This is a genomic window from Rheinheimera sp. A13L, assembly GCF_000217935.1.
In the GTDB taxonomy this organism is placed as follows: domain Bacteria; phylum Pseudomonadota; class Gammaproteobacteria; order Enterobacterales; family Alteromonadaceae; genus Pararheinheimera.
Genome location: NZ_AFHI01000016.1, coordinates 1 through 56592 on the forward strand (window position 1 = coordinate 1; position 56592 = coordinate 56592).

Sequence of the window (56592 nt, forward strand, 5' to 3'; positions counted from 1 at the left end):
ATTTGCGTTGCCACAGGCGGTCGCCAGGGTGAAACAGGAAAAATGGGACGCAAACAGTTTTGCGTCACGCCTGTTTCACGCCTTGAGCTATGCGAAAGGCCGGACAAGACGGCCTGCTGCCGCCTGACCGCCCGCAATAATGTAGTTCACCGCACTGAATTCAGAACAAATCCGCTGTTCAAGTAGTTCACCGCCCCCGAATTCAACACCAATCCGCTCTTAAAATCCCAAACTACCGCCCCTACAGGCGATTGCACCCTATTTATATTTATGTAAAAGTATTTCAATTCAAACAGATAAAACCAAGGCCAACCATGCCCAATTCCCTACGCACCTACAGCAACAACATCTTTATCGCTCTAAGCCGTTTACTGAATGCCTTACTGGGTGGTAATCCAAGCTTAACGTTAAGCGCAAGGGCGGGCTTGAATTATAGAAAAGGGCTGTGGAGCCAACAAAGACGATTGATTAATACAGTATTCTGGTTACAGCAGGACCATTGTGAATTTGCGATACGGCTGGATACAGACAGAAATCAGCAAGCGCTAAGAGATGTTACAGAAGGGTATACAGAAAAAACAGAGCCTTTGTGACATCAACGACATCACAAAGGCATCAGAATGATTAATTAAGTGCAGGCCTCATTTCAACCACAACTTCGTTGTTATGGAAAAGTTGTAACTTATCACCATTTAACTCAATACGATCAGCCATCTGTAAGTGTTGAGTAAAGTTTGATTCATAGTAGTTACTTTGAGCGCAGTACTTCTTAGTGCTGACTAAAGGGTTTACTTTCAATAGGTTAGAACTTTGACTGTAGCTTGCATTAAAGACATTACAGCCTGAAAAACCATAGAGTTTGGCATTATCATTGAACAGCATACGTAAGTTGTAGTGTTGTGGTACCTGGATAAACTTCACCCGCTCTACCCGCCAGACAATACCTTGTACCTTAGCTACATTCAATTTGTCAGGGCAGGTTGCTCCAGGCCAAAATTGTTCAAACTTTTCGACAAACAACATCTTGTCTTCTTTTGGGCTTTGACGTGCAACCATAGTGGCAATGACTGCTTTTCCGTTCAGATTTTTGTCTGTCTGGTAATTACGCAGCATAGGGATATGATGCTGAGTCATGGCGACAGATGATTTTTCACCATTGCTACATGAGGTAAAAAAAGCATTATTATCAACAACCTGATACATACCTAGCATCTGCATACTGGTATCAAGTTTAATAAAATCATTGGAGCGTACTAACTCATAGTTATCTTTAGACACTACAGGTTTACCAGCTTCATCCAATAGTACAACTTTGTTATTGCTGACAAACTGGAACGAGGGAATCTTTGCCTGCTGAGACATCAGATGGATCACCCGGCCTTCCAGTAACCAGGTGCCTTTCACCAGATTTACTTCATGCTGATCAATAAATTCCTGACGGGCTTCAAACTTGCCATCCTGGAACAGATTGACATGATATTTTATGCCCGGGCAGCCTTCACAAGGTAAAGTGCCAGTAAAACTCATATCCCGGTCGATAAAAATATGGCCAAAGTCAGTCGCTTGCGCCTGCGCAATGTTGTCATTTAATACTTCATTTTCGACTAAATCAGGTTCCGGAGCGACCACAGGTTCAATGACTTTCTTCATGGGAGCAGGCGTCTGCTGAGGTAATTGGCTACAACCAGCCAAAGCCAGCAATACAGCACTCACAATAATACTATGTTTCATATTTATCTGGATCCGGAGAAAATTGGCGCCATTATAAAGCAACTGCGCAGACAGTCGAATGGTATTACTGATTAAAAATTGTCATATTTCGTTCTTTTGCTGTGGTAACAGAAAGTCCCGTATCAAACCCGAGCTTTCTTTTGGATTTTCCTGCATAAAACAATGACCACCAGTTAGCTTATGCAACTGAACAGAATGATTTAAGTTGCGCCATTTTTCTGCCGACTTGCTGACAAATGGGTAGGTTTTGTTGCCATAAATCAAAAGAGTAGGGCTACAGGGTTGCTTTAACTGAAACCAAAGCTTTTTTGGGTATGAGCCAAATATTTCGGCTTCGCGTTCAGCTTTGCATTTTAGTTCCAGGCCGTCATTACTATGATACAAGGCATGATCGATGTAACTTGCCAACGCATCATCCTGCCAGTTTTTAAACATACCTCTTTGGTGTAAGTAGGTATAAGCAGAATCTTTATCTGGCCACTGCTGACGGCGGTTGAGCGCCTTTTTAACCATTGGATTTTTTTTGTAAAAACCCAGCCAATCCAGAGTTTGCATCAGGGTCAGCATCCCAGGAGTAAATAGCACCGGATCAAGTAAAACTACGGCATCAAATGGACTGGTTGTTTTACTGTTAATAAGTGCTGTTAATACTCCACCAAAACTATGTCCAACAGCATAACAGGGGGCATCAGAAAATAAGTCTTTGTGCGCCAGCCAGGCATCATGAGCCAGATCTGCACTTTGATTCCAACCTATAAAAGTGCCGCCATGGTCGCTATCCCCATGACCCTGAGCGTCGGATAGAAATAAATCAAAATAGGGAACAAGTTGGGCTAAAAAGGGTTGGTACATCCGACTGCAATAGCCGTTGCCATGCAAAATATGCAACACCGGTTTACCACTGGGACAGGTGTAAAATCCTCTTAAGGTAAAACCGTATTGTGTCGCGTAGCTCCAGGGAATTAAGTCCATCTTTTGTCTTTCGTATCTAAATCTGAAAGCACTTTGCCATGGTCATACCAGATCTGCAATGACTAAATCGGAGGGGGGATGTTGAATATCATGCGTGTCCATCTTCGCAACAAGCATCCGGCCTGCGCCAGAGGCGAAAGACCGTTATCACCCCGACAATTGCGACATACCGTCCATCCATGGACATCGTCGCAACAATGTTCCCAACAGTTGCGACATACCGTCCATCCATGGACATCGTCGCAACAATGTTCCCAACAGTTGCGACATACCGTCCATCCATGGACATAAAAAAGCCCGGTATCAAACCGGGCTTTTAGCGGGAACACTTCTGATCAGAAGCTATAGTTTAGACGGGCATAATAGAAACCACCGTTAATGCCCATTACTGCAGTAGTTGGGTATTTAGAACCCGCTATACCCTGCCATTTATGTTCATCAGGGTAGGCGTCAAATAAGTTTTGCGCACCAACACTGATTTCATAACTATCGTTGATACTGTAGCTGATTTCCGCATCAACGGTAATTGCTGAACCTACTTCAATAGGTATGCCGCCGTCAGCTTCCAATAACACACCATTGTCTAAGTGGTCTTCATAAAAGGCACCAAAATGGTTAAAGCGAACATAACCTTTCCAGTCACCATAGTTCTGATTCACTGTGAAGCTGCCCCGAACCCGAGGTAAACCACGTTCTAACTGCTCTTTTTTGGCATCACTGATATTGGTTGTCAGCTCGCCATCGATCAGGTATTCGCTGATACGATCCACCGTAGTGTCAGTCCAGTTATATGCAAAAGCCAGAGTAGTGCGGCCATCCCACAGATCAAATCCATAGTTAGCTACTAAATCCAGGCCTTGAGTCGTGGTATCAAAATCGTTGGTGAAATATTTTACGCTGGTAAAGCTGCTGGCATCATTTACGCCTAAGGCCAGCAAAGCGTCTATGTCTGCCTGATTTAGTTTTAAGCCAGATGTTTGACTGATGCGGTCATCTACTTTGATATGGAAATAATCCAAAGTGACGTACCAATCATTCACTTCAAGCACTGTACCTATAGAGAAGTTTTTTGATTTTTCAGGAGTTAATGGCTTGCCACCCTTTTGCAGTGAAATAGGATGATCAGGCGGTAAAGTTGCTGTATCAACTAAGCCTTCAGGGCTAAAGGATGTGGTTACGTTACGCACATGGCTTTGACCCACAGTAGGAGCACGGAAGCCAGTACTGACTGCTGAACGGAATGCTATTTCATCGGTAGCCTGATAACGCGCTGTCAGTTTACCGTTGGTGGTATTGCCAAAGTCTTCAAAGTCTTCAAAACGTAAGGCAAAGTCCATACGGAAATCGTCACTGAATTCAGCGCCTAACTCGGTGTAAGCTGCATAGCTATAACGATTAAAAGAACCAGCATCTTCAGGTTTAAAGCCAGGGAAACCATTTGAGCCTATACCAAAACCTTGTGAAGCCAATGGGCCCACTTCAAATGATGCTGCATCACCGGCATAAATCTCAAAGGTTTCATCGCGATACTCAACACCACCAGCTACGTTCAGCGGGTAAGGTAAAGCATCTACGTCAATTGGTTTGTTAAAATCTAAGTTGGCTGCTTTTTCCAACTGTACATACTTACCAGGACTGAAATCACGCGGAGTATCTTTGCCTAAAGAAGGGTTCAGGGTATCTTTTATATAAAACTCTACTTCGCTGCGGCCAATCGACATACTGGCATCAAAAGCCCAGCCTGATTCCAGTTCACCTTTTACACCTGAAGCTATAGCTGTATCTGTAACTACGCCACCAAACTTGGGTGTAAAACCACCCGGCAACATACTGTAATACGTAAAGCAGTGTGCTGGAAGTGCATCCACGTCAGCCATAATATCTGCATGGTCACGGATACGGGTATTGTCACCTGTACCTGTTCTCGCTGCAATAGTTCCGCAACTGCCTAAGCTCTCATCCAGATTACCAATCAGCAGGCTTGCACCGTCATCATTAGAGTAGACACCACTGCGTGTGGTCGGATGGCGAAAATAAAAACCACCTTCTACATCACGTTCTGCCCAGTTAGTGAATAAATAAAATTCACGATCTTTTGCTACTTCCAGACCTATATTGGCAAATAGCTTTGCATCCCGCTTAAATTCAGGTGAACCCCATACCTGAGCCGGATCTGCAATAAAAGGATTCCCAGCAGCAGCAGAGCCTGCAGCATCACTACGTTGCACAGAGCGGCTGGTAGGATCGGCTTGTTTATATTCTCCACTGATATTGGCAAAACCATTATCTGTAAAAGGCAAACCTATGTTACCGGAAATCTGGCGCAAATCACCGTCGCCTTCATAATGTTGGCCAGTTTTTACTTCAAAAGAGCCTCCTTCATCAGCATCTTTTAAGCGGAAGTTAATCACACCAGCAATAGCGTCTGAACCGTATTGAGCGGCTGCGCCATCCCGTAAAATTTCAACTTGTTTTAATGCAATAGAAGGGATAACAGAAATATCAGGGCCTTGTGAGCCGTCAGAAATACCACTGCCTAAAAAGGTAATCACAGCGGCACGGTGGCGTCTTTTGCCATTAACTAATACCAGGGTGCTGTCTGGTGGTAAGCCACGTAAGTTAGCCGGGCGGATAAGGGTTGAAGCGTCATTAATAGGTTGAGCATTAACGTTGAAAGATGGCACAGCTGCAGTCATCAGGCTAACCATATCGCTGGTGCCGTTTTTTGAAAACTCTTCACCGCCTATAACATCAACAGGAACAGCAGAATCACCTACAGAACGTGGAGCACCACGAGCACCTATAACCGCAATTTTTTCAACTGCAGCGTTTTCTGCTTTTTGTTCAGCAGCGGCTTCGGTTGTTTCCTGAGCTATTAAAGAAGTACTGAACAATAAACTGCCGCATAAAGCGATTTTTATGGCGGCAGCAACTGGATGGTAGTTGGTTATTTCTTTCTTCATGGATGTTGCCTTCTCATCTGGATTTTTGTGTTGGCTCATTTTTTTTCTACGAGCTCTGTACAGACCATATTTGAAAAACTTTTGTTTGTCTATCGTGATTTCATGTTAATTGAACGCGCTATTTTGGTAAGTTGTCGCACCAAGCTGGTGCTTTCACTGGTTTTTAGCGCTTTTTTTCGGAAAATGAACGAAAAATTTGAACCTAAATAAATGAAAAATGTCCGATCCGACTTGCTGTTTTTCTCAAAGTCGATTCAGATAGGGTGGTTATTCAAATCAAGGATCTTCACTGGTGAAAAAACTTCTTACTCCGGCTGCTTTAGCAACACTGCTACTTTCAGCTACAGCTTATGCAGATGCCACTTTACCTTTAGAACGTTTGTTCGCTGAACCCGCATTAAGCGGCACAGCGCCTCGTTCTTTAAGCTTTTCACCTGATGGCAGTCGTGTGACTTACCTCAAAGGCAAAGAAACAGACGCCAACAGGCTGGATTTGTGGCAATACCAGATTGATACAGGTAAACACAGTCTTTTAGTTGATTCAGATCAATTGTTTAGCGGTCCTGAGCTATTGTCAGATGAAGAAAAAGCAAGGCGTGAACGTTTACGCTTATTTGCCAGCGGTATTGTCAGCTATAACTGGTCCAAAGATGGTAAAGCCTTGCTGTTTCCGCTGAATGGCGACTTGTATTATTACGACTTAGTCAGCCAAAAAGCCCGCAAGTTAACAAACACTGAAGCTTTTGAAACCGATGCACAAATATCGCCCAAAGGCCGGTATGTATCTTTTATCCGGGAGCAAAATATTTTTGTATTGGATCTCAAATCGGGCAAAGAAAGCCAATTAACCACAGATGGCAAAGGTCTGATAAAAAATGGTATGGCTGAATTTGTTGCTCAGGAAGAAATGGGCCGAATGACAGGTTACTGGTGGGCACCTGATGACAGCAAAATTGCCTTTAGTCAGATTGATGAGTCGCCTGTAGCTGAAGCTGTTCGTAATGAAATTTATGCCGACGAAATTAAGCTTTTTAATCAGCGTTATCCTTTTACCGGCACAGCGAATGTGAAGGTAAAGCTGGGAGTTGTAGGCATTGAACAGCCTCAAGTGCAGTGGCTTGATTTAGGCAAAGAGCAGGATATTTACCTGGCGCGGGTGAACTGGAGTAAAACAGCCTCTTTGTTAACCTATCAGTGGCAAAGCAGGGATCAGCAGCATCTGGAATTGCGCTCTGTTGAATTGCCTTCAGGTTTAACTAAGGTGTTGCTGAAGGAACAAAGCTCAACCTGGCTTAACTTAAATGACGATTTGCATTTCTTAAAAGATAGGCAACATTTTGTCTGGGCGTCGGAGCGGGACGGTTATAAACATTTGTATTTGTATAAACTGGATGGCACTTTGGTGCGTCAGTTGACCCAGGGGGATTGGGTTGTTAATAAAATAGAAGCGATCAACGAAACGCAAGGCATGATTTATTTCTCTGGCCGCAAAGATACACCGCTCGAAAGTCATCTGTATTCAGTACCAGTCAAAGGGGGCGAAGCGAAGCGTTTAACTCAGGCTGATTTTTCGCATGCAGTGGTTATGGCTGAAACAGGCCAGAGTTTTATTGACAGCTATTCCAGCGTACTACAGCCAACTAAAGTTGAACTTAAGACTGTGGAAGGCAAAGTGCTGACTGTACTGGAAAGCAATGATGTCAGCGGTTCTCATCCATTAGCTCCATTTAAAGATACTTTGGTTAAACCGCGTTTTGGCACCTTAAAAGCAAAAGATGGCCAGACCTTACATTACCGTATATTTGAACCAAAACAGCTTGAAAAGGGCAAAAAGTACCCTGTTGTAGTAGGGGTCTATGCTGGGCCAGGTGCACAGCGTGTGACCAATAGCTGGAGTGCAAGGGATCTGTATTTCCAGTATCTGGCACAAAATGGTTACGTGGTATTTCAACTGGACAACAGAGGCTCGGACAATCGCGGTAAAGCTTTTGAAGACCCGATTTACAAAAAACTGGCCGATATAGAGCTTGTCGATCAAATTACCGGTGTTGAGTATCTGCGGACTTTACCTTATGTCGATGCAAAGCGTATTGGCATTTATGGCCACAGCTATGGTGGTTACATGGCTATTATGGCGATGTTTAAAGCCGGAGATTATTTTAAAGCTGGTGTAGCAGGTGCTCCTGTGACCGATTGGGCTTTGTATGACACCCATTACACTGAGCGTTATTTAGGTCATCCTGTGACAAATAAAGCGGGCTACGAGCAAAGCTCAGTCTTTCCTTATGTGAAAGACTATCAGGGCAATCTGCTGATTTACCATGGTATGGCGGATGACAACGTGCTTTTTACCCACAGCACTAAGTTGTACTCTGAATTACAGCACCAAGGTAAATTATTTGAAAGTATGGATTACCCGGGCAGCAAACACTCTATGTTTGGTCAGCCGGTGCAAACCCATTTACATAAAACTATTACTGCGTTTTTTGAACGTCAATTAAAACAATAATTTGTGGCGGGTATCAAACCCGCCCTTGATCACAATTCGTTGCCACTTAATCTGTTGGCCTTAAAAGCCAGCAGATTATCACTGGTCACCTGACAAATTTGCTGTAAAGCTTCGGCCGTAAAAAACGCCTGGTGTCCGGTGATCAATACATTAGGGAAAGTCAGTAGCCGCTTGAACACTTCATCGTCTATCAGTTGTCCGGACAAATCCTGAAAAAACAAATCGGCTTCCTGCTCGTACACATCCAGACCCAAATAACCAATCTTGCGGCCCTTCAACGCTTTAATCACAGCTTTAGTATCAATTAAGCCACCTCTGCTGGTGTTGATCAGCATGACACCGTCTTTCATCAGTGCCAGGCTATCAGCGTTGATCATATGCTGAGTTTGAGGATTTAACGGACAATGCAGGCTGATCACATCTGATTTTGTCCAAAGCTCTTCAAGAGTTACATAACGTACCCCTGCTTTGACCAGTTCATCATTCACCTGAATGTCGTAACAGAGCAGCTCCATACCAAATCCAAGCAGAATTTTAGCCGTGGCCGCTCCTATACGGCCTGTACCGACCAGACCTGCAGTTTTGCCATGCAGGTTAAAACCCAGTAAGCCATCGAGCGCAAAGTTATCGTCCCGCACTCTGTTGTAAGCTTTATGTAATTTACGGTTTAAACACAGGATCATTGCCACTGTGTGTTCTGCGACAGCTTCAGGTGAGTAAGCGGGAACGCGGGCAACCCGCAGGTCAAGCTCTTTGGCCGCAGCCACATCGACATTATTAAAACCAGCGCAGCGTAAGGCGATCATGCCCACTCCCGCAGCTTTTAATTCAGTAAGCACTGGGGCAGACAGATCGTCATTTACAAAAACACAGACGGCTGCATAACCCTGGGTTAATTTAGCGCTTTGTTGATCCAGTGGGCCATCAAAAAAGCTGAACTCAAGGCTTGGGTCTGCCCAATCAGCAAAACTTGTCTGATCGTATTTTTTTGCGCTAAAGACGGCAACTTTCATTTTGTGGCTCCTTGCTTATTGATCCGAAACTCAGAGTAACGCAAAAAGTCGCTGTCTATATTGTTTTTAATCAAAGCGTCAGCTGTTCAGCACTTCTTCAACCGATTGATGCAGGCTGGACGGCTTGGTGCGTGGGGCATAACGTTTAACGACATCACCCTCGCGATTGACTAAAAACTTGGTGAAGTTCCATTTAATAGCGCGGGTTTTCATTAAACCACGGGCCTGATCTTTCAGGTATTCAAACAAAGGGTCTGAATCCAGGCCATTGACCTGTACCTTGCCAAAAACCGGAAAACTAACACCATAATTCAGCTGACAAAATTGTTGTATTTCTGCGTTGGACCCAGGTTCTTGGGCACCAAATTGATTACAGGGAAAAGCTAGTACCACAAAGCCACGATCCTTGTACTGCTGATATAAGGCTTCCAGTTCCTGATACTGCGAGGTAAAACCACACTGACTGGCTGTGTTGACAATCAGTACCACTTTATCCCTGTATTGGGCTAAATCAACGTCCTCGCCTTGACTGTCTTTCACTTTAAAATGGTGAACCTTTGGCATAACTGTCCTTTTCTGCAACTCGTCTGATGCTTTTGCGTCAGAGGCCCTGATTCTAGTAAGCTTCTTGGCATTCAAGTCTGTCACAGAAATAAGTCAAAATTATGTCAAATTTATCACAACAAAAAGTAGCCTTTATTGGTTTGGGTGTTATGGGCTTTCCTATGGCCGGGCATTTGCAGCAAAAAGGCGAGCAAGTGTGCGTGTACAACAGAACAAAGCAGAAGGCGCTGGATTGGGTGCAGCAGTATGGCGGTACTTGTGCATCAACTCCGGCTGAAGCGGCCGCAGGCGCTGATCTGGTGATGATATGTGTAGGCAATGATGACGATGTGCGTTCAGTCGTTTATGGCGAGCAGGGTGTTTTAGCCTCTATGGCCCCAGGCTCTGTATTGATTGATCACACCACAGCCTCAGCCGATTTAGCCCGCGAACTGACTTTGGCCTGCAAAGCAAAAGGCATAGGGTTTTTAGATGCACCTGTATCAGGTGGTCAGGCTGGTGCTCAGAATGGTCTGCTGACCATTATGCTGGGCGGGGAAGCCGCTGAGTTTGCAAAAGCTGAAAGTACGCTGATGAAATACGCCCGCAGTGCCCGTTTATTAGGGCCTGCAGGTTGTGGTCAACTGGCCAAAATGGTGAATCAAATTTGTATTGCCGGCGTGGTACAAGGCTTGGCTGAGGCTATGCATTTTGCCCAACAAGCCGGATTAGATGGTCAGGCTGTTTTGGATACCATCAGCAAAGGGGCTGCTCAGTCCTGGCAAATGGAAAACCGTGGCTCCACTATGTTACAAGGCAAATACGATTTTGGTTTTGCTGTTGACTGGATGCGTAAAGATTTAGCTATTACCTTAAATGAAGCCCGTCACAACGGTGCTACTTTGCCCCTGACATCTTTAGTTGACCAGTTTTACGCCCAGGTGCAGGCGATGGGCGGTGGTCGTTGGGATACATCCAGTTTACTGACTGTATTGCAACGCAAAGCCTGATTGATAAACTAGTCATCCAGGCTGGTGCTGGCCAACCCTAAGGTCAGCACCAGTAATATCGGAATTTGCACCAGATGCAGCAAAGGATCCGGCTGTATTTGCCACGCCAAACCCACCACCATAGCCCAGACCAGAGCCAATAAAGCCAACACCGTTGTGCGTTTTGATAGTTGAAACATAAGCACCTCCTTTTATTGATGCTGCTACTTTACTTTGGGGGTAATCAGGTCTAAAGTGTCACTAATGACGTAATTGAGGCTGTAAGTGACAATATGAAACGCATTGGTATTTGGGTCAATCAAGACGTAGTGATGAGCAGTGTGACAGGGGTGATCGATTTTTTTACCTTCTGTAATAAATACTGGCAACTGATACAACACAGTGATCAACTGCTATTTGAAACCCTGTTAATAGGTCCACAAGCAGAATTACAGCATGGGCCTTTTACTATTAAGGTTGAAGCTGCAGATTTCAGTCAGATTGATATTTTGTTGATCCCGGGTTTCTATGCCTACAACTCAAAGGATCTGCTGCGTGTCAGTCAGGAATTGCATCCTTACAAAACAGAATTGCAATTGATGTTGCAGCAAGGCAAATGGCTGGGAGCTTTTTGCAATGGTACTTTTGCCTTGGCCGGCACTGGTTTGTTAGATGGTTTACAATCCACTTCGGTCTGGTTTTTTAAAGACTATTTCCGCCAGATGTTTCCGCAAGTCAAATTGGATTTACAGCAGTTGGTGGTGCAGCAGCAAAGCATCTTAACTGGCGGCGCTACTACCTCTTACCTGAACTTATGCCTGCGTTTTGTCGAGCTGTGTATGGACACAGCTTTTGCTCAGCAAATGGCAAAGATTATGTTGACTGATCCTAACCGGACGTCACAGTTACCCTATTTGTCACTGCAACTGGCACCACAGCATAAAGACGCTAAGTTAGCTGAAATTCAGCACTATTTGCAGCACCATCTTGCAGAACCTCTTAGCCTGGAGCAAGTAGCCGAAACTTTTGCCATGACACCCCGCACTTTGATCCGGCGTTTTAAGCAACATCTGGACGAAACGCCTATGGCTTATTTACAGCGTTTACGTATTGAGAGGGCAAAATCCCTGCTGGAAAATACCTTGTGGACAGCAGAGGAAATTATGCAACAGGTAGGCTATGAAGATATCTCATCTTTTCGTAAGTTGTTTGTGCATTACACCAGCCTGACACCTAAGGCTTATCGGCAAAAATTTATGTTTGAACCTCAGATCCACTGTTGTTCTGTGTCGGGTGAACAGCAAGGATCGGCAGCCTGACTAGTAAAGCTACTAAATATTTAACAATGTTTAACAAATGGGTTAGGAAAAGTTTGATTTGTGCTATTATCATGTGGCCAATTCATTGATGAAAGTAAATTAAATGTATTTATCTGAGATCGGCTGGCATCTTTATGCGCTGCTTTTTATTGTTTGTGTGCTGCTTCCAGCTTTGGTTTTATCGGCTCTGGTGTATTTTAAACCCCTTTGGTTAAGACAATCCTTATGGGTTTTCAGCTGTTGTACTTTGTGTTTTTTACTACTGAGTCTTAAGTTCAGTGATAACACTTTGTTAATGACTGACAACGCTCTGGAGCTGAAAGCGGGTTTATATAAAACGAAGATTGATGATATCCACTCTGCGCAAAGTAAAGTTTCAGTGGTCATTTGTGAAGAGCTGGGTGAGTTTAAACCTGAAGTTGCAGTAAACGCCATCAACCTTCCTAATTACAAAGTAGGTTGGTACAGGTTAGCTAATCAGCAGACAGCTTTTGTGATGCTGATTGGTAATATCGACAAAGTGACAGTGGTCAGCACTAAAAATGCGATTGCCTTAATTAGTGGCGATATTAACAGGGATAATGCTGGTGCTGGCTTACAGGCCAAGGCATTTCGTTAGAGCCGGAGCTTGAGCTCCGACTCTAACATCAGTTTTACATCAGAACTGCATTTCCGGAATATCACCCGAAACAACTAACTTACCCGCAGTTTTTTGCTGAATTTCCTCTACGCTGATGCCAGGTGCCCGTTCCAGTAAATGGAAAGCGCCGTCTCTTACTTCCAGTACAGCTAAATCAGTCACAATCTTTTTCACACAGTTCACGCCAGTCAAAGGCAAAGTACAGTTATCCAATAGCTTGGAGCTGCCGTATTTGTCAGCGTGAGTCATAGTGACAATAATGTTTTGTGCACCTGCGACTAAATCCATAGCGCCGCCCATGCCTTTCACCAATTTGCCTGGGATCATCCAGCTGGCGATATTGCCGTTTTGATCCACTTCAAAAGCGCCCAAGACGGTTAAATCAACATGGCCGCCACGGATCATGGCAAAGCTTTCGGCTGAGCTGAAAATCGCCGCGCCTTTAATAGCTGTCACTGTTTCTTTGCCTGCATTGATCATATCTGCATCTAATTCAGCTTCGGTTGGGTAGGGGCCCATACCTAATAAACCGTTTTCCGATTGCAGCATCACTTCAATGCCTGCTGGTACATAGTTCGCAACTAATGTTGGGATACCAATACCTAAATTGACGTAATAACCGTCCTGTAATTCCTGAGCCACCCGCATAGCGACCTGTTCACGTGATAATGCCATTTGCTGTGCTCCTTAAGCCTGACGGACCATACGACGTTCAATGCGTTTCTCAAAGCTGGCTTTGATCACACGTTGCACATAAATACCTGGTGTGTGAATTTGGCTTGGCTCAAGTTCACCCGGCTCAACAATTTCTTCCACTTCAGCCACAGTGATTTTGCCTGCAGTCGCAGCCATAGGATTGAAGTTCATTGAGGTATGGCGGAAGACCAGATTGCCGTAACGGTCGGCTTTCCAGGCGCGAACTATGGCAAAATCACCGGTAATGGATTCTTCCAGTACATAGTTACGGCCATTAATCTCGCGGGTTTCTTTGCCATCAGCCACAGGTGTACCGTAGCCTGTTGCGGTGTAAAAAGCCGGAATGCCAGCGCCACCAGCACGGATTTTTTCAGCCAGAGTGCCTTGAGGGGTCAGAACTACTTCGAGTTCACCGGATAACAGCTGCTTTTCAAATAATGCATTTTCGCCAACATAAGAGGCCACCATCTTTTTGATTTGGCGGTCTTCTAACAACACACCTAAACCAAAACCATCAACACCACAGTTATTGGAGACGACTGTTAAGTCCGTAGTGCCCATTTTTTTTATCTGAGCAATCAGGCCTTCCGGAATACCACATAAACCAAAACCACCGGCTATCACTGTCATACCGTTGCTCAGACCTGCCAGCGCTTCTTCATAGCTGGTCACAACTTTATTAAACCCTGCCATTTTTTATCCTTAATAGATGCTATCAATAGTTAATTCTGCTGGCATTTGGCCTTAAGCGCCAATCCTACTTTAGAACTAGGGGCTTTTCCCAACTGCTCGCTGATAAACCAGCCAACTGAAGCCAGCTGTTGTAAATCAACACCTGTCTGAATGCCAAGGCCGTTCAGTAAATACACCACTTCTTCAGTGGCAACATTGCCTGACGCACCGGCAGCGTAGGGACAGCCGCCTAAACCTGCAACTGAGCTGTCGACTACAGCAATACCGCGTTGCAGCGCCACGTAAATATTACTTAACGCCTGACCATAAGTGTCGTGAAAATGCACAGCCAGTTGTTGTACCGGCACTACCGCCAGCACCGCATCCAGCATGGCATTCACTTTAGATGGAGTGCCAACGCCTATAGTGTCACCTAACGAAATTTCGTAGCAGCCCATCTCCAGCAGCGCTTTAGCAACCCTGGCTACTTCAGCAGGAGTTACCTCACCCTGATAAGGGCAACCCACCACACAAGAGACATAACCCCGAACCTTGATACCATCCAGCTTAGCGCGCGCCATCACAGGGACAAAACGCTCCAGGCTTTCAGCTATGCTGCAGTTGATGTTTTTTTGGGTAAAAGCCTCTGAAGCAGCACCAAATACGGCCACTTCAGTAGCTCCTGCTGCTTTGGCTGCTTCATAACCTTGCAGATTGGGCGTAAGAGCCGCATAACTGATATCGCTCTTACGTTTGATGTGTGCGAACACAGCGGCTGAATCGGCCATTTGCGGCACCCACTTAGGGGAGACAAAAGCGCCGGTTTCAATAGTGCGCAAGCCAGTTTCTGCAAGGCGGTTCACCAGCTCCACTTTGGCTTCCAGCGATACAGCTTTTTCATTTTGCAGACCATCGCGTGGGCCTACTTCAACAAGTCGCACGGCTTTGGGTAAAGCTGCTGTATGTTCTGGGTTTAGTATCAGTGACATGCATCTTTCCTTAAAAGGGGCTGCGTTAGTCCGCAGCCGTAAAATCGACCAGCTGAGCACCGTCTTTGACTAAATCACCAGCGGCATAAAACAGCTGATTAACCACACCATCTTTAGGCGCCTTGATGCTGTATTCCATTTTCATCGCTTCCATCACTAAAAGCGTCTGGCCAGCACTGACAACAGCGCCTTTTTCGACCATCACTGCGACTATGGTGCCGTTCATTGGTGCCGTCAGGCTGCCAGCAGAGGCGCTATCATCGACCTGGGTTTGCACCTGCGTCTGGTAAATAAAGTCATATCTATGATGTTTGATAAAAACCGACACCGTATCCTGATACTGGCTGACCCGCACTTTGACCCTATGGCCATTTAAATTGGCCTGCAGTTCATCGTTTTGTAAGCTGGCAGTGGCAGGGGTGATCACCGCTTGCTGGGTTAAGCTGAGTGCTTTGCCTTCAGAGCTGATGCTAACTACACGCGTCTCTTCCTGATAAATCAGCGGGAAAGACACTGTAGAGACTTCATTTAAACGCCAGCCTGAACACAAGGCCCATGGGCTTTGGTCGTTCGTCGTGTCTGAACGTTCCTTTAAAAACAAATAAAGCGCAGCCAATAAGCTGGCTTGTTCGGTTTCAGACTGACCTGGTGCAAACAAGGATTCTTTATGCCGTTCAATAAAATGGGTATCCAGCTCGGCTTTGGCAAAAGCAGGTTGCTCGACTAAACGGGTTAAGAAATTCAGGTTGTTTTTTACACCAGCAATGCGGTAATCATCCAAAGCACGCAACATCCGGGCTATAGCGCGATCGCGATTTTCATCCCAGACAATCAGTTTGGCAATCATAGGATCGTAAAAAGGCGAAACTTCGTCGTTTTCGACCACACCAGTATCGACCCGCACATAACGGCTTTGCTCTGGCTGGCGTAAATAGGTCAGTTTACCTGTGGCAGGCAGGAAATCATGATCCGGATCTTCAGCATAAACACGCACTTCAATGGCATGGCCATCAATGGTGACTTGCTCCTGAGTCAAAGGCAAAGGCTGGCCGCTGGCGACTAATAACTGCCATTTCACCAGATCCTGACCTGTGATCATTTCTGTCACAGGGTGTTCGACCTGCAGACGGGTATTCATTTCCATAAAATAGAAGGAGCCGTCTTCGTCAAATAAAAATTCAACTGTGCCTGCGCCCTGATAGGCAATAGCCTGAGCGGCTTTCACTGCAGCTTCACCCATGGCTTTACGCTGCTCGCTACTGAAATTTGGTGCTGGTGCTTCTTCAATTACTTTCTGGTGACGGCGCTGAATAGAGCAGTCACGCTCTGCTAAATACACCGCATTGCCAAAACTGTCGGCAAAGACCTGAATTTCAACATGGCGTGGTTTAGTCAGGTAACGTTCCATCAGCACTTTGTCATTGCCAAAGCCGTTTAGGGCTTCACGTTTGGCACCTCCCAAGGCTTCGGCAAATTCGCCACTGTTCCAGACCACGCGCATACCTTTGCCACCGCCACCATAAGCGGCCTTTAACAGCAGGGGGTAACCCACTAAATCAGCTTGTTGCTGTAAAAAGGCGGGGTCCTGATTGTCACCATGGTAACCTGGCACTAAAGGCACACCGGCCTGGGTCATAATCTCTTTGGCGGCACTTTTGCTGCCCATAGCGGCTATGGCAGACACTGGCGGGCCAATAAAGACCACACCTGCTTTGGCACAAGCCTCTGCAAAACCTTCGTTTTCTGATAAAAAACCATAACCAGGGTGCACTGCTTCGGCGCCACTTAATTTGGCGATTTCCAGAATTTTATCAGCCCGTAAATAGGACTCTTTACTTGGTGCAGGGCCTAATAAAAAGGCTTCATCGGCCATATGCACATGACGGGCATTGGCGTCAGCTTCTGAGTACACAGCCACACAACGAATGCCAAGTTTATGGGCGGTTTCTATGACACGGCAGGCGATTTCGCCCCGGTTGGCGATCAAAATTTTGCGAAACATCAGTCTGTTTTTCCTTATTCTGACCGGATCCAGGCCGGAGTACGTTTTTGTAAAAAGGCGTTTAAACCTTCCTGACCTTCAGCCGACACCCGAATAGCGGCAATACGGGCTGAAGTGCTGTCTATAAGCTGCTGATTAATCGGCTGATGATTCACAGCTGCCATCAATTCTTTAGCGCAGCGCAAAGCTGCAGGGCTGTTGTTCAGCAAAATACCAACAAAGTGTTCTGCGGCATCTGCAAGACCACCAGCTTCCACCAACTGATGCACTAAACCTAAATTTAAGGCTGTGTCGGCGTCAAAACGTTCTGCGGTTAAGAAGTAACGGCGGCTGGCACGTTCGCCAATAGCGCGCATCACGTAGGGGCTGATCACGGCTGGTATTAAACCAATTTTCACTTCGCTTAAACAAAAGCTGGCGCCTTGTTCGGCAAGGGCTATGTCACAGCAGGAGACTAAACCTAAAGCGCCGCCAAAAGCTGCACCTTGCACTAAAGCTATGGTTGGGGCAGGGAAGCAATCCAACTGGCGCATCAGCTCTGCTAACTGGCCTGCATCTTCTAAGTTCTGCTGGTAGTTTTTCTCAGCCATAGAGCGCATCCAGTTCAGATCTGCACCTGCACTGAAGTTTTTACCAGTGGATTTGAGCAACAGCACCCGTACAGCGGGATTAGCTGCCAGACTTTTTAAGGCACTGATGAGTTCGCCAATCATGCTGTCGTCAAAGGCGTTATGCACTTCGGCGCGGTTGAGTACTAATTCTGCAACACCAGCTGTAGTTAACGAGGTAGTAATAGTTTTATAGTTTTGCATTTTTTACTCCTGTGCCTTTTGCACTACATGCGGAACACGCCAAATTTGGATTCGGCGACTGGCGCATTCAGCGCTGCGCTCAGTGCAAGGCCCACCACCATACGGGTTTGTGACGGGTCGATAATGCCGTCATCCCATAACCGCGCACTGGCGTAATAAGGGTGACCTTGTTGCTCGTACTGGGCGACAATAGGTTGACGTATAGCCTGTTCAGCTTCAGCTGTCAGGGTTTCACCTTTGCGGGCTAAGGCATCTTTAGTCACTGTCGCCATCACACCAGCGGCCTGTTCACCACCCATCACAGAAATACGGGCATTGGGCCACATCCACATCATGGTTGGGTCGTAAGCGCGGCCACACATACCGTAGTTACCTGCGCCATAAGAGCCACCGATGAGCACAGTAAATTTCGGCACATTGGCACAAGACACTGCCATCACCATTTTGGCGCCGTGTTTGGCAATACCTTCAGCTTCGTACTTTTTACCGACCATAAAGCCGGTGATATTTTGCAGGAACAACAATGGGATTTTGCGCTGGGCACAGAGCTCAATAAAGTGCGCGCCTTTTTGTGCTGACTCAGAAAACAGAATGCCGTTATTGGCCACTATGCCGATGGGCTGACCAAAAATGCGGGCAAAACCACAGACCAAAGTAGCGCCATAGAACTGTTTAAATTCATCAAAGTCAGAGGCATCCACAATACGGGCTATCACTTCACGCACATCAAAAGGCTTTTTCAGATCGGTGCCGACTATGCCGTACAGCTCGCCGGCATCATAAAGTGGTGCTTCGACAGGGCGCACATCACCTTGCACTGGTTTTTGATGATTCAGGCGGCTGACGGCATTACGTGCCAGTTGCAGAGCATGTTCATCATTGAGTGCATAGTGATCGGCCACACCAGAAATTTTGCAGTGCACATCAGCGCCACCTAATTCTTCTGCCGTGACTTCTTCGCCTGTAGCAGCTTTCACCAAAGGCGGGCCAGCTAAAAAGATAGTGCCCTGATCTTTGACGATAATACTTTCATCGGCCATAGCTGGCACATAAGCACCACCTGCAGTACAAAGCCCCATCACCACCGCAATTTGCGGAATACCCTTGGCAGACATACGTGCCTGATTAAAGAAGATACGCCCAAAGTGCAGTTTATCGGGGAATACATCGTCCTGGCGGGGCAGGTTAGCGCCACCTGAGTCGACCAGATAAATACAAGGCAACATGCAGGTTTCGGCAATCTCCTGAGCACGTAAGTGTTTTTTCACGGTCAGCGGGTAATAAGTGCCGCCTTTGACTGTCGCATCGTTGGCTACAATCATGCACTCGACACCATTCACCCGGCCTATGCCAGCGACCACACCTGCAGCTGGTACATAGTCGTCATAACATTGCCAGCCAGCAAACTGACCCACTTCTAAAAAGGGGGAACCAGGGTCCAGCAATTTCTGAATACGATCACGGACAAACAGCTTGCCGCGCGAAGTATGACGGGCAATCAAGGCTTCGCCGCCGCCTAACTTGATTTGTTGTACTTTTTGCTCTAAATCATCCACCAGCAGCTGCATCGCCTGAGCGTTCTGGATAAATTCGTCACTGCGTGGATTAATTTTGCTGTTCAGTCTGGCCACGTTCACCACCTTTGGCTATCGGGATTTGCTTTTATCTTCTCTCCACCTACGGATCGAACGGACTTGACTCGACCTTCAAAAGTAGTGGGAAAAGATATGAAACGTCAAAAGGGAAATACGTAACAAATAAGCCGACCGTAGAGCGCCAGGGATGGCAGCGACACGAGCCCCCCAAGGACGGGTTTACGGGCGTGTCGGCGTTTTGCTTCGGATTTCCCCTTCACCTTTGCTGGTAAAGAAATTAGTTCGATTCGTTAAATAACTCGCGGCCTATTAACATGCGGCGAATTTCTGAAGTGCCAGCACCTATTTCGTACAGCTTGGCATCACGTAACAAACGTCCTGTAGGGTATTCATTGATATAACCATTGCCACCTAACAGCTGGATTGCATCCAGTGCCATCTGGGTGGCCAGCTCTGCGCTGTATAAAATAGCGCCAGCTGCATCTTTACGGGTGGTTTCACCACGGTCACAGGCTTTGGCGACTGTATAGACATAAGCGCGGGCTGCATTCATTTTGGTGTACATATCCGCTACTTTGCCCTGGACCAGTTGGAATTCACCAATAGACTGACCAAACTGTTTCCGGTCGTGGATATAAGGCACGACTACATCCATACAAGCTTGCATAATGCCAAGCGGACCGCCGGATAACACCACACGCTCATAGTCCAGACCTGACATCAGTACACGGGCGCCTGTGCCTATGGTGCCTAATACGTTTTCTTCCGGTACTTCACAGTCTTCAAACACCAGCTCACAGGTATTTGATCCACGCATACCCAGTTTGTCGAGTTTCTGCGCCTGGCTGAAGCCTTTAAAACCACGTTCAACAATAAAAGCTGTCATGCCTTTAGAACCGGCATTGATGTCGGTTTTGGCGTAAATGACGTAAGTGTGAGCGTCAGGGCCGTTGGTTATCCACATTTTGTTGCCGTTTAAAATATAACGGTCACCTTGTTTATCGGCGCGTAATTTCATCGAGACTACATCTGAACCTGCGTTTGGCTCAGACATCGCCAGAGCGCCAATATGTTCACCAGAACATAACTTGGGCAGGTACTTTCGTTTTTGCGCTTCGTTGCCGTTACGGGCGATCTGATTGACACATAAATTCGAATGCGCGCCGTAGGACAAAGCCACAGAAGCAGAAGCGCGGCTGATTTCTTCCATCGCCACTATGTGTTCCAGGTAACCCAACCCTGAGCCACCATATTGTTCGTCAACCGTAATACCTAATAAACCCAGGTCGCCAAATTTACGCCATAAGTCATTTGGGAATTCGTTGTCATGGTCGATTTGTGCTGCACGCGGCGCAATCTCATCACGGGCAAAGCTGTTCACCTGTTCACGGATCATGTCGACTGTTTCGCCCAGATCGTAATTTAATGTTTTGTATGTGCTAATCATGACTGTTGATCCCTATCTGCAGGTTATTGCAATGTTTGATTTTGTTTAATTTAGTTTTTAATTAATTCGGTTCTTTAACTTGTTTGGCCTGATCCAGAGTTTCGCGGCAGCGTTTTTCCACTGTCACTAATTCCATTAGCACCACTTTGATGTCATCCATCTGCTGGTGCAGTTCAGCTTTTTTATGTTCTATCAGTTTCAGCATGGTGCTCAGTTGCGTCACGCTGCTTTTATCTGCATCGTACAACTCAAATAACTGGCCTGTTTCTGACAAACTAAAACCCAGTCGTTTACCACGTAAAATTAATTTCAGTCGTACCCTGTCTCTGCGGCTGTAAATACGGGTTTGTCCCTGTCGTAAAGGCGTCAGTAAGCCCTGGTCTTCGTAGAAACGAATACTACGGGTGGTGATATCAAACTCTTTTGCCAGCTCGCTGATGCTGTAGGTTTTATCGTCTGTTTCAGTCTTTTTGGCAGTCATTTGGGTCGTCATTTTGGCCTTGTGCTAAAGTGGCGACAACTATAAGTGAAGTTTACGTAAAGGTAAAGCTGTGTTCGCGTCCAATAAGGGCTGGAGGCGGATTGCGCTACTCCTTTGTAAAGTTAAAGTGCCAAAGAAGGGCTGCAGAGCGTGCATTTTTCTGAACCTTTAGTACTGTATAGGACCATAGTGTTAGCTAGTTGACGTTGGCGTAAACGTAAATTTGGTGTAGTCTCAGGCCCAACTTTTTCATCATGCTTCTGAACGACGGAGAAATGAACATGGCGCAGCACGAAAAAATTGCCATAGTGGCAGCCAAAAGAACGGCAATGGGTGGATTTTTAGGCGGCTTAGCTGACGTCAGCAGCACAGATTTAGGCGCACAAGCTATTAAAGCTGCTTTAGAACAAGCTGCTATTGATGGAGCCAGGGTCAGTGAAGTGATTATGGGGTGTGTATTACCTGCAGGTTTAGGTCAGGCTCCAGCTCGTCAGGCTACGTTAAAAGCGGGTTTACCTTTATCAGCCGGTGCTACCACTATCAATAAAGTCTGTGGTTCAGGTTTAAAATCTGTGATGTTAGCTGCTGATCTGTTGCGTGCTGGTTCTGCTGATGTGGTGGTTGCTGGTGGCATGGAGTCTATGTCTAACGCGCCTTATATTCTGCCAAAAGCCCGCGCTGGTATGCGTATGGGTCATGGTGAAGTCAAAGATCATATGATGCTGGATGGTCTGGAAAACGCCTACGATGGCAAAGCCATGGGCTGTTTTGCTCAGAAAACTGCCGACGAGCACGATTTTAGCCGCACTCAGATGGATGAATTTGCTGTGTTGTCACTCACACGTGCTCAGCACGCCATCAATTCTGGCGCTTTTGTTGAAGAAATCACCCCTGTGATTTTCCAGACGCGTAAAGGCGATGTGACTTTTGCCACAGACGAACAGCCTGGCAACGCTAAAGTCGACAAAATTCCTACCTTAAGACCTGCCTTTGCGAAAGACGGCACTATCACTGCAGCCAACTCCAGTTCTATTTCTGACGGCGCTGCAGCTTTAGTCCTGATGCGTGCTGACGAAGCCAAAGCGCAAAACAAAACCGTATTGGCTCATGTAGTGGGTCATGCCACTCATTCGCAAGAACCAGAGCTGTTCACTGTAGCACCAGTAGGCGCTGTGACTAAGCTGTTAGCCAGCTTAGGCTGGGCAACAACAGATGTGGACTTGTGGGAAATTAACGAAGCTTTTGCCATGGTGACTATGCTTGCGATTAAAGAGCTGAATCTGGATGTGAATAAAGTCAACGTCAACGGTGGCGCTTGTGCTTTGGGTCATCCTATAGGTGCTTCAGGCGCCCGTATTCTTGTGACTTTAATTCACGCCTTAAAAGCACGCGGCTTAAAACGTGGTGTCGCTACTTTATGTATAGGCGGTGGCGAAGCAGTGGCTTTAGCGGTAGAGCTGCCGTAACTGATAAAAAAGGCGCGGTAGACACTGCGCCTTTTGCTTTAAAAGTTTAATAAAAAATATATTCAAATCAACAGGTTTAATTTAACAACAGATAGCCTTCGTCATTAACGTTGCAGAACTGTGGCATCAAGTACGAAGGCTATAAAGGGGAGAGAAGTAGTTATGGCCCATCAGGTTCAGTTATTTATCAACGGTGAATTTATCCCGTCCAAGTCCGAACGCTTTATTCCTGTGACGGATCCTGCTACTCAGGACGTCATAGCTCAGGTGCCTTGCACTACAGCAGAAGAAATGGCTTTTGCTATTGCATCGGCCAAAGAAGCTTTTAAAAGCTGGAAAGAAGTGCCGGTATCAGAGCGTGCCCGTTTAATGATGCGTTTTGCACATTTATTAAAAGAACACCAGGCGGAAATCGCTGACATTATTTGCCGTGAATTAGGCAAAACAGTGGAAGATGCCAAAGGCGACGTCTGGCGTGGTATTGAAGTGGTAGAACAAGCCGCCAATATTCCTTCGTTAATGATGGGTGAGACTGTTGAAAACGTAGCGCGCAGCATTGACACCTACAGCTACATTCAGCCTTTAGGCGTCTGTGCTGGTATTACGCCATTTAACTTCCCGGCTATGATCCCGCTGTGGATGTTCCCTATGGCTATTGCCTGTGGTAATACTTTTATTTTAAAACCCTCCGAACAAGACCCAATGACAGTGAATAAAATCGCTGAGCTGTTTGCTTTAGCTGGCGCACCTAAAGGCGTACTGCAGGTTGTGCATGGCAATAAAGAACAAGTCGATGTGTTATTACGTCACCCGGATATCAAAGCTATTTCTTTTGTCGGCTCGGTAAACGTGGGCCAATACATCTACAAAACAGGCACTGATCATTTAAAACGTGTGCAGGCTTTTGCCGGTGCCAAAAACCATATGGTCGTAATGCCGGATGCGAATAAACAGCAAGTGATCAATGCGTTAGTTGGTGCTTCAGTAGGTGCTGCAGGTCAGCGTTGTATGGCCATTTCTGTGGCTGTATTTGTTGGTGAGTCGCAGCAGTGGATCCCTGAAGTAGCTGCTGCGATCGCCAAAGTTCGCCCTGGCGTTTACACAGACCCGGAAGCGGCCTACGGCCCACAAATCAGCCCTCAGGCCAAAGCCCGTATTTTGTCTTTAATAGAACAAGGCAAAGTAGAAGGCGCCACTTGTTTAGTGGATGGCTCCGATGTCAAAGTAGCTGGTTATCCAAACGGCAACTGGGTAGGTCCTACCGTATTCAGTGATGTCACTGCAGATATGACCATCTATAAAGAAGAGATATTTGGCCCTGTGCTGGCTACTGTTAACGCTGCCTCTTTGGAAGATGCCATAGCTCTGGTGAATAACAGCCCATACGGCAACGGTACTTCTATTTTTACTGCCAGCGGCGCAGCTGCACGTAAATATCAGCATGAAATTGAAGTAGGTCAGGTCGGTATTAATATTCCAATTCCTGTGCCTCTGCCATTTTTCTCTTTCACTGGCTGGAAGGGATCGTTTTATGGCGATCAACATGCTTATGGTAAACAAGCTGTGCGTTTTTATACTGAAACTAAAACCATCACAGCCCGTTGGTTTGATGACTCCATTCCGGTGTCAGGCCCAAATATGTCGATCAACCTGCGTTAATTAACGTCAGGGTACAAGCGTTCTGTGTAAAAACAGAACGCTTCTTTAAAAAAGCCTGAGGAAAAAAGCCTCAAGGCAAACAACCAAGCCAGACAAAAACGCGTAAAAACGTGTATAGCAACAAATCAGCAGGAACGTAAAAAGTGCATAGACACTGTTCTGTAGCTAATTGCAGGGTGATGTGATGAATTTTAATTTAACAGACGATCAAAAGGCCTTTGTTGAGGTCGCTAAACAATTCGCTGACCAGGAACTGGCGCCACATGCTGCAGCCTGGGATCGGGATCACCATTTTCCAAAAGCTGTGATCCAAAAAGCCGGTGAGCTGGGTTTTTGTTCTTTATACACGCCTGAAGATCAAGGTGGTATGGGTTTATCCCGTTTAGACTCCAGCATTATTTTTGAACAGTTGTCTATGGGCTGCACCGCAACAACTGCAATGTTAACCATCCATAATATGGCGACATGGATGATTGCAACCTGGGGCACTGAAGATGCCAAAGCACAGTGGTGCCCGGAGTTAGTCACAGGTGAAAAGCTGGCCTCTTATTGTTTAACTGAACCAGGTTCCGGTTCAGATGCGGCGTCTTTGCGTACCAGCGCAAAAAAAGATGGCGATCACTATGTGCTCAATGGCTCCAAGATGTTTATCTCTGGTGCTGGCGAAACTGAAGTTTTAGTGGTGATGGCACGCACCGGTGAAGCCGGTCCTAAAGGCATCTCCGCTTTTATCGTACCAGCGGATGCACAAGGCGTCATTTACGGCAAAGCCGAAGAGAAAATGGGCTGGAATGCTCAGCCAACCCGCTTAATCACTTTTGATAATGTACGAATTCCCGCCCATTACCTGCTCGGAAACGAAGGTGAAGGTTTTGGTTTTGCGATGAAAGGCTTAGACGGCGGCCGTATTAATATTGCCACTTGCTCTATTGGCACAGCGCAACAAGCGTTAAATACAGCCCGTAACTATATGCTGGAACGTCAGCAGTTTGGTAAACCACTGGCAGCTTTTCAGGCCTTGCAATTTAAACTGGCAGATATGGCAACAGAACTGGTTGCAGCCCGTCAATTAGTGCGTTTAGCCGCTTTTAAACTGGATTCAAACGACCCGGAAAAAACAGCCTACTGCGCTATGGCCAAACGTTTTGCCACAGATGTGGGTTTTGCGGTCTGTGATCAGGCGCTACAAATCCACGGTGGTTATGGCTATATCAAAGAATATCCGCTGGAAAGGCATTTCCGTGATGTACGGGTGCACCAGATTTTGGAAGGCACCAATGAAATTATGCGACTGATTATAGGTCGACGTTTACTAGACGAAGCAGCCAACGAGATCTTATAAATTTAAGCCCGTCGTACTTGAAGCCGCAGCTTTGTTAGCTGCCTGATTGTAGATAAAAAGCACGCCTCAGTCACATAGGTAAACTATGCTCCTGGGGTCTCGTGCGCTTGTCGTCGCGCTGCAACTCCAATTACTTAGGGTTATAGTGCGCGTAATTATCGGTAAAAAGCTAACCGGCCAAATTCAATGAAGCCCGGTAGAAACGGAGATTTTATGGCACAACTCAAACTCGAAAAACGCGGCCATACCGCTTTAATTACCATGGCAAATCCTCCTGCCAATACCTGGACCAAAGACACCCTGACGCAATTGCGTGATGCTGTGAAATCTTTGGAGCAGGACAAAAACATTTATGCTTTAGTGATCACAGGCGAAGGTGAAAAATTCTTTTCAGCTGGTGCTGATTTAAATTTGTTTGCCTCAGGTGACAAAGCAGTTGCTGCTGATATATCGGCTATTTTTGGCGAAGCTTTTGAAACCTTAACGGCCTTTCGTGGTGTGTCCATTGCGGCCATCAACGGCTATGCCATGGGCGGCGGCCTGGAAGTAGCTTTAGCCTGTGATATCCGTATTGCTGAAACTCAGGCGCAAATGGCTTTACCTGAAGCCAAAGTTGGTTTATTGCCTTGTGCAGGTGGCACTCAGAATCTGGCGATCTTAGTCGGTGAAGGCTGGGCAAAACGAATGATCTTGTGTGGTGAACGTCTAACAGCAGACAAAGCCTTACACATAGGTTTAGTCGAAGAAGTGGTAGGCACAGGAATGGCACTTGAAGCCGCTTTATTGCTGGCTGATAAAGTGGCAGAGCAAAGTCCACCCGCAGTGGCTGCCTGTAAGCAGCTGATCCAAAAGGGCCGCAGTGCTCCTGTGCAAACGGCTTTGCCTTTGGAGCGTGAGCTGTTTGTGAAGTTGTTTGATACTCAGGATCAGGTGGAAGGGGTGCAGGCGTTTTTGCAAAAACGTAAAGCCAGCTGGATTAATGGATAAAGCACTATGACAGAATTGAACACAAAAACAGAACAAGCTGTAACAGATCAATCTCCACAACGGGATGTGGTGCTGTTTGAAGAAATCGCCAGTGTGGGCGGTAAAATTATTGGCATAGCCACTTTAAACTCAGAGAAATCTTTAAATGCGCTGAGTTTGCCCATGGTTGAACTCTTGCTGCCGCAAATGCAGCAATGGAAAAACGACAACAACATTGCCATGGTGATACTGCAGGGCGCTGGTGATAAAGCCTTTTGCGCCGGTGGCGATATCCGCGATTTATATCAGGCGATGAAAGCAGCGCCAGGTACTTTTCAGCCTTATGTCGAAGACTTTTTCACTAAAGAATACAATCTTGACTATTTAATTCATACCTTTGAAAAACCAGTACTGGTTTGGGGCAATGGCATTGTCATGGGCGGTGGTTTAGGCCTGATGGCAGGTGCTTCACATCGTATTGTTACTGCAACCAGTCGTATTGCTATGCCGGAAATGGCCATAGGTTTATACCCTGATGTGGGCGGCAGCTGGTTTTTAAACCGTATGCCGGAAGGTTGTGGCTTGTTTTTGGGTTTAACGGGCGCATCCATCAATTCATCCGACGCCAAACTCATTGATTTAGCCGATCATTTTTTAACTCATGACAAAAAAGCTGCGCTGCTGGATAAATTAACTCAAGTGAAATGGGGCAATACCATAGCGCTGAATCATCAGAAGCTGACCGATTTATTATTAGGCATGGAAGATATGTGCCGCAGTCAGATGCCGCCAAGCCAAATTCGTTTGCACCAGAATTCTATCAGCGCCGTAGGCCGTGCTACTTCCTTGCAGCAGGCGGTTGAACTGATCCAGGCGATGCCAAACGAAGACAGCTGGCTGACCAAAGCCAAAGCCTCTTTGCAGTACGGTAGCCCTATTACCGCTCATATTGTGTATCGCTTGTTGGAGCTTGGCCAAAGCAAAATTCTGGCCGATTCGTTCCGGCTGGAGCTGGGCTTAAGTGTGCAGTGTGGCAAACTGGGTGAATTCACCGAAGGGGTAAGGGCGCTGCTGATTGATAAAGATCAAAAGCCAGACTGGCTGTATAAAACCGTAGCTCAAGTGCCTGCAGATGTGATTAATCAGCTGTTTCATTCACCCTGGGCTGCCGACTTACATCCATTACAACATTTAGGTTCATTGGAGCATTAATATGCACGCTACTCTTCAAACAACGGTCGCATTTATTGGTTTAGGCAATATGGGCGGCCCAATGGCCAGCAATTTATTAAAAGCAGGCTTCCAGGTTCAGGCTTTTGATTTGTCAGAAACAGCTTTAGAACAATTAGCCTTAGAAGGCGCTACAGCTTGTACTTCGGCAGCCGAAGCCGCAACAGGGGCAGATTTTGTGATCTCTATGCTGCCTGCTGGTAAACATGTGGCTATGGTGTACACAGGCGAAAATGGCATAGCTTCAGTGATTGGCAAAGATGCCTTAGTCATCGATTGTTCAACTATTGACGCCACTACGGCCCGCAAAGTAGGGGCTGAGCTGGCAGAACAGGGCATAGCCTTTATCGACGCGCCAGTCTCTGGTGGTGTAGGTGGTGCTAAAGCCGGCACTCTGACCTTTATTGTCGGTGGTTCAGAGCAAAACTTTAACCGGGCCGAACCTGTACTTTCTGTGATGGGAAAAAACCTGTTTCATGCAGGAGATGTAGGCGCGGGCCAGGTGGCGAAAATTTGTAATAATATGCTGTTGTCTATTTTAATGGTGGGCACCAGTGAAGCGCTGCAAATGGGCATAGACAATGGTCTGGATCCAAAAACTTTGTCCGATATTATGCTGAAAAGCTCAGGCCGCAACTGGACTTTAGAGCTGTATAATCCGTGCCCGGATGTGATGCCAAATGTACCTTCAAGCAATGCGTATCAGGGCGGCTTTATGGTGGATCTAATGGCAAAAGATTTATCGCTTGCCACAGAAACAGCCTTATCGAGCCAGTCCAGCACCCCTATGGGAACCTTAGCCCGCAGCTTATATGTGGCACATCAACGTCAGGGCCACGGCAAAGAAGATTTCTCCGGTATTTTTAAGATGTTTGCCAAAAAGAACTAAGACTTTTGGTATCAGCTGGTTTTAGCAGGTAAAAAGATAATGAATTTAAAAGACAAAACAATAGTAGTGACAGGCGGCGCTCAGGGGCTGGGTTTAGAAATGGCTCGTATGTTAGCCGCTGAAGGCGCGCATCTGGCTTTGCTCGATATGAATGCAGAGCAACTGGCCTCAGCTAAAGAGGAATTGTCAGCGACAGGCGTTAGGGTACGGACTTATGTTTGTAACGTTGCCAATGAAGAAAGTGTTGAAACCACTTTTGCCGCTATTGCAGCAGATTTTGGTGCTATCGATGGCCTGATTAACAACGCTGGTATTTTGCGTGACGGCTTATTGCTGAAATTTAAAGATGGCGAGCTGGTCAGCAAAATGTCGCATCAGCAGTTTCAGTCTGTGATTGATGTGAATTTAACAGGCGTATTTTTATGTGGCCGTGAAGCTGCGGCTTTGATGGTGAAATCAGGCCGTAAAGGCGTGATTATCAATATGTCGAGCGTGGCCCGTTCAGGCAATATGGGGCAAACCAACTATGCAGCGTCCAAAGCTGGTGTTGTCGCTATGACAGTGACCTGGGCGCGTGAGTTAGGTCGTTACGGTATCCGTGTGGGTGCTATAGCACCGGGTGTGATCCGCACTGCCATGACAGATGCGATGAAACCAGAAGCCCGTGATCGTTTAGTGGCGATGAAGCCTGTGGGTCGTTTAGGCGAAGCCACAGAAATTGCGCATACTGCGAAGTATATTTTTGAAAACGACTTCTTTACTGGTCGTGTCGTAGAAGTGGATGGCGGTATTAGTATGTAACTTTATAGAGGCGGAGTGATAAACTCTGCCTCTATAAAATCTGGTTACAGGACTTCACTAATGAAACTTATTCTGCTGCCTTTGCTGCTTCTGGCCTCTGCTTTTACCTCTGCCCAGCAACTGGATACCCCAAATTATAAGGTCGAAATTCAGCAGCTTTGTCCTGAAGGCGAAGTGCAATGTCAGAATGTGTCGTACAAAGGCACCTCTAAAATTTCAGGTGCGAGTATTGAGTTAAAAGGTTCTGCCTGGCACAGCCTTTGTGCTGATGGCGTGACGCCTTGTCGCTTTTTAGGTTATCAGTTCAATAATGGCCGTATTCGTTATCTGGTGTTTGACTCAGGTTTACTGCAAGTGATAGGTAGCTCTGGCAAAGTAGTGCTGGAAGAGCAGGGTGTGTGGGATTATCAACAGCAAGATGAACCAACACCAGATCCTCAGTCCCAAAGCACATCAGGCACTACGCCTGAAGCAAAGGGGCAGCCATGAAACCGCTGGATGCCGGCAGTTTAACTCTGCGGTTGCTGACGGAAGCCGACTGGCCCTTGTTTTTGCAATTGCATCGCCATGAACAGGTATTGCAGTATGTGGCAGACCCTTTAGCTAATGAACAAATCCGCCAGCGTTTTGAAGAACGATTACAGCCATGGCAAGCCGGTGATTTGCATTGGTTTTGTTTAGTCGTTGTGGAAAAGAAAAGTGGCACTGCAGTTGGTGTTTGTGGTTTTCATGGATTGGATGTAGCGCCAGATACAGGGGTAATTGCTGAAGTTGGTTATCTATTTTTGCCAGAGTTTTTTGGTAAGGGGTATGCGACTGTGGCGTTAAAAGCGGCTTTGGATTATGGAACTACCCTTGGCATAAAACAGTGGCAGGCTGTGGTGACCGAAGGCAATATAGCTTCTGGCCGTGTGCTGGAAAAATGTGGTTTTAGTCTGGTCGATCGTCAGCATAATGGTTATCAGATAGGTGATACATTCTTCGCAGATTTAATTTATAAAAAGTTACCTGTCGAACCGGCTCTGTAAAACCTGGGCCGCTTTAGAAAGACATGTGAAGGCGCTCAACTGTTATTGTTGTCAATTCTGCCCCTTAAAAGGTCAATAAGAACGCTTTTGTTGGCTGTAATACCAAGTTAAAGTAAACGCGAATTACAACACAGGAGTAATGGCGTGATCCCAGTTGAATTTATTTTGTTGCTGCTTAGCCCGATTTTTTTCATTTTTATCGCCTCTGAATGGCTTTACAGTGAAAAGCGCGGCAAAGCTTTGTACCAGTGGCGTGATACAGCTGCTAACTTTGGTTTAGCCGCTTTGCATCAGGCGGGCGATTTTATTGCCTTGCTGGTGCTGCTGCCGCTGATGTTATGGTTATCGCAGTTCGCCTTGTTTTCTATTGAGTTTTCAGCGCTGAATTTGTTTCTGGTTTTTATCGCCCAGGACTTTTTGTATTACTGGTTTCACCGCTGCTCGCACAGAGTACGCTGGTTATGGGCCTCTCATGTGGCGCATCACAGCTCACGTTTAATGAATTTCAGTACGGCTTTTCGTCAGTCTTTAACTTATCCAATTTCCGGTATGTGGTTATTCTGGTTACCGCTAGTGCTGCTTGGTTTTGAGGTGCAGCTGGTGCTGGCCGTTGTGGCTATTAACCTGGCCTTTCAGTTTTTTGTGCATACTCAGTCCGGTAAACACTGGGGCATTTTGGGCTGGGTGCTGAATACTCCTGCCTGGCATAGAGTGCATCACGCCTGTAACCCTCAGTATATAGACCGGAATTATGCGGGTGTTTTGGTGATTTGGGACAGACTCTTTGGTACTTTTGTACCTGAAGAAGAAGCCTGTCGTTATGGTATTACCGACGATTTTCAGTCGAACAACCCCATCACTATTACCTTTTATGAATGGCGAAAAATCACCTTGTTATGGCCACGGCTGCATGGCTGGCGTAATAAATTCAAACTTTTATTTGGCCCACCAGAAGCTTTTGCTGAAGTCAGGCTGTCGGATGCCCCAGCACTAACCACTGATCCATCGACTGAGCAACAGCATGCTAAACACTAAGCTATGGCTGAAACTGGTTCTGGTGCTTTTGGTTAGCTTTATCACCCTCTGGCAGCTCTCATCAAGCAGGCAATTTCAGCTGTTTGGTGAGCTTGTTCATAAGGTGGACACAGAACAAAAACTGGTGGCTTTAACTTTTGATGATGGCCCAACACCCCATTACACGGCCGGTATTTTGCAGCTGTTAGAGCTGTATCAGGTGAAAGCGACCTTTTTTGTCACAGGTGCAGAAACCCAACGGTATATGACTCAGGCCAAACAAATAGTGGCTGCGGGTCATCAGCTTGGCAACCACAGCTGGTTTCATAACCGCATGCTGTTGATGCCTCTGGATGACATCAGCCGCGAAATTGAAGCTACGGATCATCAAATTCGCGAGGCTGGTTTTCAAGGCGACATTTTATTCCGGCCACCTTATGGCAAAAAACTGCTGATGTTGCCCTGGTATCTGGCACAGACCAACAGAACCACTGTGATGTGGGATCTGGAGCCTGAAAGCTATGGCGATATAGCAGATGATCCACAAACCATTGCCAGTTATGTACTGGAGAATGTTCAGCCTGGTTCCATTGTTTTACTGCATTTAATGTACAAAAACCGCGAAGCATCGCGCGCGGCTTTACCTCTTATTCTCAAAGGTTTAAAAGAAAAAGGTTACCGTATGGTCACCTTGTCTGAATTGTTGGCAGCGCAGGAACAACAACTTTAATCTCGCGTCGCCTGCACCTGGAATTTTTGGTCTGCTATCTGCAACAACGGCCATTCTGGCGCTAGTGGTTTTAGCTCCAGAGTGTCGAGTTGCGGCTCAGGCTGTTCTTTAGACTTATCTGCACCAGAAATTAGCGCGAAAGAGGCTCGTTGCCAGACTGAACCATTCAAACGAAATAGCTCTGCATGAATGGCATCATAAGAGTAAGTGAGCAGCACATACTCTTGCACTCCATCATTATTTAAGTCGATAGGACGCAGATGATACTGGCTGATAAGACTTAACTGCCAGCCCTTATACTTCTGCCAAGCAAACAAAGCCTCTTCTAATCCGGGTGGCAAAATCAGATCCTTTGGTAGTTTGAGGGCTGTCAGCAATTGTTGCTCTTGCTGACTGCTGGTATTTACTCTTTTGTTACTAAGCCAATCCTTATAGAGCGTGTTAATCCGCAGCACTAATGCAGGATCTGTTTCACTGTACCTGGCTTTTAATTGCTGCAAAGCGTCGTAACCTGGTTTGGCGAGATCGTGACGGAAATAGCGAAGGTCCATATCTGCCAAGAGAGTTCTGCCATCTTCAAGCCGTGCCATCTGGCTTTGTACTGTGATTTTTCGAAAATCTATCAAAGGGGAGTTCACCAGCAAAATCACGGCCAGCAACACCAAGCCCATTCGGACATTGATCCAACTTAAATGCTTTAACCACAGATCACGTTTTTTCAGTATGCCCCACAAATAACCCACAGAAAACAAAGCCAGTACTGCCCATAACACCAAACCCCAACAGCGACTGACACTCCAGCCATATTGTTCTACCCGCAGCATCAGGCCATAACAGGCGATCAGGCTATAGACAGGTAACAGAACAATAGCAAGGTAAATGGCGCGATGTAACCAGAGTGGGTAAGGGCGGCTATCGGTGTCAGCCTGATACACGGCATTGACGAAAAACAGCATCAATGCTTGTAACCATAAAATTAATATACTACCGTGCCCGGTTTTCCAGAGCGGTTCTAAGCCGGTAAAGGGCAAGGCCAGCATAAAAAGTACAGAAACCAGTGCCAAAATCACCAGCAAAAACTTCATCAGCGCTTGGTGAATGCGGGTAATAGTGTCAATCACACTGGCTTGATTACGAAAAATAAGAACGCCAAAGCCAAATGCCAGATTCAGAGTGGGGTAATAAAACCATGGTTTGGCAAACAAGTCGGTGAAAAACTCAATTTGTATCACTTTAAACAGAGCTGCCCACAACATCAGCACGGCCCAAACGGCCAAAGTAAAAAGCAGAGACAATCCCAGAGTTAAAAAATTACGCCAGGAGTATAGAAACAACAGGTTGTAACTTAATGGCATGCCTGACGCCTGCTGTTGGATATACAGCAAGGCTTTAAAACTGGCGATCAGCATGGAAAAAATAAAGCCAAACAGCAGAGGCTCATAACTGATGTGTTCGAGTGGCGTGACCTGTAAACCCGCATAAAAACCAAGAACGGCAACAAGCAAAGCAAAAGGCACTAAGCGCAGCGCTAGTTTCAGTTCCTGGCCTTTTTCCAGTGACAGTAACAAGGTTAAAGGTGCAACAAAAACCAGGCTATACAGGAAAAACAGCCACTCTGGTTGGGTCGAAGGCCAAAAATCAAAACTGATCGACTGATGTAACAGATAAAGCGACAATCCCTGCAGTAAAGCAAGCAGGAGCATCATGGATCTGGGTAGCTGTTGTTGGCCTGACATAGGTCTTCCCTGAGGTTGATAAAGGCTGGGTAGTATTGCCCGTCGTTGAACACAAATACGGCTTGAGTTCCTGATGCAGTGCAGGTTGAAAAATAGATGATTTACGTCATAGTGTACAGGGATCAAAGCAAAAACAAGGGGTTAGTATGATGTATCAAGGTAGTTGTCATTGCGGTGCTGTGGCTTATCAGGTGGAAGCTGATATCAGCTCTGCTTTAAGTTGTAACTGTTCGATTTGTAGCAGAAAAGGCTATTTGTTGGCTTTTGTACCTGGCTCTAGCCTGACCATATTAAAAACTGATGTGCCCTTAAGTAGTTACACCTTTAATACTCATAAAATAAAACATCAGTTTTGCCCTGTTTGTGGTTGTGCACCTTTTGGCTTAGGTGTGGATCCAGAAGGCAATGAAGTCGCGGCTATTAATGTACGCTGTGTACAGGAGATCGATTTGGATACGTTAGAGATCCATAAATACGACGGTAAGCAAAGCTAGTAGGGGCGCGGGTTTATCCCCGCCCGTCCAACATCCAATTCCAAACCTATAGGGTTTATCCCCGCCCCTGTTGTGTTCAAATCACTGCTTTTTAACAAACTCAGACTTTAGCTTCATAGCGCCAAAACCATCAATTTTGCAGTCGATATCGTGATCACCTTCCACTAAACGAATGCCTTTCACCTTAGTGCCAATTTTAACCACCAAAGAGGAGCCTTTTACTTTTAAGTCTTTGATCACAGTGACAGTGTCACCATCCTGCAATAGATTGCCTGCGGAATCCCGGATGACTTTTTCGCCTTCTGCTGCATCAGCAGTGGCCGTTGTCGACCATTCATGGCCACATTCAGGGCAAATAAACAGACTGTTGTCTTCGTAAGTATAGGCAGAGTTGCATTGTGGGCAGGCAGGTAACTGGCTCATGACGGGTCCTGATTTAATTCGGTACAGCTTTAAAAGGGCGCGTAGTGTAGCCGAAAGGCCTTACTTTTTACAGGGCTTTACAGCAATAAGTCCGTTTCAATAGGGCGCCACAAAGCACAGCTTTGTTGCAGTGACTGAGCCGTTAAACCCGGCACGCTGTATACCACTGTATCAACTCCATGTTGTTTGTAGACAGCCTGTAACAGCAAATCAAAATCACCATCACCAGATAACAAGACGACAGTGTCCACTTCGGCGGCTAAGGTTAAGACATCAATGGTAATACCAACATCCCAGTCGCCTTTGGCAGAGCCGTCGGCACGCTGAATAAAAGGTTTTAGTTTTACTTCAAAGCCAATATGCCGCAAAGCGTCCTGAAATTTAATTTGCTGATCGTCTTTTCTATCAATGGCATAGGCATAGGCATAACTGATATCACCCCGAAGCTGCAATTGCTGCCAGAACTTACGGTAGTTAAAAGAGCGGCCATAAGCCTGCTTTGTGGTGTAGTAGATGTTTTGTACATCGACAAAAACAGCGATCTTAGTCATAAAAAGCAGAACCCAAAACAAGATGAACTGGACTATAACATGGCATCTGTTTGAAACCGCGAAAGAAAATCAGCAAGCATGGCTTTGTGTCTGTTAAAATGCCGGCAACTTGACTGGAGCGCTTTGCGAATTTTTTATGAATAACAACGATGTACTACGCCGTTTACGTTACGCCTTTGATTTTGGCGATCAACAAATGATGAATTTATTTACCCATGCAGGCTTAACAGTGAGCCGGGCGCAGGTGAGTGACTGGCTGAAAAAAGATGAAGATGAAGCCTTTCAGGCCTGTGATGATGTCACTTTAGCTAATTTTTTAAATGGCCTGATCATCGAAAAACGGGGTCGTAAAGACGGCGAACAGCCAGTGCCGGAAAGCCGTTTAAATAACAATATTATTTTCCGTAAGTTAAAAATTGCGCTGGATTTAAAAGACGACGACATAGTGCAAATGATGACGGATATTGGTTTTCGCATCAGTAAACCCGAATTAAGTGCGTTTTTCCGTCGGGCTGATCATCATCATTTCCGTCAGTGTCAGGATCAAATTCTGCGTAACTTTATAAAAGCTGTGCAGATCAAATACCGCGAAAGCTCTGAAGACTAAAGGCAAGAGCTAACAGGGGCGAACGCATGGAAGCGCAGCTGTATTTTTTTAAAGTTTTTACCGACAACCCAAAAAGCGGTAATCCGGCCGCTTGCGCTTTATTAAGTCATTGGCCTGATCCTGATGTATTACAGGCTATTGCTTCCGAAGCCGAACAGGTGGTGACAGCTTTTATAGTGCCCATTGCGGATGCTCCTTATCAATACCAGATCCGCTGGTTTTCCTGTTCGCAGGAAATCAACTTATGTGGCCATGGCACTTTAGCTGCGGCTGCATTGGTGCGTCAGCTTAAAGGTGAGGGCTGTTATCAGTTTTTAAGCCAGCATGGTGATTTAGAGGTAACAGCCAGCTTTGCTGCTTTGCAGATGGTTTTGCCGCAGTGGTTTGCTTGCCCTGAAACACAGACTGAATTACCCCAGGCTTTGCTGGCTTGTCAGAGCATCGATTATTTTCAGACCCGCGATTTAGTACTGGTGCTTGCCGACGAGCAGGCCGTACAGCAATTTCAACCCGACTTCACTTTGATACAACAATTAGAACAACATGCATTGATTGTTACCGCCTTTAGCCCACCAGACACCTATGTATTACGTTATTTTGCCCCCCGCATTGGTATCAACGAAGATATAGCCACAGGCTCTGCCCAATGTTCACTGGCTCCTTATTGGTTTAAAAAAACCGGGCGTACTGAATTTAAAGTGCGGCAGTTATCGCTGACAGACGCCAGTTTTTCGGTCGTGATTAACACTCAACAGCTGCTTTTACAGACTCAGGCTGTGAATTTACCGCATCTGACCCGGCTTATTGCAACAATTGCTTAACAGCTAAAACAAAATCCAGTAGGCTGAACCTCTGTATGGTCTCCAGCGGGTAATGGTGTATGTCAGCGTCCTCTTCAACAGTTCAGCCTTCATTGCAAAAAGCTCATGGTCAGTGTTTATGTGGCAAAGTAAAAATTCAGGCAGGCGCAGTGGTAGTGCAGGCCGGAGTTTGCCATTGTCAGTATTGCCAGAAGTGGGGCGGTGGACCGCTTTTTACTCTGGATGCCGGCACAGAGGTAAAACTGGATGGGGCTTGTTTTGTCTCCACTTTTAATTCTTCTGACTGGGCCGAGCGGGGTTTTTGCAATAACTGTGGCACTCATTTGTTTTACCGGCTGAAACAAAATGGTCAGTATTTTATTCCTGTGGGTTTATTGGACCAACTGACTGATCTGGTGCTCGATCATCAGATTTTTATTGAACAAAAACCAGACTGGTACTGTCTGGCCAACCAAACCACTGAACTGACCGGTGCTGAAGTGTTTGCTGCCTTTAGTTCAACTTAAAGCTTTAAATAAGGCTTTGGATCAAACAAAATCAGCTGATCTTCAGTGCTATTTTTGTAGTGGTTAAGTCCTTGTTTATATTGGCTGCTTATAATGGTGGATGTTGGAAGGCAAGCATCAGAGGGGGATCCCCCCTTGTCATGCAGGACAGTATTTAGGCTACGGGAGTGAGCGTGAAAAAACTACAGAAAGTATCAACACTAACAGGCATTGTGCTGATAAGTTCAGTCAGTGCCGGGGTTTGTGCTCAGGACGTTAAACATTGTCGTGAAACCACAAATAAAGACCAACGTCTGGCCTGTTATGACCGTATTTTTGGCACCAGTGATGCTGAAACTTCAGCTGTGGCGGAAACAGATGTTGAAGTAAAAGAACATACAACAGCTTTGGCGCCTGAAGTCAGTGCAGCCCAAATTCCCATTGCCACAGTGATGCAGAAATACTGGGAGCTGACGCCTGAAGAAAAACGTGATCGTTTTGTATTTCGCACTTACCAGCCTAACTTCTTTTTACCTGCGCATATCACGTCCAATATCAATAAAGCGCCACAAAGTCCAACCCGGGGGCAGGCGGAAGCGAACGAAAACTACAAACAAATGGAAAGTAAAATCCAGGTGTCATTACGCGCCAAGCTGATGACAGAGTTACTGTTGCCCGGTGCTGACTTATGGTTTGCTTTTAGCCAGAGATCGATGTGGCAATTGTGGAATGATCAGGATTCTGCTCCCTTTCGCAATACCGACTATCAACCCGAGTTGATGTATATAGTGCCTGTGGCTGATGCGTGGGGAGACTTACCCGGCGAATGGCAAATACGTATGTTGCAATTTGGTATAGCCCACCAGTCAAACGGACAAGCAGATCCATTGTCACGCAGCTGGAATAAAGTCTATGCAGGATTTGCGGTGGATAAAGGTGAGTTTGGTTTGAACTGGCGTTACAACCAGCGTATTTCTGAAAGTGGTGATGATGACGATAACCCGGATTTAATTGACTATATAGGCAGTCATGAAATCAGCGCTAACTGGTTACCCGGTGATGCAACAGCTCAGCTGACCTGGCGGAACGATTTTTCCTATTTAAGTCGTGGTTCCTGGCAGTTGGACCTGACCTATCCGGTCGACAGCAGCAAACTGGACGGATTACGCTGGCACTTACAGGTGTTCTCCGGCTACGGCGAAACTTTGCTGGATTACAACTTCCGCCAAAACAGTATGGGCATAGGGGTGATGTTATTTAATTTCTAAGTGAGAAGTGTAAAGAGGAAAGTAAGGCGTAAATCGCATCTTAGAGATCAGTAGCTTGTAACTTTTACAATAACACCGCCTCCAATCAAAGAGGCGGTGGTTGTATTAACGCTTTACTGTCAATTCGTTATGCACAGCTTTCACACCTACAACACCTTCAGTGATCAGTATCGCCTGGCTAATCTGGCTTTGGCTGTCCAGCTCACCCGTCAGGCGAACATCGCCTTTGGTGGACACAACATTGATCTCAAAGTTCTTTAAATCATCATCACGCAATAAAGCTGTTGTCACATCATTGTTGATGTTGGCGTCTGAAATTGCCACAGGCACAGCACTGTCTGCAATTGGCACTACTGCACTTTGATCGTCCGTTGTTTTAACTGCACCAGGATAGGTTGGTGTGGATTTATCGCAAGCAGTCAGTGTAACTGCTGAAAGCAATAATACAGATAAGGTAAAACCAGTAGTTAATTTCATAATAAAGTCTCCGTTGGGCCATGCGAGGGGGCTGGGTTATGTAGATACTGGCCCCTCCAGTGCTTGCCGTCTGTGCGCTAACGTACTTCTTGCTTGGCGCATTCAGAAACACTTGCGTGAGTTCAGCTAACTAAGGTAAAACGACGATAGTAGCTTCAAAGCCTAACAAAGCAGGTGATCGTGACATCAGAACAATATCAAGCCTTAACAAATCATTTGATTGCACTGGAATTACAGCTGCATCAACCGGAAACAAGGCGAAGTCAAACCCGGTTAAATCTGTTGCTGGCCAATGGTTTTGAAGAAATTGCAGCCTCTGGCGTGCGTTTTGATAAAGCTCATGTGTTGCAGCGACTACCGGAAGAGCAAGCCCCTTCGGTGGAAGCTTTTGATTTTGAGGTCAGATTGTTGTCCGCCGATTTAGCTCAGGTATTGTATAAAGCCAAATTACGTAAAGCAGGAGAGATGCAAAGCAAGTTGTCGTTACGCAGCTCTTTATGGCAACTCAATAGCTTAGGCTGGCAAATGGTGTTTCATCAGGGCACAGCTGTTTTGCCATCAACCGGACCAGTGTAAATGTCTGCTTATACAATCCGTGCTTTGTTGCCAGATGATGCCGATCTGGTGTTGCAATTTGAACTGGCCCACAAAAGCTTTTTCGAACAAAAAATTGATGCCAGAGCCAATGAGTTTTACCAGCTTGAAGCTGTGCAGCAGCATATCGCCGACTTTTTGTTGTTAAAACAGCAACTGTTGGCCTGGCCTGCTCTGGTGTTTAACGCTGCAGAAGAGTTAATTGGCAGAGCCAATATCAAAGATATAAACCAGAGCCAGCAATCGGCTTATGTGGGGTACCGTATTGCTGAAGACTGGTCGGGCAAAGGTGTTGCCAGCTTTGCTCTGGAGCAGTTGATACAGCAGGCAAAACAGATGGAACTGAAAACCTTATATGCCTGTGTTTCAGCCGAAAATCCGGCATCTGAGCGGGTTTTACAAAAGGCTGGTTTCCGGCAGATAAAGCAGATCCCACAAGTGGCGATAGTGCAAGACAAGGCAGTGTCAGGTTATCTGTTGCAGCTGGACATTTAAGGTATTGAAAATTAGTTTAAACTTCGCTTGACCTCAAGTTAGCTTGAGCTTTTACAGTGGCGGCAGATTTTAAGTCTGTGCGCTTCGCATTGTAAAAGGAGAGTCTGGTTATGAGTTCAGTTGTATCCCGTTGGTATGATCCCTGGTTAACCGCTTTAGCCCCGCTGATATGGGGCAGCACCTATTTAGTCACCACAGAGTTTTTGCCTGCCGATGTCCCCTTATTGTCTGCGGCTTTACGTACCTTGCCGGTCGGTCTTCTTATGTTGTTATGGTTACGTCAGTTACCAGAGTCCGGCTGGTGGGGCAAAATTCTGCTGTTAGGTTTTTTAAATATTGGTGTGTTCCAGGCACTGCTTTTTGTCGCTGCTTATCGTTTACCTGGTGGTGTAGCTGCGACAGTAGGCGCTATTCAGCCTTTGGTGGTGGTGATATTAAGCTGGGCAGTACTGGGTGGCCGCACCTCATGGCTAAGCTGGATTGCTGCTTTGTTGGGTTTATTGGGGGTGGCTCTGTTGGTGTTAGGGCCTGCAGCTCAGTTGGATGGCATAGGTGTAATAGCAGCTGCAGCTGGTGCTTTGGCAATGGCCTGTGGCACCTTATTAACGAAAAAATGGCAACCTCCGGTCAGTGCTATGGTACTCACCAGCTGGCAGCTAAGTGTTGGTGGCTTGTTTTTATTGCCGCTTGTCGTAGGTGTTGAAACCCTGCCGCAAAGCCTTAACCTGACTCATATTTTGGGTTACCTCTGGCTTGGCCTTATTGGGACTGGCCTGACTTATATTTTCTGGCTACGGGGTGTGATGCGAATGTCTGCCAGTGCTGTCACGGGTTTTAGTTTACTCAGCCCTTTAAGTGCGACTGTGCTTGGTATTGTGGTGCTGGATCAGCATCTGACCCTGCTGCAAAGTCTGGGTATGCTGTTGGTGTTGACCGGTGTCTGGCTTGGTCAGCATAAAATGGCAGCTCCGGTCATGTCAGTGAAAGCGGAGGCAAGCCAATGAAGATAGCTATTGTTTATCATTCAGTCACAGGTACTACAGCACAGTTGGCTGAAGCAGTGGCCGCAGGTTGTCGTTCAATCGCAACTGCACAACCTCAATTGCTTCGCATTGAAGGAGTGGATATACAGCAAGGACGTTTTAAAAACTCTTCTGTGCTTGAAATCATTGATCACTCTGAAGCTGTCATTTTTGGTTCTCCCACTTTTATGGGCTCTGTCTCGGCGCAGTTTAAAGCTTTTGCTGATGCCACGGCTGGCGATCATTGGGTTGAGCAGCTTTGGGCTGACAAAATCGCAGCCGGTTTTACTGTGGGTAATGGCTACTGTGGCGATACATTACATTGCCTGCATTATTTGCAAATTTTGGCAGCGCAGCACGGTATGTTGTGGGCAGGGCTGGATTTAGCTGGTGCTGGTGATGCAAAGGCGCCGAATCGGCTTGGTGCCCAGGCTGGTTTGATTGCCAGAGCTGTGGATGGCGCAATAGAAGCGCCAGATCTGGAAACTGCTTTTTATCTGGGGCAAAGGGTGGCTCGTATGGTCGGTCTATTCAGGCGGTCCGGACACTAAATAGCGCTGATACTGCCACTCAAAGCTTTTTCAGCTGTACTGGTGTTTTAGCGCGCTTTTGGTCATTATCTGAGTTTTATTGCAAGGTAAAGCTCAGATGACAGACAGCAAAAAACAGATCACAGCAGAGCAACTGATACAGCAGCAACTGGATGCTTATAACAGCAAAGATATCTCAGCCTGGCTGGCTTGTTATCACCCAGACGCAGTTCAGTTGGATTTTCACGGTGCAGTGTTGGCACATGGCCACGACGAAATGCAGCAGCGGATCAGCCAGCGTTTTGCTGAAGCTGATTTGCATGCACAGCTATTAAAAAGAATAGTGATGGGGGAGTGGGTCATAGACCACGAACTTATTCAGCGTAATTTCCCTGAAGGTCGTGGTCAGGTTGAACTCTTATGCAGTTATCAGGTGAAACAAGGCCTTATTGTAAAGGCCTTGTTTCAGTTCGGAGAAAAAGTGCTGTTTTAAGCACAGAACTTTTATTCAGTAGCGGCTTGTCAGTTGGATTTAGCGCCATCAGGCATCAGCTTATAAATATCGCCTTTGGGCAAGCCTGCTTTGACATAAAAAAGCTGCTGGTTTTCAATGGCGTAATGATGGACAAATCGCTCTGGTGTCGCCAATAGCAGGTTGTTTTCCTTGCTCTGTAGCTGGTACTGCCGTATGCCCTGATCCGGCTGGTAATAATAAATCTGCCCTTGCGACAAGCTCCAGTTCAGCCAGTTGATTTTGTTAAAGTCGGCGATCAGTAACTGCTCTTCTCCAGTGGTTAAATCCAGCTGAAATAAACCGTCCTGATGAAACTTGCTGAAATACAGCTGATCCTTTAGCAGATAACCGCTGTAACCACCCTGAGTCGTCAATTGAGTGGTGGCTGCTGTGTTTAAATCCAGTTGCCATAATTGCCAGTCACCACTTTGTTGACTGCTGTAGATAATGCCTGAACCATCCGCTATCCAGTTAGCCACTTCCACCTGATGTTCAGGCGCTATCAATACCCGCTGTTGGCCTGAAGCTACAATAAGTTGCCATAAGGCGCCGTCTTTGCTGAAAATTAACGACTCGCCATCCGGGGACCACTGCAAACGCACAAAAGCCGGGACGCCGGGTAAATCCGCCAACAGGTATTCGTTTTGACCATCAGGCTGCAGCCAGATCTGATCTTTGCCATGACGCTGGCTTAAAAAAGCTAAATCGCCTTTGTGATTCACCCGAGGCATACGGTCAATTTTACTGCTGCCTATACGGATCCTGGCTTTATTGTTGCTCAAATCATGTTGCCAGATATCAGCGTCCAGCTCGTAGTCAGCGTAGTAGATCTGCTGTTGAACCACAGCCAGAGACTGCACAGTACGGCCTGTATAAAATAAAAACTCCAGCTGGTCTGTGTCGAAACTGTATTGCAGCAATTCAGCACCTTTGCTCAGTAACAACTGATTGCCTAACCAGTCTATCTGCGTGGCTTGCAGCGGCAGAATTTTTTGCTGTAACACCACAAAACTGCTGCTGTCGAGGATCAATAGCAAAGTCTGCTGATTTTCCAGATAACGTAAAACTGCCAGCTTTTTGCCATCATCGGATTCAGCAAAAGCCAATTCTCCGGTAGGGCTTTCTGAACTGAGCGGATTGGTGATCTGCTGTTTGGCTGTGGTATCCAAACGATAACGGCTCAAGGTATAAGGCTGGGTTTTATCGGCTCTGTCGCGCAGATAAAAACCCTTACTGTCGTTTTGCCAACTGAGTTTCACCACTGCATCTGTAGCGCACTGGGCTACTGCTTTTTTCTGCTCTGGCTTAGCCAGTAAAAACCATTCGACCACACAGCCCTGCGGGTTTTGTTTCACCCATAACAGCTGCAAAGCATCAGGGCTTAAAGCTGCGGTGCTGATGTCATTGTCTTCGGCTAACAGCTGTAGTTGGTCTTTACCCTGCTGTAACAGCAGCTGTTTTTTTTCTGCTTGTGAAGAGAAATACAACAGCACAGAGCCATCGGCGCTAAGGCTGAGATCATACTCAACACCCTGAGCATGGCTGACGGGCACTGGGGCCGTCATATAAGGCGTAGTCAGTTGTTCTGGCGCAGGCGCTAACGTAATAAAAAACCACCAGACAAAAAATAACAAAGGGGATGCCCAAAGTAAGCCTAATCCCAATTTGGTTTTAAAGCCGGAGCTTTTCACTGCAACTACTGCAGGTGCTGCTGTTTGAGTTGTGATGGCGGGTTCTGCAACGAATTCGACGGCTTGCTGTTGTGGCGCTTTAATAGTCAGGGGCTGACAAAGCCGATAGCCTACCTTGGGCAGGGTTTCAATATAAGGGCTTGCAGGGTCAAGCTGAGCAAAGGCTTTGCGTAATAAAGACACTGACTTATTAATGGCGCTTTCGCTGACCACGCGACCAGCCCACAGCTGTTCAATCATTTGATCGCGGCTCAGTTGGCCTTGTTCTGTTGCAATAAAAAGCGATAACAGCTGATAGGCCTGGGGGTCCAGATACAAAGTTTCTGTCGCCGAGCTTAGCTCACGGCTGTTAGGATCAAAGGTCAGTTGACCAATCAAAAATCGCTGATGGGTGTGTTGTTCAGGCATATCAGAAAAAGTCCGGAAAGAAGCTTTGGCCAAGGCTAAGCTTTTTATCATAAAAATGGCTTTCGCTGTTGTATTTGCTATGACTTTCTGCGGTGAAACCCACTTTAAATCAAAAGAATGGCTCAGATCTCTGTTGCTTGTCGCAGTCAAAATAAATAAAGCTGCTGTTGGTTACAAAGATAGCAGCAGAGGTTAGACTTGGGCCTTATTTTAAGACTGGTGATGGGTTCAGTCACTTATGTTTAAACTTTGCTATTTGCCTTTTTTAGTTTTTTCAGGCTGCACAGCGGCCACCGAATCGACATTATCTGACAAAGATTTTGGTATTTTAACCGCTCAAATCCAGCAGAAAGTTGCAGGCCGACCTGCTTTTCAGGGGGCTGCTTTGTTAATGCGTGGCAACGAAGTGCTGTGGCAATATCAACAAGGGCCCTTTTCACCACAGCATTCACAGCAGATTGTGCAAGGTCCGTCTTTTGATCAACAGAGCGTATTTTTTGTTGGCTCCATTAGTAAAACTCTGGCCGCCATGTTGGTGATGCAACAAGTACAATCAGGCACTGTCGATTTACAGGCGCCGGTAAAGCGCTACTTGCCTGAACTGAAACAGCCATGGGCAGCATCAGTGCGCGTTGCTGATTTATTGAATCACAGCTCTGGTCTGGTGGATATCAATACCCAGAATAACTATGGCGAGTTCCGCTATAACAATTTAAATTTTCAGCTGCTTGGACAAATTCTGACGGCTGTCACAAAGCGTCCTTATGCTGAATTAGCAGCGCAATTATTGCAACAATGCCAGATGCACAGCTCTGGTTTTGCGGACAAGGCAGACAGGGTCAGTCAGGGCTGGTATGAAGAGCAGGGGCAGTTAAAAGCCATCACAGCTTTTATACCGGTTGAAGCAGAGCCCAGTGGTGGCTTGATTGCATCTGCAGCTGATATAGCCGTATTGCCTTTGTGTATGCAGCAACAGCTGAACAAAACCAGTCTGCACCAAATGACAACTTCACAGATGCTACGTCAGCATCGATGGGGTGAGGTGTATTACGGTTATGGGGTGCAAATTACACAAACTGCGGCAGGTGTTGAATGGAGCCATGGCGGCTATATTCCGGGTTTTGTCTCGGTATTTAATTATTTTCCTCAACATCAACTGAGCTTAGTGGTGCTGGAAAATCAAGCGCTGAACCCGGCAGATTTAGCCAGAGCTGCTTACTATCATGACAAGTTAAGAGGCTCAGTCATTCAGATCCTGAGCCAGAGTCACTAAGGACAAGGCATGAAATTTCGTTATTCATTGATCGCTACAGCACTGTTATGCGGAGTAATGACAGCTGACGTACAAGCCGTGGATAATTTTGCCACACTGTATCAGCAGCAAGTCCAACCCTTTTGGCAGACTGTGACACCACAACAGCTGAAGTTGTCTGATGGCACTAGCTTGCATTATGTATTGATGAGACCTGAGCAAGTGAAAGCTACTGTGGTTGTAGTGAATGGCCGCACTGAGTCTTATCTGAAGTATCAGGAACTGGCTTATCAGCTGACAGAGCAAGGTTATCAGGTGCTGATGTTTGATCACAGAGGACAGGGTTTATCGGCTCGTTTAACAGATAACCCACATAAAGGTCATATCGAAGATTTTCAGCACTATATTGATGATATGCACCAGCTCATTAGCCGCGTTGTGTTGGCGGATAAAGTACAAGCGGATCAAAAGCTACCTATGTATCTGATAGGCCACTCTATGGGGGGCGCAATCAGTACTTTGTATTTGCAGCAGCACCCGGGTCTATTTCAAAAAGCAGCTCTGTCAGCACCCATGCATGGTATTAATGGCAAGCTGGCTTATGATGAGTGGGATGCCTGTCGTCTGGCATCCACAGTCACGCTGTTTTCGACAGAAGGTTACGCAGGTTTTGCTGATAAAGCTTATGCCGCAGGACCTTTTGAAGGCAATGAGTTAACAGGTTCGAAAGAGCGTTATCAGTGGATGCAAAGGTTGTATCAGGATAATCCACAGATCCAGTTAGGTGGAGCTACCTGGGGCTGGCTGGAGCAGGCTTGTGCTGTGTTACCCCAAATGCAACAGCAAGCGGATAAGATCAAAATTCCTTTGCTGGTGATGCAGGCAGAGCTGGACACTATAGTCTCAGCAGATGCACAGCATGAGTTTTGCACTGCATTGGCAGAGAATCCAAATTCAGGTTGTGTCGGCGGTTTACAGCTGATTAAAGGCGCTAAACATGAGTTGCTGTTTGAACAGGATGACATTCGTCAGCAAGTGCTTGAGAAAGTACTGGCGCATTTTACATCAGAATAAAAGGCTGAGCGGCTCAGGATAAAACAAAAAGGCCACCTTGCGGTGGCCTCTCTTTTGGCTTTCAACCAGCTTATTCAGCTGAACCAGGTTTTGTCATAGGAGCAACACTCATCTGACGGGCAGAGGCTGAGCCACCAGGACGTTCTGAACTGATCACCAGAGGTCGTTCGCTGTTATCCATAGCTGCGGTTTGAGCTGCAGTTTCTGTAGCTGCCACAGTTTCAGCTTTGGCTACTGGTTTAGTCATATCTGCAGTCACCATTCTGGCGTATCTGTTACCAGCAACAACCGGAGCTTTCACTTCAGCAACTACCTTTTTCACAGCTGCTTTACGCGTGCGGGCCTTTGGTGCTTCTTCAACTACAGCAGATGGTTCAGCAGCAACTGGTGTTGCTTCAACAGCAGGGGCTGGTTCAGCAGCAACTGGTGTTGCTTCAACTACAGGAGTTGGTTCAGCAGCAACTGGTGTAGCTTCAACAGCAGGGGCTGGTTCAGCAGCAACTGGTGTAGCTTCAACTACAGCAGCTGGTTCAGCAGCAACTGGTGTAGCTTCAACAGCAGGGGCTGATTCAGCAGCAACTGGTGTAGCTTCAACAGCAGGGGCTGGTTCAGCAGCAACTGGTGTAGCTTCAACAGCAGGGGCTGGTTCAGCAGCAACTGGTGTAGCTTCAACTACAGCAGCTGGTTCAGCAGCAACTGGTGCGGTTTCAACAACAGCAGCAGTTTCAGTGACTGTTTCAGTAATCGGCAGATCCAATTGCTGTTCAGTGCTTAGTGTAGCGTCCTGATCTTCAGGGTAACGCGCAGCTAAAGCTTCTTCAGCTTCCTGGTCCTGTTGCTCTTTTTTACGTTTCTGACCAGCAGCACGTAAATGACGAGGAGAACGACGGCTGCGGCTGCGACCTTCAGCGGCTTCTTTTTCCGCATCAGTGCTTTCAACAGCATCAGTATCGACAGTTTCAGCTTCAACAGCATCTGCCTGAACAGGTGCTTCAGTCACCGCAACAGCTTCTTTTATTTGTGCTGCTACCGCAATTTCAGCCACAGCTGTGTCGATGGCGACTGGTGCAACTACTGCGGTTTCGACCATAGGAGAGGCGACTACTGCTGCTTCCACTACAGTTGTTGCTGCTACAGCTGCAACGCCTTCTTTTTCATGACGCACAGACTTGCGCATCTGACGGCGTTGACGGCGCTCAACAATTTTAGTGCTGTGCTCTTCGTCGTTTTCTACGGCTTTAACCGGAGCTGGACGTTCTGATACAGGTTTTTTCTGTTCCGGACGTTCAGTACGTTCTGGTCTTTCGGCACGCTCTGGTCGCTCAGTTCGTTCTGTGCGCTCTCCACGTTCCGGGCGTTCACCACGTTCCTGACGAGGTTTATCCTGTCTTGGCGCTCGTTGTTCCGTAGTACGTTCAGTAGTGCGCTCAGCTTTCGCTGGAGTAGCGTTGTCGTCTTTTGCAACTTTTTCATCCCCTTCCTGACGGCGGCGATTTTTGTTGTTACGACGTCTGTTGTTATCACGGTTATTCGTGCGGCGTGGTGCTTCTTCTACTTTTTTCTCTGGAGCAGGAGCTGCAGCGAATAAAGATTTAAACCAACCCACTACAGAATCGACCAGGCCTGGGCCTGCTTCTTTTACTTCGGCTACTTCAACTTTACGAGCTGCAGCAGCTACAGCGGGCGCGGCAGCAGCAGAGGCCGAAGCTTCAGCCATATTAATAGCTGAGACTGCAGGCTTTTCTTTGACGTTTTCGCCAATAGGGTGATAGACAGCACTGCCGATAGCAGGAGCTTTCACCATGTTGTAGCTGGACTCTTCAATTTCTTCGTCGATACGGATGCGCGTCACTTCATAGTTTGGCGTTTCCATATGTTCGTTAGGAATGATGTAAATCCGGATACCGTGACGGCTTTCAATACGACGCACTGAATCACGTTTTTCATTCATCAGGTAAGTAGCAACAGAAACCGGCACCTGAGCATGAATTTGACTGGTGTTGTCTTTAATGGCTTCTTCTTCGATTAAACGCAAAATCGACAGAGCGGAAGACTCGGTGCTGCGGATAGTACCGCGGCCATGACAACGTGGACACACATGAGTGGCAGATTCGCCCAGTGACGGACGTAAACGCTGACGTGACATTTCCAGTAAACCAAAACGTGAAATGCGGCCAATCTGTACGCGGGCACGGTCTTGTTTTACGGCGTCTTTTAAACGGTTTTCTACTTCACGTTGATGACGCACTGGCGTCATATCGATGAAGTCGATCACAATCAAACCACCTAAGTCACGTAAACGTAACTGACGGGCAATTTCATCTGCCGCTTCTAAGTTGGTATTAAAGGCTGTTTCTTCGATATCACCGCCTTTGGTTGCTTTTGACGAGTTAATGTCAATGGCAGTTAAAGCTTCAGTGCTGTCGATAACGATTGAGCCACCAGAAGGTAAACGCACTTCACGACGGAAAGCGGATTCAATCTGAGTTTCAATCTGGAAGTGCATAAAGAGTGGCACTTCGCCCTGATACATTTTGACGCGGTGGGCAAAATCAGGACGGAACTGCTGAATATAAACTTTGGCTTCTTCGAAAATACGTGGGTTGTCGATCAGTATTTCGCCCACATCACGGCGCAGGTAATCACGGATAGCACGGAAGACCACGTTGCTTTCCTGATGGATCAGAAATGGTGCAGGGCGGTTTTGAGCTTCGTGCGTAATAGCAGACCAGTGTTTTAATAAGGCTTTTAAATCGTAATCCAGCTCTTCGTGAGATTTACCCACACCAGCGGTACGAACAATTAAACCCATGCCGTCTGGCAGTTGTAATTGATCCAAAGAGTCTTTTAAATCCTGACGCTCGTCACCTTCAATACGACGGGAAATACCACCGGCGCGAGGGTTGTTAGGCATCAGCACTAAATAAGAACCAGCTAAAGAAATGAATGTAGTTAAGGCTGCGCCTTTTTGACCACGTTCTTCTTTATCGATCTGGATAATAACTTCCTGACCTTCTTTAACTACTTCTTTAATATTGGGGCGACCGTCAAAGGTATAACCGGCTGGGAAATATTCGCGGGAGATTTCTTTCAGAGGTAAAAAGCCATGGCGTTCAGCACCATAATCAACAAAAGCAGCTTCCAGACTGGGCTCAACCCGGGTGATTTTTCCTTTGTAGATATTTGCTTTTTTCTGTTCGTGTCCTGGGCTTTCAATATCCAGGTCGTATAATTTTTGTCCATCGACTAGTGCTACGCGGATTTCTTCTTCCTGCGTGGCGTTAATTAACATTCTTTTCATTGTTTTGTGACTCTGTTACATAGGCCACAACGCAACGACATCCTGCGTCCGCGTTTCAGATGGTCAAACATATCAATGCTGCAGTCTCTCGACTGGGAATGCTTGAGCTAACTCATTTTATACTTTTGCGGGCTACTGTTACCTGTAGTTGACTGCTTTTGCTCTGCCTGTTTAATGGGTTATGAACCCAACCTGGTTTGCGTGCTTGTCGACTTAATTTAACTTAAACCTGCTTCAGTATATTTTGCGCCGCCTTGTCAGGGCCGCACTTAAATGTTTTTTGCTGTGATCTGACACAGAGATCGCGCGATACCGCGCTGCGTTGTCGCAATTTTTTTTTGCCTAAGTGACCGGAAGCTGTGTTTTGTCTCTGTCAGTAATAAATTACGCAGCATTACTTCAGACAAATAGCGTTATTCTCGCCCGCAGAGTATAAATACGTTGGTTTTCCCAACGAATTCGGTATGATCTGCCTCCCGAACGGTGCCTCACATTTTCTCTTACGTCACTTTGAGCGCCCTAATTGCCATTTTTGGCATAATTAGCCCGGTAATTATCCCACTAATTAGCGAACAATAGCAACTTAATTTAAGCTTAGCAGAGTAACTGAAACGCATGACTGAAAATATCAAAACTCCGGTGCAATATATTGATGTAGAAGAAGATTATTCCGGTCAACGCATAGATAACTTCCTAATGGCACGGCTGAAGACCGTACCAAAGAGTGTGATTTATAGGGTTTTGCGCAAAGGTGAAGTGCGGGTTAATAAAAAAAGAATAAAACCTGAGTACAAGCTGCAAGCCGGCGATCAGGTGCGGGTGCCTCCACTTATTGTTCACGACGAGCCGGAAAAAGAGCCGGTGTCGACAGGTCTTTCTATGGTGAAAAACCTCGAAAGCCATATTATTTTTGAAGACAACGACTTAATAGTTCTGAACAAACCCACAGGCATGGCAGTGCATGGTGGCAGTGGTTTATCTTTTGGCGTGATTGAAGCATTAAGGGCCTTACGTCCGACTGCCCGTCATCTGGAATTGGTGCATCGTTTAGACCGTGATACCTCAGGTTGTTTACTGATCGCAAAAAAACGCTCTGTGCTGACCAATCTGCATGAACAGCTGCGCTTAAAAACAGTAGAGAAAAAATACTGGGCTTTAGTGGCAGGCCAGTGGGACAGCAAAATAAAAAAGGTGACAGAGCCGCTGCGCAAAAACACCTTACAAAGTGGTGAGCGGGTGGTGCGTGTTGATGAAGCTTTAGGCAAACCTTCAGAAACCCGTTTTAAAATTCTGCAGCGTTATGAAGAAGGCACCTTAGTGGAAGCTTTCCCTGTCACAGGCCGTACTCACCAAATTCGGGTGCATACCGCCTGTAAAGGTCATGCTATTGCTTGTGATGATAAATACGGTGATAACGAATTTACCTCACAAATGCAGAAACTGGGTTTAAACCGTTTGTATTTACATGCCAAAACTTTGTCTTTTACCCACCCGGGCACAGGCGAAACCTTAACTTGTGAAGCGCCTTTGGATAAAGCATTAAGCAGCGTGCTTGAAAAACTGAAGAGAAAATAATGAGTTCGGACATCGCTTTAGTAGTATTTGACTGGGACGGCACAGTGATGGACTCAGTGGGTCGTATTGTCTCCTCGATGCGTTCTGCTGCAGAACTGTCTGGTTTAGTAGTGCCCACCGAACATCAGGTCAAACAAATTATTGGCCTGAGTCTGGACCCTGTATTTGATATTTTGTTCCCAGGTATCAATGCAACACAGCGCCAGACCGTATTTGAGCATTACCGCGACCAGTATTTGTCGCATGAGCATCCGCCGACCCCTTTATTCGAAGGTGCTGAGCAGGTGATGCAGGAGCTGACGCAACAAGGTATTGTGTTAGCTGTAGCGACAGGCAAAGCACGTAAAGGCTTAAAGCGGATGTTTGAAGAGACAGGTTTAGAGTCGTACTTCAGTACCAGTCGCTGCGCCGATGAAGCCGAATCCAAACCCAGCCCTGATATGCTGAAGCAAATTCTGGCAGAACTTAAGTTACCCGCTCACCGCGCTATTATGGTGGGGGACACTATTCACGATATGGCAATGGCGCAAGCCATAGAGATGCCACGTATAGGGGTTACTCATGGCGTGCATGGCAGGGAAGAGCTAAGCCGTTACCAGCCCAAAGCTATTATTGATTCGTTGCCAGAGTTATTAAATGCGCTCTGATTATCCGTAGGGGCGGGTCTTGCACCCGCCTGTCTAATGATACCGCGGTGCCAATGGTCGGGCCGGGACAAGCCTAGGCCCCTACACCCGCCCGTCTATTGATACCGCGGGCTCAAGTCAGGGCTGGGTTAATAAATCTACGCCTTCCAATCTGAGCATTTCAAGCAAACGAATAAGCGGCAGGCCTATTAAACTGTTTGGGTCGTCGCCTTCGAGCTTTTCAAACAAACTAATACCCAAACCTTCACTTTTAAAACTACCGGCACAGTTCAGAGGTTGCTCTCTTTCTATATAAGCAAGGATCTCTGCGTCTGTTAACTCACGAAAATGCACTTTAAAGGGCTCAACACAAAGCTGATGCTGTTTGGTTTGTGCATTGACCAAAGCGAGGCCTGTTAAAAAGGTGACACTATGGCCGCTGAAGCTTTTTAACTGTGTATAGGCATTTTCGGCGGTATGAGGTTTACCGAGGATTTGACCGTTAAATACAGCCACCTGGTCTGAGCCTATAACTAAACCTTCAGTTAAGTTATTCGCCACAGCTTGTGCTTTTAATACAGCTAAGCGGCTGACCAGTTGCTCCGGTGTTTCGCCTGACAGAGCAGTTTCGTCTACTTCGGGTTTTGCGGTAGAAAAGTTCGGTGTAAGTTTTTCCAATAAAGCCTTACGATACACAGAAGTAGAGGCTAAATATAAAGCTTTGGTTGACATAAAAGCACCTCGTTGGGACAATGCGCCGCACTATACCCTTCCTACCTGAAGTTGCAACTTTGTTGACTGCACTTTTTCGCCCCAATCACATAGTTTATCTATGCTCATGGGGTCTCAAAAGCTTGTCGTCGCGCTGCAACATCAGTTACTTTGGGTAGATTAAGCCAGAACGGCCGTCAGAACAGCGGTTTAGGCGGGAATAATTAACAAAAAAGAGGCAGGAATCCTTTGACAGCTTTAGCCTCGATCTATATGATGCGCGCCTTATGCAAAAGGTAAAAATTCCAATTACCCTTGATCCAACCCGAGCTGCGCAGAAACGTGCAACCTTTGATGGTATAGTTCCTCTGGTTACTTTAACCAGATTAACTGACTCGTTAGTAAGCTCTGAGGGTGATGTAGACGTAGTAGTAAATTGCGGAACTGATGAACAGGGTTTGGTCTTCATTGAAGCTCGGGCTCGTTGTCAGGTACAAGTGAAGTGTGAACGCTGTAGCGAACACATGAGCCTGGAACTGAACACCAGTTTTGCATACACTCCGATAAGGAGTGACAAAGATTCGGCTCATGACGATATTCCAGAGCGCTACGAAGTGGTCGAAAAAAACGAACACGGCGAAGTTAACTTGAGGCAATTGGTTGAGGACGAATTAATTCTGGCTTTACCCTTGTTTCCGATGCATGACGAAGGATCTTGTGATCCAACCAAAGTGCAGATGAGCTGGGGAGTAATAGAACCAGAACCAGAAAAACCGAACCCATTTGCAATATTGCAAGAATTGAAGAAAAAATAGTTTTTTTAGGAGAAAGGCAATGGCTGTACAGCAAAACAAAAAATCTCGTGCAAGACGTGACATGCGTCGTTCTCATGATGCGTTGACTGGGCCAACGCTGTCTGTAGACGCAACTTCAGGTGAGACGCACCGTCGTCACCACATCACTGAAGATGGTTACTACAAAGGTCGTAAAGTAATTAAGTAAGGTTGGATGCACTTGTTGCAACCACTACGACTTAAAATAGCTTTAGACATGATGGGGGGCGACCATGGCCCCCAATCAACTATTCCTGCAGCAATAGAAGCGCTGTGCGAATTTCCCCATGTAGATCTAGTCCTCTGCGGCGATTCCGAAATCCTTACACATGACTTAGAACAGGCTGGATATTTAAATCATCCTCAGCTTTCTGTTCAGCATGCTTCCCAAACTGTTCTGATGACCGACAAACCTTCTGTGGCTTTGCGCAATAAGCGCCAGTCGTCGATGCGTATTGCTCTTGATTTGGTCGAACAAAACAAAGTGGCTGCTTGTGTCAGTGCCGGTAATACCGGGGCTTTGATTGCTATGGCGCATTTTGTGTTAAAAATGCTGAATGGTGTCGAACGTCCTGCTCTGATCAGCGCTTTGCCTTCTACTGTCGGCAGTCCGGTCTTTATGCTGGATTTAGGCGCTACGGTGAATTGCGATTCAGATACCTTATTTCAGTTTGCCGTGATGGGCGCAGTGATGGCCGAAGAAGTGGAAGGCATAGTCAAACCCAAAGTGGCTTTGCTGAACATGGGCGAAGAAGAAATCAAAGGTTCGGATCAAATCAAACGCACCTCCTTACTCTTATCCGAATGTGCGGATATCAATTACATTGGCTATATCGAAGGCAATGACATTTTTTCCGGCAAAGCTGACGTCATTGTTTGTGATGGTTTTGTCGGCAATGTAGCGCTGAAAACCTGTGAAGGTGTAGCGAAACTTATCTTAAAACGCTTAGAAACTGCACTGAAAAACTCCATGTCTGCTCAACTTTTCGGCTGGTTGATCAAACCTTTCCTGAAAAGTATCTCTTTAGGTGTGAACCCCGACCAGTATAACGGGGCAAGTCTGATAGGATTGCGCGGAATTGTAGTGAAAAGTCATGGAAATGCGACAAAAGAAGCATTTCTTAGTGCCATCCGTCAGGCCGTGCGCGAGGTTGAACGCCAGGTGCCGGTGAAGATCAAAGACAGGCTGGAACACGTATTAATTGACAAAGCGTAGGGCCCAATGTATTCACGCATTATTGGAACCGGAAGTTACTTTCCGTCTCAGGTCAGAACCAATGCTGACCTTGAAACCATGGTTGAAACCACAGACGAGTGGATTATTGAACGTACTGGTATCAAAGAACGCCGCATTATAGCTGACAACGAAACTGTTGCTACTATGGGGGCTCAGGCTGCACTCAAAGCTATTGAAGCAGCCGGCATCGAAAAAAACTCCATCGATATGATTGTCATGGCTACCACCAGCGCTTCCCGTGCTCTGCCAAGTGCAGCTTGCGAAGTGCAGCGTGAACTGGATATTCCGGGCATTCCGGCTTTTGACGTAGCCGCAGCCTGTGCAGGCTTCTGCTACGCCTTAAGTATTGCTGACCAGTATGTAAAAAGTGGTATGGCAAAACGAATATTGGTAATAGGGGCAGATTGTTTATCGCGTTTAATGAGCCCTGAAGATCGCAGCATGGTGATTTTATTTGGTGATGCCGCAGGCGCTGTTATTTTAGAAGCCTCTGAAGAGCCGGGTATTTTATCTACTCATATTCATGCTGACGGTAAACATTCCGAATTATTGTATGTCGACAACCCAATACGTGGTGTTGAAGCTTCAGTGCATAGCTCATGGGGCGCGATGAAAGGCAACGAAGTATTTAAAGTTGCAGTCACCCGTTTATCTGAAGTGGTGGAGCAAACCCTTGCTGCCAACAACATGGATAAATCACAAATTGACTGGTTAGTACCGCATCAGGCTAACCTGCGCATTATCTCTGCTGTAGCCCGTAAACTGGATATGTCGATGGATCAGGTAGTGATCAACCTCGACAGATACGGCAATACGTCGGCGGCGACAGTGCCTACAGCTTTAGATGAAGCTGTGCGTGATGGCCGTATTCAGCGTGGACAAACTATATTGCTTGAAGCATTTGGCAGTGGTTTTGCCTGGGCTTCGGCTTTAGTACGTTATTAACTATATTACGAGAAGAGTTGCAGGAAAAATGATGAACAATAAACTTGCATTGGTATTTCCGGGACAGGGTTCACAAAGCGTCGGCATGTTAGCTGAACTTCACGCTGAGTTTGCGACTGTTCGCGACACCTTCGCCGAAGCTTCTGCTGCTTTAGGTTATGACTTATGGGCGCTGGTCGCCAACGGTCCTGATACAGAGCTTAATGAAACGCACCGTACTCAGCCTGCTTTATTAACAGCTTCTGTTGCTGTCTATCGGGTATGGCTGGAGCAGGGCGGCGCAACTCCTGCTTATTTAGCGGGTCACTCTTTAGGTGAATACTCCGCCTTAGTTTGTGCTGGTGTATTCAGCTTGGCTGATGCCGTCAAGCTGGTGGAAAAACGCGGTCAGTATATGCAACTGGCTGTGCCTGCTGGTACTGGT

At 46.5% G+C, this 56592-nt stretch carries 57 protein-coding genes (1 of these 57 only partly in view); 36 read left to right on the forward strand and 21 right to left on the reverse strand.

Annotated features, from left to right (window positions below; translation table 11 throughout):
• Together RHEIN_RS21225 and RHEIN_RS10195 are read left to right on the forward strand one after the other, a co-directional pair.
• The coding region (locus tag RHEIN_RS21225; RefSeq protein ID WP_237704355.1) for a hypothetical protein at window positions 1-186 on the forward strand (186 nt) is incomplete at its 5' end.
• A gap of 128 nt (window positions 187-314) precedes the next feature.
• A complete protein-coding gene (locus RHEIN_RS10195; protein WP_008898890.1) occupies window positions 315-593 on the forward strand; it encodes a hypothetical protein in 279 nt (92 codons plus the stop codon).
• A 31-nt stretch (window positions 594-624) separates the two neighbouring features.
• Here RHEIN_RS10195 and RHEIN_RS10200 read toward each other — a convergent pair whose 3' ends face one another.
• The 3 genes from RHEIN_RS10200 to RHEIN_RS10215 all read right to left on the reverse strand — a co-directional run bounded on the left by RHEIN_RS10200 (window position 625) and on the right by RHEIN_RS10215 (window position 5666).
• Window positions 625-1731, reverse strand: coding sequence for an META domain-containing protein (locus RHEIN_RS10200; RefSeq protein ID WP_008898891.1), 1107 nt, complete (start codon window positions 1729-1731; stop codon window positions 625-627).
• 81 nt (window positions 1732-1812) lie between these two features.
• Complete coding sequence (locus tag RHEIN_RS10205; RefSeq protein ID WP_008898892.1) at window positions 1813-2703, reverse strand: alpha/beta fold hydrolase; 891 nt, start codon at window positions 2701-2703, stop codon at window positions 1813-1815.
• Window positions 2704-3038: 335 nt separating this feature from the next.
• Window positions 3039-5666: a TonB-dependent receptor plug domain-containing protein gene (locus RHEIN_RS10215; protein WP_008898893.1), complete on the reverse strand. Its 2628-nt coding sequence runs from the start codon at window positions 5664-5666 to the stop codon at window positions 3039-3041.
• 292 nt (window positions 5667-5958) lie between these two features.
• Between RHEIN_RS10215 and RHEIN_RS10225 the strand changes: the two genes are divergently transcribed.
• The gene (locus RHEIN_RS10225; protein WP_008898895.1) at window positions 5959-8175 is read left to right on the forward strand and encodes a S9 family peptidase; all 2217 of its coding nucleotides are present in this window, start codon (window positions 5959-5961) and stop codon (window positions 8173-8175) included.
• Window positions 8176-8204: 29 nt separating this feature from the next.
• On the opposite strand, the gene RHEIN_RS10230 is transcribed toward RHEIN_RS10225, so the two are convergent.
• Both RHEIN_RS10230 and RHEIN_RS10235 read right to left on the reverse strand, forming a co-directional pair.
• Entirely contained in the window at window positions 8205-9188 is a 984-nt protein-coding gene (locus RHEIN_RS10230; RefSeq protein ID WP_008898896.1) for a 2-hydroxyacid dehydrogenase, read from the reverse strand.
• Between the two features lie 78 nt (window positions 9189-9266).
• Window positions 9267-9752, reverse strand: a complete 486-nt coding sequence (locus RHEIN_RS10235; RefSeq protein ID WP_008898897.1) for a glutathione peroxidase — start codon at window positions 9750-9752, stop codon at window positions 9267-9269.
• Between the two features lie 101 nt (window positions 9753-9853).
• On the opposite strand from RHEIN_RS10235, the gene RHEIN_RS10240 reads away from it, so the two are divergent.
• Entirely contained in the window at window positions 9854-10741 is an 888-nt protein-coding gene (locus RHEIN_RS10240) for an NAD(P)-dependent oxidoreductase (RefSeq protein ID WP_008898898.1), read from the forward strand.
• Window positions 10742-10749: 8 nt separating this feature from the next.
• On the opposite strand, the gene RHEIN_RS21040 is transcribed toward RHEIN_RS10240, so the two are convergent.
• Complete coding sequence (locus RHEIN_RS21040; protein WP_008898899.1) at window positions 10750-10920, reverse strand: hypothetical protein; 171 nt, start codon at window positions 10918-10920, stop codon at window positions 10750-10752.
• A gap of 93 nt (window positions 10921-11013) precedes the next feature.
• Between RHEIN_RS21040 and RHEIN_RS10245 the strand changes: the two genes are divergently transcribed.
• Both RHEIN_RS10245 and RHEIN_RS10250 read left to right on the forward strand, forming a co-directional pair.
• Window positions 11014-12039 (forward strand): GlxA family transcriptional regulator, encoded by a 1026-nt coding sequence (locus tag RHEIN_RS10245; protein ID WP_008898900.1) that lies wholly within the window; start codon window positions 11014-11016, stop codon window positions 12037-12039.
• Between the two features lie 103 nt (window positions 12040-12142).
• A complete protein-coding gene (locus RHEIN_RS10250; RefSeq protein ID WP_008898901.1) occupies window positions 12143-12658 on the forward strand; it encodes a hypothetical protein in 516 nt (171 codons plus the stop codon).
• Window positions 12659-12697: 39 nt separating this feature from the next.
• Here RHEIN_RS10250 and RHEIN_RS10255 read toward each other — a convergent pair whose 3' ends face one another.
• From RHEIN_RS10255 to RHEIN_RS10290, 8 genes are all read right to left on the reverse strand, one after another.
• Window positions 12698-13354 carry a CoA transferase subunit B gene (locus tag RHEIN_RS10255; protein ID WP_008898902.1) on the reverse strand — a complete coding sequence of 219 codons (657 nt, stop codon included), beginning with the start codon at window positions 13352-13354 and terminating at the stop codon, window positions 12698-12700.
• Between the two features lie 12 nt (window positions 13355-13366).
• Complete coding sequence (locus RHEIN_RS10260; RefSeq protein ID WP_008898903.1) at window positions 13367-14068, reverse strand: CoA transferase subunit A; 702 nt, start codon at window positions 14066-14068, stop codon at window positions 13367-13369.
• Between the two features lie 29 nt (window positions 14069-14097).
• Window positions 14098-15036 (reverse strand): hydroxymethylglutaryl-CoA lyase, encoded by a 939-nt coding sequence (locus tag RHEIN_RS10265; RefSeq protein WP_008898904.1) that lies wholly within the window; start codon window positions 15034-15036, stop codon window positions 14098-14100.
• A gap of 25 nt (window positions 15037-15061) precedes the next feature.
• Window positions 15062-17038: an acetyl/propionyl/methylcrotonyl-CoA carboxylase subunit alpha gene (locus tag RHEIN_RS10270; protein WP_008898905.1), complete on the reverse strand. Its 1977-nt coding sequence runs from the start codon at window positions 17036-17038 to the stop codon at window positions 15062-15064.
• A gap of 14 nt (window positions 17039-17052) precedes the next feature.
• Window positions 17053-17850, reverse strand: a complete 798-nt coding sequence (locus tag RHEIN_RS10275) for an enoyl-CoA hydratase-related protein (protein WP_008898906.1) — start codon at window positions 17848-17850, stop codon at window positions 17053-17055.
• A 23-nt stretch (window positions 17851-17873) separates the two neighbouring features.
• A complete protein-coding gene (locus RHEIN_RS10280) occupies window positions 17874-19481 on the reverse strand; it encodes a carboxyl transferase domain-containing protein (RefSeq protein WP_008898907.1) in 1608 nt (535 codons plus the stop codon).
• Between the two features lie 241 nt (window positions 19482-19722).
• Window positions 19723-20892, reverse strand: coding sequence for an isovaleryl-CoA dehydrogenase (locus RHEIN_RS10285; protein WP_008898908.1), 1170 nt, complete (start codon window positions 20890-20892; stop codon window positions 19723-19725).
• A gap of 61 nt (window positions 20893-20953) precedes the next feature.
• Window positions 20954-21373, reverse strand: coding sequence for a MerR family transcriptional regulator (locus RHEIN_RS10290; RefSeq protein ID WP_040554967.1), 420 nt, complete (start codon window positions 21371-21373; stop codon window positions 20954-20956).
• A 281-nt stretch (window positions 21374-21654) separates the two neighbouring features.
• Between RHEIN_RS10290 and RHEIN_RS10295 the strand changes: the two genes are divergently transcribed.
• From RHEIN_RS10295 to RHEIN_RS10345, 11 genes are all read left to right on the forward strand, one after another.
• Window positions 21655-22839, forward strand: coding sequence for a thiolase family protein (locus RHEIN_RS10295; protein WP_008898910.1), 1185 nt, complete (start codon window positions 21655-21657; stop codon window positions 22837-22839).
• Between the two features lie 162 nt (window positions 22840-23001).
• Window positions 23002-24498: a CoA-acylating methylmalonate-semialdehyde dehydrogenase gene (locus RHEIN_RS10300; RefSeq protein WP_008898911.1), complete on the forward strand. Its 1497-nt coding sequence runs from the start codon at window positions 23002-23004 to the stop codon at window positions 24496-24498.
• 184 nt (window positions 24499-24682) lie between these two features.
• The gene (locus tag RHEIN_RS10305; RefSeq protein WP_008898912.1) at window positions 24683-25840 is read left to right on the forward strand and encodes an acyl-CoA dehydrogenase family protein; all 1158 of its coding nucleotides are present in this window, start codon (window positions 24683-24685) and stop codon (window positions 25838-25840) included.
• A gap of 213 nt (window positions 25841-26053) precedes the next feature.
• Window positions 26054-26827 carry an enoyl-CoA hydratase gene (locus tag RHEIN_RS10310; RefSeq protein WP_008898913.1) on the forward strand — a complete coding sequence of 258 codons (774 nt, stop codon included), beginning with the start codon at window positions 26054-26056 and terminating at the stop codon, window positions 26825-26827.
• A gap of 6 nt (window positions 26828-26833) precedes the next feature.
• Window positions 26834-28018, forward strand: coding sequence for an enoyl-CoA hydratase/isomerase family protein (locus RHEIN_RS10315; protein WP_008898914.1), 1185 nt, complete (start codon window positions 26834-26836; stop codon window positions 28016-28018).
• A gap of 1 nt (window position 28019) precedes the next feature.
• A complete protein-coding gene (gene mmsB, locus RHEIN_RS10320) occupies window positions 28020-28925 on the forward strand; it encodes a 3-hydroxyisobutyrate dehydrogenase (protein WP_008898915.1) in 906 nt (301 codons plus the stop codon).
• A 39-nt stretch (window positions 28926-28964) separates the two neighbouring features.
• Window positions 28965-29726: an SDR family oxidoreductase gene (locus RHEIN_RS10325; protein WP_008898916.1), complete on the forward strand. Its 762-nt coding sequence runs from the start codon at window positions 28965-28967 to the stop codon at window positions 29724-29726.
• Between the two features lie 60 nt (window positions 29727-29786).
• A complete protein-coding gene (locus RHEIN_RS10330) occupies window positions 29787-30215 on the forward strand; it encodes a hypothetical protein (RefSeq protein WP_008898917.1) in 429 nt (142 codons plus the stop codon).
• Window positions 30212-30754, forward strand: a complete 543-nt coding sequence (locus RHEIN_RS10335) for a GNAT family N-acetyltransferase (RefSeq protein WP_008898918.1) — start codon at window positions 30212-30214, stop codon at window positions 30752-30754. The genes RHEIN_RS10330 and RHEIN_RS10335 overlap by 4 nt, the downstream gene beginning before the upstream one ends.
• A 144-nt stretch (window positions 30755-30898) precedes the next feature.
• A complete protein-coding gene (locus tag RHEIN_RS10340; RefSeq protein WP_008898919.1) occupies window positions 30899-31789 on the forward strand; it encodes a sterol desaturase family protein in 891 nt (296 codons plus the stop codon).
• Complete coding sequence (locus RHEIN_RS10345; RefSeq protein ID WP_008898920.1) at window positions 31776-32498, forward strand: polysaccharide deacetylase family protein; 723 nt, start codon at window positions 31776-31778, stop codon at window positions 32496-32498. Before RHEIN_RS10340 ends, RHEIN_RS10345 begins: the two co-directional genes overlap by 14 nt.
• Here the strand turns inward: RHEIN_RS10345 and RHEIN_RS10350 are convergent.
• On the reverse strand, window positions 32495-34234 hold the full coding sequence (locus RHEIN_RS10350) for a DUF4153 domain-containing protein (RefSeq protein WP_008898921.1): 1740 nt from the start codon (window positions 34232-34234) through the stop codon (window positions 32495-32497). The two genes, RHEIN_RS10345 and RHEIN_RS10350, sit on opposite strands and share 4 nt — an antisense overlap.
• 146 nt (window positions 34235-34380) lie before the next feature.
• On the opposite strand from RHEIN_RS10350, the gene RHEIN_RS10355 reads away from it, so the two are divergent.
• On the forward strand, window positions 34381-34728 hold the full coding sequence (locus RHEIN_RS10355; RefSeq protein WP_008898922.1) for a GFA family protein: 348 nt from the start codon (window positions 34381-34383) through the stop codon (window positions 34726-34728).
• Window positions 34729-34809: 81 nt separating this feature from the next.
• Here the strand turns inward: RHEIN_RS10355 and RHEIN_RS10360 are convergent, their stop codons facing one another.
• Window positions 34810-35151, reverse strand: a complete 342-nt coding sequence (locus RHEIN_RS10360; protein ID WP_008898923.1) for a zinc ribbon domain-containing protein YjdM — start codon at window positions 35149-35151, stop codon at window positions 34810-34812.
• 77 nt (window positions 35152-35228) lie between these two features.
• Window positions 35229-35702 (reverse strand): LabA-like NYN domain-containing protein, encoded by a 474-nt coding sequence (locus tag RHEIN_RS10365; RefSeq protein ID WP_008898924.1) that lies wholly within the window; start codon window positions 35700-35702, stop codon window positions 35229-35231.
• A gap of 136 nt (window positions 35703-35838) precedes the next feature.
• On the opposite strand from RHEIN_RS10365, the gene RHEIN_RS10370 reads away from it, so the two are divergent.
• From RHEIN_RS10370 to RHEIN_RS10385, 4 genes are all read left to right on the forward strand, one after another.
• Window positions 35839-36309: a DUF1456 family protein gene (locus RHEIN_RS10370; protein ID WP_008898925.1), complete on the forward strand. Its 471-nt coding sequence runs from the start codon at window positions 35839-35841 to the stop codon at window positions 36307-36309.
• Between the two features lie 26 nt (window positions 36310-36335).
• Complete coding sequence (locus tag RHEIN_RS10375; protein WP_008898926.1) at window positions 36336-37130, forward strand: PhzF family phenazine biosynthesis protein; 795 nt, start codon at window positions 36336-36338, stop codon at window positions 37128-37130.
• 59 nt (window positions 37131-37189) lie between these two features.
• Window positions 37190-37636 (forward strand): GFA family protein, encoded by a 447-nt coding sequence (locus RHEIN_RS10380; protein ID WP_008898927.1) that lies wholly within the window; start codon window positions 37190-37192, stop codon window positions 37634-37636.
• Between the two features lie 173 nt (window positions 37637-37809).
• Complete coding sequence (locus RHEIN_RS10385) at window positions 37810-38883, forward strand: phospholipase A (RefSeq protein WP_008898928.1); 1074 nt, start codon at window positions 37810-37812, stop codon at window positions 38881-38883.
• A 105-nt stretch (window positions 38884-38988) separates the two neighbouring features.
• Here RHEIN_RS10385 and RHEIN_RS20685 read toward each other — a convergent pair whose 3' ends face one another.
• Entirely contained in the window at window positions 38989-39360 is a 372-nt protein-coding gene (locus tag RHEIN_RS20685) for a BON domain-containing protein (RefSeq protein ID WP_008898929.1), read from the reverse strand.
• A 180-nt stretch (window positions 39361-39540) separates the two neighbouring features.
• On the opposite strand from RHEIN_RS20685, the gene RHEIN_RS10395 reads away from it, so the two are divergent.
• The 5 genes from RHEIN_RS10395 (at window position 39541) to RHEIN_RS10415 (ending at window position 42494) form a co-directional block, all read left to right on the forward strand.
• Entirely contained in the window at window positions 39541-39936 is a 396-nt protein-coding gene (locus RHEIN_RS10395) for a nuclear transport factor 2 family protein (RefSeq protein ID WP_008898930.1), read from the forward strand.
• Window positions 39937-40449, forward strand: coding sequence for a GNAT family N-acetyltransferase (locus RHEIN_RS10400; RefSeq protein WP_008898931.1), 513 nt, complete (start codon window positions 39937-39939; stop codon window positions 40447-40449). It begins immediately after the preceding gene.
• A gap of 110 nt (window positions 40450-40559) precedes the next feature.
• Window positions 40560-41453, forward strand: a complete 894-nt coding sequence (locus tag RHEIN_RS10405) for an EamA family transporter (protein ID WP_008898932.1) — start codon at window positions 40560-40562, stop codon at window positions 41451-41453.
• A complete protein-coding gene (locus tag RHEIN_RS10410) occupies window positions 41450-42022 on the forward strand; it encodes a flavodoxin family protein (RefSeq protein ID WP_008898933.1) in 573 nt (190 codons plus the stop codon). The genes RHEIN_RS10405 and RHEIN_RS10410 overlap by 4 nt, the downstream gene beginning before the upstream one ends.
• Window positions 42023-42119: 97 nt before the next feature.
• The gene (locus RHEIN_RS10415; RefSeq protein WP_008898934.1) at window positions 42120-42494 is read left to right on the forward strand and encodes a nuclear transport factor 2 family protein; all 375 of its coding nucleotides are present in this window, start codon (window positions 42120-42122) and stop codon (window positions 42492-42494) included.
• Between the two features lie 29 nt (window positions 42495-42523).
• Here RHEIN_RS10415 and RHEIN_RS10420 read toward each other — a convergent pair whose 3' ends face one another.
• Window positions 42524-44665 (reverse strand): winged helix-turn-helix domain-containing protein, encoded by a 2142-nt coding sequence (locus RHEIN_RS10420; RefSeq protein ID WP_008898935.1) that lies wholly within the window; start codon window positions 44663-44665, stop codon window positions 42524-42526.
• A 187-nt stretch (window positions 44666-44852) separates the two neighbouring features.
• Between RHEIN_RS10420 and RHEIN_RS10425 the strand changes: the two genes are divergently transcribed.
• Together RHEIN_RS10425 and RHEIN_RS10430 are read left to right on the forward strand one after the other, a co-directional pair.
• Window positions 44853-45887: a serine hydrolase domain-containing protein gene (locus RHEIN_RS10425; protein WP_008898936.1), complete on the forward strand. Its 1035-nt coding sequence runs from the start codon at window positions 44853-44855 to the stop codon at window positions 45885-45887.
• Between the two features lie 9 nt (window positions 45888-45896).
• Window positions 45897-46940: an alpha/beta fold hydrolase gene (locus RHEIN_RS10430; RefSeq protein WP_008898937.1), complete on the forward strand. Its 1044-nt coding sequence runs from the start codon at window positions 45897-45899 to the stop codon at window positions 46938-46940.
• 70 nt (window positions 46941-47010) lie between these two features.
• Here RHEIN_RS10430 and rne read toward each other — a convergent pair whose 3' ends face one another.
• Window positions 47011-50241, reverse strand: a complete 3231-nt coding sequence (gene rne, locus RHEIN_RS10435) for a ribonuclease E (RefSeq protein ID WP_008898938.1) — start codon at window positions 50239-50241, stop codon at window positions 47011-47013.
• 615 nt (window positions 50242-50856) lie between these two features.
• Here rne and rluC point away from each other — a divergent pair.
• Both rluC and RHEIN_RS10445 read left to right on the forward strand, forming a co-directional pair.
• The gene (rluC, locus tag RHEIN_RS10440) at window positions 50857-51816 is read left to right on the forward strand and encodes a 23S rRNA pseudouridine(955/2504/2580) synthase RluC (protein ID WP_008898939.1); all 960 of its coding nucleotides are present in this window, start codon (window positions 50857-50859) and stop codon (window positions 51814-51816) included.
• Window positions 51816-52463 carry an HAD family hydrolase gene (locus RHEIN_RS10445; RefSeq protein WP_008898940.1) on the forward strand — a complete coding sequence of 216 codons (648 nt, stop codon included), beginning with the start codon at window positions 51816-51818 and terminating at the stop codon, window positions 52461-52463. Before rluC ends, RHEIN_RS10445 begins: the two co-directional genes overlap by 1 nt.
• Window positions 52464-52580: 117 nt before the next feature.
• On the opposite strand, the gene RHEIN_RS10450 is transcribed toward RHEIN_RS10445, so the two are convergent.
• Window positions 52581-53174 carry a Maf family protein gene (locus RHEIN_RS10450; protein ID WP_008898941.1) on the reverse strand — a complete coding sequence of 198 codons (594 nt, stop codon included), beginning with the start codon at window positions 53172-53174 and terminating at the stop codon, window positions 52581-52583.
• Window positions 53175-53440: 266 nt separating this feature from the next.
• Here RHEIN_RS10450 and yceD point away from each other — a divergent pair, with 266 nt between their 5' ends.
• The 5 genes in view from yceD to fabD are tightly spaced (at most 31 nt apart) and all read left to right on the forward strand, a layout consistent with a single transcriptional unit that may run on beyond the window.
• Window positions 53441-53968: a 23S rRNA accumulation protein YceD gene (gene yceD, locus RHEIN_RS10455; RefSeq protein WP_008898942.1), complete on the forward strand. Its 528-nt coding sequence runs from the start codon at window positions 53441-53443 to the stop codon at window positions 53966-53968.
• Between the two features lie 19 nt (window positions 53969-53987).
• Window positions 53988-54155: a 50S ribosomal protein L32 gene (gene rpmF / locus RHEIN_RS20690; protein WP_008898943.1), complete on the forward strand. Its 168-nt coding sequence runs from the start codon at window positions 53988-53990 to the stop codon at window positions 54153-54155.
• A 6-nt stretch (window positions 54156-54161) separates the two neighbouring features.
• The gene (plsX, locus tag RHEIN_RS10460; RefSeq protein ID WP_008898944.1) at window positions 54162-55202 is read left to right on the forward strand and encodes a phosphate acyltransferase PlsX; all 1041 of its coding nucleotides are present in this window, start codon (window positions 54162-54164) and stop codon (window positions 55200-55202) included.
• Window positions 55203-55208: 6 nt separating this feature from the next.
• Window positions 55209-56168: a beta-ketoacyl-ACP synthase III gene (locus tag RHEIN_RS10465; RefSeq protein ID WP_008898945.1), complete on the forward strand. Its 960-nt coding sequence runs from the start codon at window positions 55209-55211 to the stop codon at window positions 56166-56168.
• Between the two features lie 31 nt (window positions 56169-56199).
• A protein-coding gene (fabD, locus tag RHEIN_RS10470; RefSeq protein ID WP_008898946.1) for an ACP S-malonyltransferase crosses the window boundary here: on the forward strand, window positions 56200-56592 show its beginning. 543 nt of this gene lie beyond the right edge of the window; only the first 393 of its 936 coding nucleotides appear in the window; the start codon lies at window positions 56200-56202; its stop codon lies off the right edge, out of view.

What these genes read in the sequence shown, in the direction of transcription:
- RHEIN_RS10195 (WP_008898890.1), top strand. Translation starts at nt 315, where the DNA reads ATGCCCAATTCCCTACGCACCTACAGCAACAACATCTTTATCGCTCTA.
- RHEIN_RS10200 (WP_008898891.1), bottom strand. Translation starts at nt 1,731, where the DNA reads ATGAAACATAGTATTATTGTGAGTGCTGTATTGCTGGCTTTGGCTGGT.
- RHEIN_RS10205 (WP_008898892.1), bottom strand. Translation starts at nt 2,703, where the DNA reads ATGGACTTAATTCCCTGGAGCTACGCGACACAATACGGTTTTACCTTA.
- RHEIN_RS10215 (WP_008898893.1), bottom strand. Translation starts at nt 5,666, where the DNA reads ATGAAGAAAGAAATAACCAACTACCATCCAGTTGCTGCCGCCATAAAA.
- RHEIN_RS10230 (WP_008898896.1), bottom strand. Translation starts at nt 9,188, where the DNA reads ATGAAAGTTGCCGTCTTTAGCGCAAAAAAATACGATCAGACAAGTTTT.
- RHEIN_RS10235 (WP_008898897.1), bottom strand. Translation starts at nt 9,752, where the DNA reads ATGCCAAAGGTTCACCATTTTAAAGTGAAAGACAGTCAAGGCGAGGAC.
- RHEIN_RS10240 (WP_008898898.1), top strand. Translation starts at nt 9,854, where the DNA reads ATGTCAAATTTATCACAACAAAAAGTAGCCTTTATTGGTTTGGGTGTT.
- RHEIN_RS21040 (WP_008898899.1), bottom strand. Translation starts at nt 10,920, where the DNA reads ATGTTTCAACTATCAAAACGCACAACGGTGTTGGCTTTATTGGCTCTG.
- RHEIN_RS10245 (WP_008898900.1), top strand. Translation starts at nt 11,014, where the DNA reads ATGAAACGCATTGGTATTTGGGTCAATCAAGACGTAGTGATGAGCAGT.
- RHEIN_RS10250 (WP_008898901.1), top strand. Translation starts at nt 12,143, where the DNA reads ATGTATTTATCTGAGATCGGCTGGCATCTTTATGCGCTGCTTTTTATT.
- RHEIN_RS10255 (WP_008898902.1), bottom strand. Translation starts at nt 13,354, where the DNA reads ATGGCATTATCACGTGAACAGGTCGCTATGCGGGTGGCTCAGGAATTA.
- RHEIN_RS10260 (WP_008898903.1), bottom strand. Translation starts at nt 14,068, where the DNA reads ATGGCAGGGTTTAATAAAGTTGTGACCAGCTATGAAGAAGCGCTGGCA.
- RHEIN_RS10265 (WP_008898904.1), bottom strand. Translation starts at nt 15,036, where the DNA reads ATGTCACTGATACTAAACCCAGAACATACAGCAGCTTTACCCAAAGCC.
- RHEIN_RS10270 (WP_008898905.1), bottom strand. Translation starts at nt 17,038, where the DNA reads ATGTTTCGCAAAATTTTGATCGCCAACCGGGGCGAAATCGCCTGCCGT.
- RHEIN_RS10275 (WP_008898906.1), bottom strand. Translation starts at nt 17,850, where the DNA reads ATGCAAAACTATAAAACTATTACTACCTCGTTAACTACAGCTGGTGTT.
- RHEIN_RS10285 (WP_008898908.1), bottom strand. Translation starts at nt 20,892, where the DNA reads ATGATTAGCACATACAAAACATTAAATTACGATCTGGGCGAAACAGTC.
- RHEIN_RS10290 (WP_040554967.1), bottom strand. Translation starts at nt 21,373, where the DNA reads ATGACTGCCAAAAAGACTGAAACAGACGATAAAACCTACAGCATCAGC.
- RHEIN_RS10295 (WP_008898910.1), top strand. Translation starts at nt 21,655, where the DNA reads ATGGCGCAGCACGAAAAAATTGCCATAGTGGCAGCCAAAAGAACGGCA.
- RHEIN_RS10300 (WP_008898911.1), top strand. Translation starts at nt 23,002, where the DNA reads ATGGCCCATCAGGTTCAGTTATTTATCAACGGTGAATTTATCCCGTCC.
- RHEIN_RS10305 (WP_008898912.1), top strand. Translation starts at nt 24,683, where the DNA reads ATGAATTTTAATTTAACAGACGATCAAAAGGCCTTTGTTGAGGTCGCT.
- RHEIN_RS10310 (WP_008898913.1), top strand. Translation starts at nt 26,054, where the DNA reads ATGGCACAACTCAAACTCGAAAAACGCGGCCATACCGCTTTAATTACC.
- RHEIN_RS10315 (WP_008898914.1), top strand. Translation starts at nt 26,834, where the DNA reads ATGACAGAATTGAACACAAAAACAGAACAAGCTGTAACAGATCAATCT.
- mmsB (WP_008898915.1), top strand. Translation starts at nt 28,020, where the DNA reads ATGCACGCTACTCTTCAAACAACGGTCGCATTTATTGGTTTAGGCAAT.
- RHEIN_RS10325 (WP_008898916.1), top strand. Translation starts at nt 28,965, where the DNA reads ATGAATTTAAAAGACAAAACAATAGTAGTGACAGGCGGCGCTCAGGGG.
- RHEIN_RS10330 (WP_008898917.1), top strand. Translation starts at nt 29,787, where the DNA reads ATGAAACTTATTCTGCTGCCTTTGCTGCTTCTGGCCTCTGCTTTTACC.
- RHEIN_RS10335 (WP_008898918.1), top strand. Translation starts at nt 30,212, where the DNA reads ATGAAACCGCTGGATGCCGGCAGTTTAACTCTGCGGTTGCTGACGGAA.
- RHEIN_RS10345 (WP_008898920.1), top strand. Translation starts at nt 31,776, where the DNA reads ATGCTAAACACTAAGCTATGGCTGAAACTGGTTCTGGTGCTTTTGGTT.
- RHEIN_RS10350 (WP_008898921.1), bottom strand. Translation starts at nt 34,234, where the DNA reads ATGTCAGGCCAACAACAGCTACCCAGATCCATGATGCTCCTGCTTGCT.
- RHEIN_RS10355 (WP_008898922.1), top strand. Translation starts at nt 34,381, where the DNA reads ATGATGTATCAAGGTAGTTGTCATTGCGGTGCTGTGGCTTATCAGGTG.
- RHEIN_RS10360 (WP_008898923.1), bottom strand. Translation starts at nt 35,151, where the DNA reads ATGAGCCAGTTACCTGCCTGCCCACAATGCAACTCTGCCTATACTTAC.
- RHEIN_RS10365 (WP_008898924.1), bottom strand. Translation starts at nt 35,702, where the DNA reads ATGACTAAGATCGCTGTTTTTGTCGATGTACAAAACATCTACTACACC.
- RHEIN_RS10370 (WP_008898925.1), top strand. Translation starts at nt 35,839, where the DNA reads ATGAATAACAACGATGTACTACGCCGTTTACGTTACGCCTTTGATTTT.
- RHEIN_RS10375 (WP_008898926.1), top strand. Translation starts at nt 36,336, where the DNA reads ATGGAAGCGCAGCTGTATTTTTTTAAAGTTTTTACCGACAACCCAAAA.
- RHEIN_RS10380 (WP_008898927.1), top strand. Translation starts at nt 37,190, where the DNA reads ATGTCAGCGTCCTCTTCAACAGTTCAGCCTTCATTGCAAAAAGCTCAT.
- RHEIN_RS20685 (WP_008898929.1), bottom strand. Translation starts at nt 39,360, where the DNA reads ATGAAATTAACTACTGGTTTTACCTTATCTGTATTATTGCTTTCAGCA.
- RHEIN_RS10400 (WP_008898931.1), top strand. Translation starts at nt 39,937, where the DNA reads ATGTCTGCTTATACAATCCGTGCTTTGTTGCCAGATGATGCCGATCTG.
- RHEIN_RS10405 (WP_008898932.1), top strand. Translation starts at nt 40,560, where the DNA reads ATGAGTTCAGTTGTATCCCGTTGGTATGATCCCTGGTTAACCGCTTTA.
- RHEIN_RS10410 (WP_008898933.1), top strand. Translation starts at nt 41,450, where the DNA reads ATGAAGATAGCTATTGTTTATCATTCAGTCACAGGTACTACAGCACAG.
- RHEIN_RS10415 (WP_008898934.1), top strand. Translation starts at nt 42,120, where the DNA reads ATGACAGACAGCAAAAAACAGATCACAGCAGAGCAACTGATACAGCAG.
- RHEIN_RS10420 (WP_008898935.1), bottom strand. Translation starts at nt 44,665, where the DNA reads ATGATAAAAAGCTTAGCCTTGGCCAAAGCTTCTTTCCGGACTTTTTCT.
- RHEIN_RS10425 (WP_008898936.1), top strand. Translation starts at nt 44,853, where the DNA reads ATGTTTAAACTTTGCTATTTGCCTTTTTTAGTTTTTTCAGGCTGCACA.
- RHEIN_RS10430 (WP_008898937.1), top strand. Translation starts at nt 45,897, where the DNA reads ATGAAATTTCGTTATTCATTGATCGCTACAGCACTGTTATGCGGAGTA.
- rne (WP_008898938.1), bottom strand. Translation starts at nt 50,241, where the DNA reads ATGAAAAGAATGTTAATTAACGCCACGCAGGAAGAAGAAATCCGCGTA.
- rluC (WP_008898939.1), top strand. Translation starts at nt 50,857, where the DNA reads ATGACTGAAAATATCAAAACTCCGGTGCAATATATTGATGTAGAAGAA.
- RHEIN_RS10445 (WP_008898940.1), top strand. Translation starts at nt 51,816, where the DNA reads ATGAGTTCGGACATCGCTTTAGTAGTATTTGACTGGGACGGCACAGTG.
- RHEIN_RS10450 (WP_008898941.1), bottom strand. Translation starts at nt 53,174, where the DNA reads ATGTCAACCAAAGCTTTATATTTAGCCTCTACTTCTGTGTATCGTAAG.
- yceD (WP_008898942.1), top strand. Translation starts at nt 53,441, where the DNA reads ATGCAAAAGGTAAAAATTCCAATTACCCTTGATCCAACCCGAGCTGCG.
- rpmF (WP_008898943.1), top strand. Translation starts at nt 53,988, where the DNA reads ATGGCTGTACAGCAAAACAAAAAATCTCGTGCAAGACGTGACATGCGT.
- plsX (WP_008898944.1), top strand. Translation starts at nt 54,162, where the DNA reads ATGCACTTGTTGCAACCACTACGACTTAAAATAGCTTTAGACATGATG.
- RHEIN_RS10465 (WP_008898945.1), top strand. Translation starts at nt 55,209, where the DNA reads ATGTATTCACGCATTATTGGAACCGGAAGTTACTTTCCGTCTCAGGTC.